Raw genomic sequence first — 57,671 nt, 5'->3', positions numbered from 1 at the left:
TCACCAATATTCATGGTGATGTTGCACCGCGATTAAACGACGTAACACAGATGAGTGTCGAGCAAGCACAAAGCCAGCATTACATTATGATGGGTTATGTTGTGCGTATGCTATGTGCGGGTATTGTGCATGGCGATTTGTCTGAGTTTAACGTGCTGGTCGACAAGGATGGTCCAGTGATCATTGACTTGCCTCAAGCTGTTGATGCCTCAGCCAACAATAATGCCAAAGCAATGTTATTTCGTGATGTGAATAATATGACTGACTATTATTCACAATTTGCTCCAGAATTAGCCGCGACAAAATACGCTAAAGAAATGTGGGCCTTGTATGAACAAGGTGAATTAACACCCGAAACACAGCTAACCGGTTTGTTTGAAGAAGACACCACAGCCGCTGATGTCGATTCTGTATTAGAAGAAATCAACGCTGCTTTTGAAGAAGCTCAAGAAAGACGCGAGCGCATGAGCGAAGCGAACAACGACGAGTATTAAATCGATAGTTCATTCATGTGAATACCTAGGGAGACGTACGGACAAATTATCGAAGCTTTTATAGAAGATATAGTCTGGTTAATGTCTCCCTATTCTTTAGCCCTAATGAAAACGCAGAATCACGTACGCCCCCCTTGTTAATTAAGCAGCAAGTTGTGTAAATATAAACGCTAGCTGCCTAAACTCTTCCGATTTGTGCAACCATAGCTAATCCTATTACGAACAAATACAATAATGTCCTTAATGGCTAAATCAGATCCTTTTTAGCCATAGTCAGCAGAGAACCTTACCCTTGGCACACAGGCAAAATAATCAATTTAACCGCCTTACATAACCTTACTTTAATCATGGTTAATTGGGCGTATAATAAGATTGAAAGTTAACAAGGAGAATATTATGAATAGCTATGTTGTATCAGTATTACTCGTTTGTCTTACTACTTCTTTGCCTGTTACTGCTATTGGAAATGAAAATGGAGCCATGAGAATGTCTCAGATGCCTGTATTTTCCGATTTTGATAAGAATCAAGACAAATTGATATCTGAAGAGGAATTTGTGCAATTTCAAAAAGCACGGCAAGAGTTGCATCAATCTGAAGGGCGCATGTTAAAAAATGCCTCACGTGATGGTATGTTTGAACGTATCGATTTGGATCACAATAAGTTTATTGATGCTGAAGAGTTTCAATCTCATCGTGAAATGATGAGAAAGTCTAAATAATCTCTGCTCGGGATAATAATCAATGTCACTTTAGAGAGGTCATCAACATCACCTCTCTTTTTAAATACACGACACGAGAGCACATGAGATTTAGCCATCTCAATCAGCATAATAGAACGTCTATCTCCCCCCTTTCCAATCAAACACCATTCAAACTTCGCTTTATCGGGCTTATGCTTTGCGCAGTTCTCTGTACAGCCCTAGAGATCAATTGGCCAGTGAAAATAATATCACTATATTGTCGACGTTTTTATACGCTTGTGATGATTTTATCCCGAACAAACATCGCCTCGGCCCTTTGGCTTATCAATGTTGACTATGTGTAGGTAAATGGCTAAAACACTGGGTCACACAGTCTCAGGTACTCATTGCTGCGTCGAATATCATAGCCTCAACATCACGAACTATCACCAAGCTAAAATGGATAAATTATTCTGCCGCGACAAGCTTGCTTTTAAACACGCCATAAAAGGCAATACAGGCACCAGCAAAACCTAAGAAAGAACACACCAGACGATAGTCATTGTTGTCGATAAAGAAATTAGCCACACTGAATACCAATAAAATCAATAAACCAATATTTTTGGTCATCATCATTTTAGGCTCAAACATCAGCCATTGTTCGCATTTAGGGCATTGTGTTTCAACGCCATGTTTACCTTTGCGTACTTGTTTAAGTGCCTTGCGGGCAAACACACCCTGACAACGAGGACATTCCATTTCAGATCACCTTTAATGATTTTTAATCAATATAATACAATGAATTAACTTAGTATCAAAGCTTATCATTCAACCCAATTTCTGATAAGTATAACAAACACCTTTAATTATTTATTAATTTTAACGAACGCTCAAAATCATATTTGAACGAATGTTACAGTTAGTTTATAGTCAAGGGAACTTGGGTATCATTAGCAAAATAAACACCGCATAGATGTGGATATTAACAACCTAGCTTGGCTACTTACTCAGAGCTTCAGCATTGACCATACACTCACAGAGCAATAATCATGAATAAAGTCATTGGATTTGATGTTTATGGCACCTTAGTGGATCCGCTAGAGATGGGCCAACATCTGCAACAACTGATTGGCGATAAAGCGCTAGAGTTTGCGCAACTGTGGCACGATAAAAAAGTCGAGTATGCGTTCCGTCGCGGATTAATGCAGCAATATGCAGATTTTGCAGTTTGTACTCAACAAGCACTGCAATATTGTTTGACGGTTTACAACCTTACCCTCACAGCAAGTGCACAACAGCAACTGCTGGCAAAATTTAGTCAACTATCGGCCTTTGAGGATGTTATTGTTGGCCTAGCATTACTGCGCAATCAAGGCCATACCCTAGTCGCATTTTCAAATGGTCCAGAACTAGCCGTGCGCAATTTAATGCATAATGCTGGCGTGTTACCTCAATTACATGATGTCATCAGCGTGGACGACCTACAGACCTTTAAACCTAATCCTGCGGTTTACCATTATTTAATCAACCGCACTCAAACTGATCCCACTCATTGTTGGATGGTATCGAGCAATCCCTGGGATGTTATTGGTGCAAAAGCTGCTGGACTTAACACAGCTTGGATCCAACGCGACAGTAAAAAAGTATTTGATCCCTGGGGCATTGAGCCTGACTTAACCGTCAGCAATTTAATCGAATTAAGTGAACAGTTAGAAGCCAGGTAATAAATAATTAACATGTTGCATTTAAACAATAAAAGCATAACTCATACGCGTTGATGCTAATACATTATAGCGATACACGCTACACTCATAATATTGTGCTAAGCGCATTATAAATTTACATAACCTGCTTTCAGGTTGTACAAGGATATTTTATGACTAACCAATATACTCCACCTAAAGTTTGGCAAAATAATACCAATGGAGCTAACAAGTGGGCGAGTATTAATAGCCCTGAGTCAGGTGCTAGATTCGATAAACAACTGCCTGTCGGTAAGCATTCTTTACAACTCTATTCCCTTGGTACACCCAACGGGCAAAAAGTAACTATTCTGTTAGAAGAGTTACTTGCATTAGGCATTAAAGAAGCGGAATACGATGCTTATCTGATTAACATCGGAGAAAAAGATCAATTTTCGTCAGGGTTCGTTGCAGTCAATCCAAACTCAAAAATTCCTGCTTTATTGGATAAATCTGCTGATGAAGATGTGACAGTGTTTGAATCAGCTTCAATTTTGGTTCATCTAGCAGAGAAATTTGACCAATTCCTGCCTAAAGATGGCAAAGCCAGAACGCAAACATTTAACTGGCTGTTCTGGGCCCAAGGCTCTGCCCCATTCCTTGGCGGGGGTTTTGGTCATTTTTACGCTTATGCCGATGAAAAGCAGGAATACCCGATTAACCGTTTTGCAATGGAAGTGAAACGCCAATTAGATGTGTTGGATAAACAACTGGCAAGTAACACCTTTGTGGCCGGTGAAGAATACACCATTGCAGACATCGCCATATGGCCTTGGTATGGCAACTTAGTCTTAGGTAATTTATACAGTGCCGCAGAGTTTTTAGATGTTGCTAGCTATAAAAATGTAACTCGTTGGGCTAATGAAGTATTAGCGCGCCCGGCTGTTCAACGTGGCAAAATAGTTAACACTTCATGGGGCGAACCATGGGAAATGTTACCAAATCGTCACAGCGCAGCAGACATTGATGCCGTATTAGCATTAAAGCCTTAATCGAAGCCCACAAATAACAGCTGATGAGCTAACCTCGTCAGCGTATTAAAAAGCCTTCTGCAACACAGAAGGCTTTTTATTTAATTCACGTTATGAAAGTGCTCTCAATGCAATCAGGTAAATACTCGCATTTCACAATGATTAGATGCTCATGGCAAGCTCAGCGCCTTGACGGATAGCCCGTTTAGCGTCTAATTCTGCAGCTACATCTACCCCGCCAATTAAGTGCACTGGCAAGCCACTGCTCTTCATTTCATCAACCAGACTGAGATTAGACATTTGTCCTGCACACAACACCACGTTATCAACAGCCAGAATTTCAGATTGTTCGCCGACTTTAATGTGCAGCCCTTGCTCATCAAACTTTTCGTAGCTTACACCGGTTTTCATGTGAACCTGATGCTGTTTTAACACACTACGATGGATCCAGCCGGTTGTTTTACCTAAGCCTTTACCCATTTTGGTGGTTTTACGTTGCAATAAATACACTTCACGACCAGGGACATGTTCAGCTTCTGCAGTTAATCCGCCAGCGTGTTGATAGGTCTTATCAATGCCCCACTGCTTTAACCATTTATCGGGTTGCAAGGTGCTCGATTCTAATTCACATAAGAAATGCGCCATGTCAAAACCGATACCGCCAGCACCAATTAGCGCTACGGTTTTACCAATCTCAACTTGGCCAGTTAATACTTGTTGATAATCGACCACTTTAGGATTATCAAAACCCGGTAGTTTTAAAGCGCGAGGGACAACACCTGAAGCAATGACCACTTCATCGAATTTCTCAGTAGCTAATACCGCTGCATCTAATTTAGTGTTAAGACGTAATTCAACCTTATGCAGCCTAATTTGATTCATAAAGTATCGAATGGTTTCGTTAAACTCTTCTTTACCCGGTATTTTACGGGCCAAATTAAACTGACCACCGACCTCTGACTTGGCTTCAAATAATACGACCTCATGACCACGAGACGCAGCATAAACAGAGAAAGCCATACCTGCAGGGCCCGCCCCCATAACAGCAATGCGCTTTTTATGGGTGGTAGGTAGAAAATTAATTTCGGTTTCATAACAAGCGCGAGGATTAACTAAACAGGTTGCTCGTTTCATCGAAAAGGTATGGTCCAAACACGCCTGATTACAACCAATGCAAGTATTAATCAATTCAGGGGTATTGGCAGCAGCTTTATTCACAAACTCAGCATCAGCTAAAAATGGTCGGGCCATTGACACCATGTCAGCTTGACCCGAGGCAATAATTGCCTCGCCAATTTCTGGGGTATTAATTCGGTTCGTGGCGATTAACGGTATTTTGACTTCTTGTTTGAGTTTTTCAGTCACCCAAGAGAATGCACCACGCGGCACACTGGTCGAAATTGTCGGAACACGCGCTTCATGCCAACCGATGCCAGTATTAATAATACTCACGCCCGCTTGTTCAAGGGATTTGGCCAGCTGTACCACTTCGTCCCAGGTTGAGCCATTGTCGACTAAGTCGAGCATCGATAAGCGGAACACAATAATAAAATCACTGCCGACCTTGTGTCGAATAGCATTGACGATTTCAATCGGGAATTTAACCCGATTTTCATAACTGCCGCCCCATTCATCACTGCGTTTATTGGTACGCGAACTGATAAATTGATTGATTAGATACCCTTCAGAGCCCATCACTTCAACACCATCATAACCGGCTTTTTTTGCCAAGGCGGCACTGGTTGCGTAATCCTTAATGGTTGAGCGCACTTGGCGTGCAGACATCGCTGAAGGAGTAAAAGGGGTAATAGGTGATTTAACTTTGCTCGGCGCTAAACTAAAAGGATGATAACTGTAACGGCCCGCATGCAAAATTTGCATACAGATTTTACCGCCCGCTTCATGCACGGCATCGGTGACGATTTTATGTTTACCGACTTGCCAAGAAAAGCTTAATTGACAAGCATGTGGCGCAAGACGGCCGCGCAAATTAGGTGCGATACCGCCGGTAACGATTAACCCTACGCCACCTTGAGCACGCTCTTTATAAAAAGCTGCCAGTTTCTCAAATCCGCCTTTTTCTTCTTCTAAACCCGTGTGCATTGAGCCCATCAACACGCGGTTTTTCAGCTTTGTAAAGCCGAGATCTAAAGGTTCTAATAAGTGTGGAAACGACATTCAAACATCCTTTTTAAACAAGTGATTTAAATCAGCATACCCTGACAGTAAATTTTGCTCAATCATTTAAACGATCCCTTGTTAAAAACCTTTACAATTGAATTTCACATTTATATTGATTTTCAGTTAGGATGACTACATTAGACTGATAAAGGAGTGGCAAATGTCCGCTAAACCCTCGTTTTTAAAAAGGATGTTTTTACTGTTATGGAATACAGTAAACGGTATCCGCAAGTTAATCATCAACATCATATTTTTTGGTTTGTTGGCCGTCATCGCTGTGGTATTGCTCAATAGCGAAGATGAGATTGTCATCGAAGATCAAACAGCTTTAGTACTAAACTTATCTGGCAGCATAGTCGATCAAAAACATTATGTTGATCCGATTGAAATGGCATTAAAACAGGGACAAGCTAATGATCCCGAAGGTGAAATGTTATTAGCAGATATTCTTTATACTATTAATAACGCCACTGAAGATAAACGTATCAATAGCATAGTGTTGGATTTGGCCAATCTTCAAGATGCTGGCATCAGTAAAATGACCGCCATAGGTGAAGCATTAAATCAGTTTAAAGCGGCTGATAAGTCGGTGATAGCCATGGCCAATGGCTATGATCAAAACCAATACTTTTTAGCCAGCTTTGCAGATAAAATATACCTTAATAACCAAGGTATGGTGTCGCTTGATGGGTTAAGTCGTTACCGTTTATATTACAAAGCGGCATTGGACAAGTTGAAAATTACGACTCATGTATTCAGAGTTGGTACGTTTAAATCTGCTGTAGAACCCTTTATCCGTGATGATATGTCTGATGCGGATAAACAAGCCAGCAAGGTATTACTAAATGATATTTGGCAGAGCTACTCAACCATTGTGGCCAGTAACCGTCAAATTGCCCCCGACCAATTAGTGTTAACCACTGATGAGTACTTGGCTCAGCTTGATAAAGCTGAAGGTGACAGTGCTAAAATGGCTATAAACATGAAATGGGTCGACGAGCTGGTTTCTGCAGATGCATTTCGCGTTGCCATGATTGAGCGTGTGGGTAGTGATAAAGAAGGTAAAAACTTTAAACAAATTAGTTTTAATGACTACCGCAAATTAACGGCGCCAATGCCTCAATTTATTGAGCATGACTCTGTAGCGGTTATCGTTGCCAAAGGTACCATCCTTAACGGTAAACAACCTGCTGGACAAATTGGTGGCGAAAGTACCTCTGCACTGCTGATGAAAGCTCGCTTTGACGACAAAGTCAAAGCCGTCGTACTGAGAGTTGATAGCCCTGGCGGCAGTGCATTTGCCTCAGAGCAAATTCGTCAAGAAGTGTTAGCGCTAAAAGCGGCAGGTAAACCTGTAGTGGTAAGCATGGGTAGCTTAGCGGCTTCTGGTGGCTATTGGATATCAGCCAGTGCCGATTATATTGTCGCAACCCCAACTACCCTAACCGGTTCGATTGGTATTTTTGGTATGTTTGCTACATTTGAACAAGCACTGAGCCATTTTGGGGTGACCTCTGATGGCGTGGCAACCTCTGAATGGGCTGGATTGTCGCCGGTTCGGGAACTAAGCCCTCAAGTTGCAGCGGTAATTCAACGCCATATTGAACGTGGTTATCATGAGTTTATCTCTCTTGTGGCTACAGAGCGTCATATGACGCTTGAGCAAGTTGACGAAATTGCTCAAGGCCGTGTTTGGACAGGTAAACGCGCATTAACCTTAGGTCTAGTTGATGAGCTAGGTGACATGGATATTGCATTAGCCAAAGCGGCTGATTTAGCTAAAATGGACAAATTTGATGTGAAAGTGATTGAACAAGAACTCAGCGCTGAACAACAAATTATGCAGCAATTCATGGGGGCTGTGGCCGCTTATGTACCAGACAGCGTTCGTCAGACCAGCATAGTTGAAAAGTTTGTCAGTCAGTGGGCTGGTGCATTTGAAACATTGTCAATGTTTGATGATCCTAACCATGCTTATTTGTATTGCGAAAACTGTAATTATTAACCTATTGCATCACCGTAATATGAAGATTATTCAAAAAAAGCCTGCCTAGCAGGCTTTTTTATTGGGGATCGTTAAATAAGCTCGTATAATTTACACAATCTGCAATTATCGCTAAATAAGAGTCCTATATTTATGCCAAAACGATCGATTTACGTAGCCTATACAGGCGGTACCATCGGAATGCAAAAAACAGCCAATGGTTTTGTGCCTGTGTCTGGGTTCTTAACCGATTGTGTACAGTCTATGCCGGAGTTTTATCATAACGAAATGCCTGAATTCGTGATTCATGAATACAGTCCACTGATTGACTCATCTAATATGGCGCCAACCGATTGGCAAATGATAGCAAACGATATTCAAGCAAACTATGAAAAGTACGACGGTTTCGTTATTTTGCATGGCACTGACACCATGGCTTATACCGCATCGGCTTTGTCATTTATGCTCCAAGGTTTGTCTAAACCTGTCATCGTCACCGGTTCCCAAATTCCATTGGCGCAATTGCGCTCAGACGGTCAAACTAACTTGCTCAATTCACTGTATATTGCCGCCAATTATCCTGTTGCTGAAGTGTGTTTATTTTTTAATAACAAGCTGTTTCGTGGTAATCGCTCCACGAAAGCGCATGCGGATGGCTTTGATGCATTTGCATCGCCTAACTTCCCTATGTTGCTTGAAGCAGGTATTAAAATTAACCTCAAAGCAGGTAAAATTAGTAAGCCAACAGGAGAGCCTTTAGAGGTTGTGACCATTAGTCCGCAACCCGTTGGTGTGGTTACGCTTTACCCTGGTATTTCTACGGACATTTTTAATAACATTTTACAACAACCGGTAAAAGCACTGATTTTATTAACCTTTGGAGTGGGCAATGCGCCACAAGATAAAAAGTTGCTTGATACCCTCAAACAAGCCGATGAACGCGGCATCATATTGGTCAATTTAACCCAGTGTTTTCAGGGCAAAGTCAATATGGGCGGTTATGCTACCGGTAATGCTTTAGCCCAAGCAGGGGTGATAAGCGGTGCAGACATGACCATTGAAGCTGCATTAGCAAAACTGCATTATTTGCTTTCAATCGGATTAACCTCAGCGCAAATCAAACAACGCATGCAGGAAAACCTTATTGGTGAGCTAACAGTCGATTAAGTTGCCTTGTCTGCAGCCTAATAGCAAAATCTGAAAACAAAAATGCGAGCTCTGTAGCTCGCATTTTTGTTGACTATAACTCGTTTATTGAATGAGTTTATAAATCAGCTTCTTTAAACTCGGCGATAGGATCGCCTTTAAACTGTTTTTTCAGCTCTGATTTAGACAACTCATTAATATTCCCACCCGCACCAATAGTAAAATGTTCAGTTTGCTGAAGCTTACGTGCTTGATACAACATCACTACTTGCAAAGTCGATTCACGCTGTGGCTGAGTTAATACTGTACCATCATCCCACTTACCTAACTCAGACGCAGACAATAAGCGAAGGTATACTTCTTCAGGCATTTCATCAATGACTTTATTGATATCGTTCATACTGATTTCCGTTTATGTAATACTATTCTGACTCGGGTAATAAGATAGCCCGTAAAGCCAATAACAAAACTTGCAATCGCGAGATAAGAAGTTGTGCCCTGAGCAGGCTCTCCTCCCCAAAACCACACGACAACCCCTGCGATAAACAATGTCAGAAAAATAAAGCTTTGGGTCATTAAGCTATTAGAACGCTCAATATGACTGATAATTTTTAAAGACTCAGTATTACCATCCAAGGCTGTTTTACAATGTTGACATTGTTTAGCCAGACTTGAGATACGCTTTTGACATTTAGGGCATGCAACTAAGGCCATAATTTACTCTACCTGCTGATCATCTAACATTAAATTTAGCGTTTGTGTGGAAATTATAGCTGCTCAACAACAGCTAACATCGCGACTAAAGACGCTTCACCTAAATATACGCAACGTTCTGGAGACCAGCCCACAAACGGGTCGGCTAAATTTGCATTGTCTTTAAATGGCATCTCTAACGTGTTTGATAAACAACTGAATGTATTCGCTACCCAGTTAGACCCTACGGTTAAATTAGCTTGCCCCGGTTCATCCTTGTCGTAACCAAACTCTGTTTGGAAATCAGCACTGGCAATGGTTAATGCACTCAGGAATTGTTGTTGTAATGCGGCCATTTTATCGTTGTAGTTTGGTACACCTTCACAGCCCGCTAGGAACACATAAGGAAGACCTTCATCGCCATGAACATCGTAAAACAAATCAACACCAGTTTGGTGCATTTTATTGACAATATAATACACCTCAGGACTTTTCTCTAAGCTCGGAGTCTGCCATTCGCGATTAAGATTGGTACCAACGGCATTAGTCCGTAAATGGCCACGAGCGCTACCATCTGGGTTCATATTAGGCACAATGTAAAAATTGGCTTTGTCTAACAAAGCTTTAGACGTTGGGCAATCACTATCAAGCAATTGATTTAACAAGCCTTCGACTAGCCATTCAGCCATGGTCTCGCCAGGATGTTGACGCGCAGTGATCCAGATATTTTTCTTATCAGGATTAGCATCACCAATTTTAAGCAAACTCATGTCACGACCATCGAGGGTTAACCCAAGGTGCTCAAGACTGACAGCTGGATGCAATTGTACTTCGCTGATTAAATCTAAATGACGTTCGTAGCTATAAGGAGCAAAATAGGCAATTTGAATCGCTTCACAATCTAGCTCTGCGTGAATGGTTAACTTGCCATCAACATATTGGGTTGGCAATCTGAACCAAGTTTGGCGATCATAACTGGCAACCGCTTGGTAATCTTCCCAACCTTTCGGGTATGAGGCATCACCTGCATTGATAATATTAAGGGTATATGTCTGGCCAACTTCACCTTCTAGACGAAAGTTAAACCACTGATAAAACTCACCGCCGAAGTCGGGACGAATGGCGAGTTGTATATCGTCATGTTTATCAATATTAATGACGTTAATGTTGCCGCCGTCGAAGTTTGCTGTAATCCGCATTAGATTATCCTTTAATGTGCTTGCACTTATTTTTGGCTGAGTAATCACCTTTTTTATGCGCCATAGCTTATCAAATGCGGCAATTGCTGTGAACCTTTAAAAGTTAAAGCTGTACCCTTGACCGCGAACCGTATTAATTAGCTCGCGTGGCAAATTGCGTTTAACTAATTTACGCCGTGTATTACTGATGTGCATATCTAAATTACGGTCAAATCGACCCAACTCTTTGTGTAATACTCTGCGTTGTAATTCTTGTTTAGTGATCACCTCACCTTGGCGATCAAACAAATATTTAAACAGGCGATACTCTGTTTGAGTCAGCACCAGGGACTTTTCAGCAAAGCGAATCGTATAACTGGTGTCATCAAAGCTAATATCTTGATTAAAATTATCATTCATTGGTGCTTGGAGGCGCCGATGAAGCACATTAAGACGCAATTGTAATTCACGTATATTGATTGGTTTTGCTAGATAATCATCGGCACCTAACTCAAGAGCGTTAATGCGCTCTAGTTCGCAGCGACTGTCTGCGAGCACAATAATAGCCGTTGAAGGTTTTCTGGTAACGAGTAACCAAAATGAATCCATTTTAGGCACTGAATAGTCTAATAATATCGCTTCGAGCTGAGTGGTTTCCATATAAACCAATGCATCGAAGGCATTATTGACGCGATGAACACTATAACCCTGCTCACTTAGCTGTTGATCTAATTCGCTTTTATCGGAGAGGTTATGTTCAATGAGTAGGATATTGTTCATGATAAACCACTTAATGATAACGATTACTATTAAGATTATCATATTGATTTGTTTATAACTAGATGTAATCTTTGTTGCCGCCGTTTGATTAACAAAAAAAGGCCTGAAAATTCAGGCCTTGAGATGTTTGCCACACTAATCAGCAGAAGCTAAGCTATTTTTCTAGCATCAACTGCTTGATAAATTTAACCGGAGCACTGCCGTAACTTAAAAACTGTTCATGGAACTGTTTTAAATCAAAATCATCACCTTGATTGGCTTTTAGCTGTTCACGGAAATCATAGATCTCACGATAACCAGCATAATAACTGGTTAGCTGTACTTGACTTAATGTTGCTCGGCGCCATTTGCCTTCAGCTTCAGCACGTTGCTGGAAGGCTTCATTTTCAAGTAAATCAATCACCTGCTCTTCGCCCATACCGTTGACTTGAATACTGTAATCTAAAATAGTGTTACAAATAACGCGTAAGTTCCACTTGTAATACATCAACCACATCTCTGGCTCAAAATTACCATAGCCCTCTTCTAACATCATGCGTTCAGCATAGACAGCCCAACCTTCTATCATGGCACCGTTACCAAATAGACTTTTGACTAAACTCGGCGACTGATTTGAATACACCAATTGGGTGTAATGCCCTGGGATCGCTTCATGGATATTAAGCACTTGTAAGATCCAATGATTGTATTCACGTAAGTAACTTTCAGCAGACTCGGCACTCATATTATCAAGTGGCGTCACATTATAATAAGTGTTACCACCTTGATCATAAGGCCCTGGGGCACTGATAGATGCGCCAGCAAAACCCCGCATATACTCAGGGGTTTCACGAACAACCAATGGCATATTAGGATCAAGTGTTACCAATTGCTTGTCATTCACAAATTGAATCAGCTCAGGAATTTGTTTGCGTACTTCAGCAACAAAATTTTCCCGTTTAACATGTTTGCTAGATAGCACATCGATGAGCTGACGGATCGCTTGTCTTTCATCGGCAGGTTTTGGCGTATCAATATACTTTGACCAAAGAGTATCGGTTAGCTTAGCCATTTCTTGCTGAACTTGATTTTTATCTGCTACCGCTTTGTTGTACAACTGTTTTGCGGTCATACCAGACTGAATATCAAAGGCGAATTTTTCTTCATACAATGTTTCACCGATACGAAAATCTCGGGCGCCCTTTTCAGTCAATTTGCTTTCAAGTGCAGTTAACCACTCAATATGCTGTTTAATGGCTGCTGTTGCGGCATCAAAGCGCTGAGTGAATAAGGCCTTTTGATCTGTACTTAAGCCAGAATCGGCAACTTGTTGTACTAATGCATCAGACAATACCGAAAAAGCCCCTTGGTTTTGCATAATCGCAAGTTGAGTGTGTTCAAGAGTTGGGTCGCTAATGTTATTTCGTGCCGCTTCGTAATAAGCAGGTACATTTTCAAGACGGGCAATCACTGAGGTGAGGCGTTCATCTAATGGTGCAAAGTCCTCATTAATAATTTGCGCAAATCCACCGGCAACATTGTAATTTGATGGGTCCCACTGCCAACCTTTAAACCGAGTAATTTCCCACTGCATTGAATCAACTAAATTACTCAACAGTTTATAATCGATTAGCTCATTAGCTGACAAGGATTGCGGATCAAACTCAGCCATAGCCATTTGCTGTTGCTTAACAAAAGCCAATGTTTTATCACGGCTAGCTTGATTTGGGATATCCAAATAGCCATCATTAACATGCTTACCACTATACAAGGCCCAAGTTGGTGACAATTGCCACAGCTCATCGATAAACCTTTGTGAATATTGGTTAAAATTTAATTTTTCTGCTGATGTACTAGCCTGCGCATTAACGCTATTTTGTGGATCACTTTGTTGCATTGAGTTATCACTACAGCCCGCTAATGCGGCTAAAGCGAAAGAAACCGCCAAAGGAAGTAGACCTTTTTTCATTTGTTATCCCTTAAATTGTTATTATTGTTTGTGCAAAATGACTTATCTTATTATGTTACATTTAGCGCTTTTTGGGTGCTATTTTTATGAGTAATAACTTGCTTGATTAATGTGATCAAGTTGGAGAAAATTATCTTGCTAGCATTATTAATAGTTAATCATGTTCGTGACTTATTTGCAGCAAGCAGACATCTTTTGTGACATAAAATCTTACGCTATCTATGCTATAACGGCCGACTACAAGGTATTTGGTTACATTTTTGCAGCCGTGCCCATCGCCAATGGCAGACCTTCAACATGACCACTATCCCTATTACCTAAATCTTAATGGCACAAAGGCCACTAATGCTGAAAGCTATGAGTATTCAGGTTGCACCTTATTAAGATGAGATTACCTATGATGCTCAACGATTGGTGATTGCAGATAGCCGTTAACAGCAACAATTACTCATCGATATTATCTGGAACAACAATAATGACGTTATCAATGCCACAGTCAGCGGACTTGGTGCACAAAGTAGCATACAAGCCCCAAAGCAATTCAAAGATTTTATTGGCGCTTATAGCTTAATGAGTTGAACGAGCTTAATTGGTTGAACAAAAGCGTTGGAGGTTAGCCATATCAAGGCAATGTTACCAGGCCTCATGGCTGTTTTGATGGTAAACCGTACCCTAGACAGCAAAAGCAGTTTGCAGTGTTAACCATAGCCATTCGGTTTGTGCTGTCGACAGACTCCCCTAGCCTTTTTTATCGACACAAAAAGCATCGACACAAAAAAGCGGAATAGACATTCCGCTTTAATCAGAGACGAATTAACCTTTGACTCAGTCTAGGTTAGATATTCCATGGATTCACTTTACCGCCTTTAGTGCTTGTCGCTGCTTTGGTGGTTTTGGTTTTTCTAAAATCAGCTGGAGCCGTTTTCGACTTACCTAAACTAAGCGTGGGTCTGTCAGTATCGGGGGTTGATTTATGTTGACGACTCTTAGGCATAAAATTCAATACCGAAATTGGGATCGGTTTTTTTGGTTCAAAACCTTCGATGACTTTGCGTTCAATTAAATGCCCTAAACGACTTTCAATCATACACAGATTTTTAAAGTCATCATTTGACACAAAAGAAATTGCCACACCAGCAGCTCCAGCGCGACCCGTTCGGCCAATACGATGAATGTAATCATCGGCAGGAAAAGGTAAATCGTAATTGATAACACGAGATAAATCATCAATATCTATACCGCGGGCCGCAATGCCGGTTGCCACTAAGTATTTAATGTTACCTGATTTAAAATCAGCTAGAATTTGCTCACGCACTGGCTGACTTCTGCCACCGTGAATGCATTCAGCGCTAATGTCACGTTTTTCGAGCTGACTGACCAACTTGGCCGCACCTTGTTTAGTTTCGATAAATATCAGCGCTTGGTTCCACTCTTCTGTTTTAATTAAATGACTTAATAAAGCAGATTTTTTATCTTTATCTACCGTTGTTAACCACTGTTCGATTTTTGGTGCGGAATCGCGATCAGCAATCACTGAAATTTCTACTGGGCGCTTAATGGCCGTTTTCGCTAACGCACGAACTTGGTTTGATAAGGTGGCTGAGAACAATAAACTTTGGCGCTCAGAAGGTAACTTATCAATCACTTTATTAATGTCTTCAATAAAGCCCATGTCGAGCATTCTATCTGCTTCATCCAGAACCAAGACTTCAACTTCATCAAAGTGCACAGCACGTTGAGTATATAAGTCAAGTAAACGTCCTGGGGTTGCAACCAGAATATCGACACCCTCGATTAATGCTTGTTTTTGCGGTTTTTCATCAACACCACCGTAAATCGCAAATGATGTTAACGGTAAGAACTTAGCATAATGCACAATATTGGCTTGTATTTGCACAGCCAGTTCACGTGTTGGGGTTAAAATTAATGCCCTAATACGCTTTTTACGCTGCATTTCACTGTCGGCTAAGCGCTCCAATATTGGTAACACAAAACTGGCGGTTTTACCGGTACCGGTTTGCGCGGCCGCAAGCAGGTTTTTACCCCGTAAAATAACCGGAATAGTTTGTTGTTGGATTGGTGTTGGTTGACTGTATCCCACTTCATGTAGGGCATTGACAATCGTGTCGCGTAATCCAAGTGTCGAAAAAGGCATGAAAGTGGGTCTCAGTAGTAGAATAAGAATAAAGCATTATAGAGGCTGCGCATAACAAGCGCTAACACCAAGTAACGATAAGGCATGCGATAAAATAGCATGGTAGACAAGGGAGAGAACTAGCATCACCCAAATGTCGTGGTTTTATTTAAAAATACAAATGAAAAAAGACGTCCGAAGACGTCTTTTTTCATAATATGGCGGTGAGCGAGAGATTCGAACTCTCGTTAGGGATAAACCTAAACACACTTTCCAGGCGTGCGCCTTCAGCCACTCAGCCAGCTCACCAATTTTTTGACTGAATTTTTATCAATAACAGCAAAGTCATATGATAAAAAGCCAATCTTTAATATCTGATTACATTGAGGCTATATATTAGTTCTCACATACAAAACTGCATCAAGCTTAGTCGCATTATTGCTAATCGAGGCGTACTTTACGCAAATGCCGATAGCGGGTCAAGCTAAAAAACCCGACTATCAAGCGTTTGCACAAATGCTCAGCAACTTATCAGTGAACTAACCGATTAATGTGGGGAAAAGGCCTTTAGCTCCTGCGGCAATGACTTCAATGCCTAATGACAACATTAATAGTCCCATTAAACGGGTAATAACGTTAATGCCGGTTTTTCCGAGTAACTTAAACAATACTGGCGCCATACGGAATAAAGCCCAGCTGACAAGGCCTATGGTCACAATAGTTAAGAACATGCCAACGAAGTTAATCATCTTATTGTGCTCTGCGGCAAACACAATCACCGAGCTAATGGCGCCAGGACCTGCCATCAAAGGTAACGCTAATGGCACCACAGCAACAGATTCCATCCCAGAAGACTCACGATCTTCTTCTTGGTTACGTTTTACTTCACTGATCTTACCTTGCAGCATCGACATCGCAATAATACATATCAAGCTACCACCAGCAATACGAAATGCAGACAATGAAATACTGAACATACTCAGAATATGCTGACCGGCTATCATAGTGACTAATAAAATCACCACAACAGCAAAGTTAGCCACTCGGTTGGTATGGCGGCGCTCAACTTCAGTTTGATGGCTGGTTAAGCTCACAAATACAGGCAATAACCCTACTGGGTTAATGATGGCTAACAGTCCTAAAAAGAACTTGATATAAAGCATAAAATCCACTGACTGCACCCTCTTAATATTACCTGATTTAAAGCTCGATTCTGAGGGCGCTAATGTAGCTGAAACCCAGACATTTCCCAAATGAAATTTTTTATATTTGATAGGCCATTTTACAATACAAAAACTAATGGAATATCTATTTAACCTCTTTAACCGTTTAATTATAATCCACGAAAAATGAGGCGCTAAGTAATTTTATTTCACGATATTGCACACATTAGCCACTAACTGATGCTTTAATCTACTAACCGCTTTGGCGAATCACCTTGTCTGTACTAAAAATACTAACCCGCCACTGATATGCATATTGGCAAAAGATGAAAAATACTAACATTGAGCCAAATTAGATAACTGAAAAACATTCATGTTTAGGCACTCGTTTGTCGTCGATAAAATCCCTTGCTATTAAGGCGATAATATTCACTCGCAACACCAAGATTAACCAGCCACTCATGCTTTCATGTTAATCCTGCAATAACCGCTGATATTAGGCCATAAAATAGCGTACAACAAAAAAGAGATGTTGCCAGTGGCAACATCTCTTTTATTTGACCGTTAATACTCATCTGTATAATGACTAGGTCGCTGATATCAACACAGGACTAAGTCTAAAATTGCAGATAAGGTATAAAACCTATTTAGCCGTCCAACGATCCATCCAGCCAAGCACATTCTTGTACCATAGCTGTAGATTATCTTGATTTAAGATCCAATGGTTCTCATCCGGGAATACCAGTAGCTCAGATGGAATACCTTTACGTTGCATCAAGGTAAATGCGGCTAAGCCTTGGCCATAAGGTACGCGGTAGTCTTTTTCACCGTGAATAACCAGCATCGGAGTTTTCCAGTTTTCAACATAATTAGCTGGGTTAAACTTTTCATATAGCTCTTTGTTTTGATCGTATGGACCACCAAATTCATATTCAGGGAACCATAATTCTTCAGTGACATAATACATAGAACGCATATCAAACAAACCGGCATGATCAACTAAGCACTTGAAACCATCGTTCCACTTGCCTTGGAACCAGTTCATCATATAACCACCGTAAGAACCACCGAGAGCACATGCATTGCTCGCATCTAACCAAGGTTGCTGAGTCGTCACGGCAGCCATACCCTTTTTAAGATCTTCAAGTGGTTTACCGCCCCAATCTTTACCTATTGAGTCAGTAAACGCTTGGCCATATCCGGTAGAACCATGGAAGTCGACCATCACCACACCGTATCCAGCACCAGCCCATAGCTGCGCATTCCAGCGGCTACTAAAACTGTTGCCAAATGAGCCTTGTGGGCCGCCGTGAACGAGGTAAGCAATCGGGTATTTTTTACCTTCTTCATAGTTAACTGGTTTAATCCAGTAGCCATGAACGGTTTCATCGTTCCAACCTTTAAAGTTGAACTGTTCAAATTCCCCAAAGGTAATATTGGCTAATTTGTCTTTGTTGACATCAGTCAGCTGAGTCAATCGCTCACCTTCTAAAGTCACACTGTATACATCACCTGGTTCAACTAATGTCGATTTTTGGAAGAACAATTTATTATTGGCGACCGCAATTAAGCTGTTACTACCTTGATTATAAATCGGACGCACATCGCCAAATTGGGTATTGACCTCAAACAGTGTCACTTGACCAAGATCTTGAGCCGTCACATATAACGTACGGCCATCGGCACTGAAATTGATCGAACTTGGGCTACGATCCCATAATGGAGCGACTTCTTTTTCTTGGCCAGTGACATTGTCACGTAACATAATGCGGTTGCGATCAGCTTCATAACCAGGCTTAGTCATGGCTAAATAAGCCAGATAACGGCCGTCGGCTGAGTATGTTGGTTGTGAGTCCCAGGCTTTGTTGTCTGGGGTTAAATTAACCGTTTCACCGCCCGCAACTGGCACTTGCCATAAATCATAGTTGGTGGTCCATGCTTGATCGTTACTGGGCGCTTTAGCACTATAAACAACGAATTTGTCATCTGCGGTAAAGGTTACTTCTTCCATGCCTGAAAAAGGCTTAGGCGGCGTTTCAGTATCGCGACCGGCTGTAACATCAATCGCGGTGGTGACTTTTTCACCATCGAGTGAAGCCACAAATAAATGATTACGCGCGTGATCTTCCCATGTATCCCAATGACGGACCATTAGCTGCTTATATAACCGTCCAGTGCTTTTACGTTCAGCTTCTGCGGTAAACATCTCTTTTGAACAGGCTAAGTCTTTACACTCTGGAAATACCCGCAGGGTCATGACAAGCTGTTTGCCGTCGTTAGACAATTTGTAGCCATTAATGTCTAAAGGTAAATCAGTAATCGCTATCGCTTCACCACCATTTAGCGCCAGTTGATACAATTGGCTGCTTCCAGTGCGGCTAGCAAGAAAGTAAATTGATTTTCCATCAGGCGAAAAACTGACATCATGCTCAGTTCCGGCGGCAGAAGTCAGTTGTTTTGGCTTAGCATTTTTATCGCTCAAATCGAGCAGGTAAAGATCCGAGTTAGCCTCGCCTTTATCATCAACCACTTTGACGCCGTAAACCATGGTTTTGCCATCATTTGAAACGGCTGCCGAATGCAACTTATTTAGCTTAACTAATTGTTGAACGTTAAAAGCGGTGGGCTCTGCCGCATAAACTGATGTAGCCAAACCAGCAGCTACCAATGCAAATAATACAGAAGACTTTTTCATTGTTATCTTGTCTCAGTTGTTTAAATAAAAACATGACTGCGCGTTGAGCTAGATACAACTCGACTAACGCGTAATCATAAAATGTGTATTGCAGACTAACCAAAGCAAAACGCTCAGGCAACATGCCTTTTGTAAAAAGCTGTAAACCCGAGCGTTAGATCACATTGACACATATGGCTTAAACATAAGCACAGTCGTGTTTATCACTTACTTTGTTGCTTTACTGTTCGCGATATTAATTTTCCAAATCGCCGGACCGGTTTCATGTGCATTGACACCATTGGTATCAACCGCAACCGTTACCGGCATATCTTGTACGTCAAACTCGTAAATGGCTTCCATGCCTAAGTCTTCAAATGCCACCACGCGTGACTTCTTGATCGCTTTAGACACTAGATATGCTGCGCCGCCAACGGCCATTAGATACACCGCTTTGTGCTTTTTAATCGAAGCAACGGTTTCAGGACCGCGTTCAGACTTACCAATCATGCCCATAAGGCCTGTTTGGTCTAACATCATGTCTGTAAACTTATCCATGCGAGTGGCGGTTGTAGGACCGGCTGGGCCGACCACTTCATTGCCGACAGGATCAACTGGGCCCACGTAATAAATAAATTTACCCGTAAAGTCGACGCCTTCAGGTAAACCTTCACCAGACTCAAGTAACGTTTGAATGCGTTTATGAGCAGCATCACGGCCAGTCAGCATTTTACCGTTGAGTAGTAAGGTATCACCACTTTTCCACGTTTCAATTTCGGCTTGAGTGATGGTGTCTAAATTCACATGATGAGTATTCTCACCCGCTTCACGAGTGATCTCAGGCCAATCAGATAACGATGGCGGCACTAAATCCACAGGACCTGTGCCATCTAAATGGAAATGAACATGACGCGTTGCGGCGCAGTTAGGGATCATCACCACAGGTTTTGAAGCGGCATGGGTCGGTACAGACTTAATTTTAACATCCAGCACTGTGGTTAAACCGCCTAAACCTTGTGCACCAATACCTAAATTGTTTGCTCGTTCAAAAATGTCTAAACGCAACTTCTCTTCAGTTGTAACCGCACCACGTTGCATTAATTCATGGATATCAATCGATTCCATTAATGACTCTTTTGCCAGTACAGCCGCTTTTTCGGCTGTGCCACCGATACCTATGCCTAACATACCCGGTGGACACCAACCCGCGCCCATTGTTGGTAAGGTTTTTTCAACCCAAGCAGCAATGTCATCAGACGGGTTAAGCATAGCCATTTTAGATTTATTCTCTGAGCCACCACCTTTAGCGGCAATCATCACTTCAACTTGGTTGCCCGCAACCATATCAATATGCACCACAGACGGAGTATTGTCTTTAGTGTTTTTACGTGCGCCAGCAGGATCTGACACAATTGATGCACGTAAAGGATTATCTGGATTAGTGTAAGCACGACGAACACCTTCATCGACCATTTCTTGAACGGTCATATCGGTTTTGTCCCACTGAACCGACATACCAATTTTAACAAAGGTAGTCACAATTCCGGTGTCTTGACATAAAGGACGTTTACCTTCAGCAGACATACGCGAGTTAATCAAGATTTGAGCAATGGCATCTTTAGCCGCAGCGCTTTGTTCACGCTCATAAGCCTTGTTCATTGCATCAACAAAGTCTTTGGGATGGTAATAGGAAATGTATTGCAAAGAATCTGCGATACTTTCAATAAAGTCCGCTTGTTTAATCACAACCGCTTGACTAGACATTGAAGATTCAGTTGTAGAGTGAGATGTGGTATTCGTCGACATATGGGGCGCTCCAGCAGCCATTGCGGCCTAACATGGTTATCGTTTTTATTAGAATCGATTTAATATTAACTATTAAGGCCAATATGATACTCTTTCCATCCTTTTTGGGCTACATCACATTTTAGATAAGGGTTATCGATGTCTGCGCGGGCAAAAAACGCACTTTTTATGCAAAAACTGGATTGGAAAATAGACACTAAGACGCTATTTTCACTTTTTAGCCACCAGCCATGGGCGACATTACTCGACTCCGCCAATGCGCCGCACCAAGATGCCACTTTCGACATTATTGGGTTTAATCCTATCGCGACCTTAACTAGCCATGACGGAATTTGCTCATTTAACCCTAAACATCCAAAAATAATCGCGCTTAATATCGACATCAATCAGCAAGCCAGTCCATTTGAAACATTAGCGCAACTGCATGCTCGTCTTTATCCCAGTGCGCAAGGATCTCTGCATCCTTTTAGTGTCGGTGCACTTGGGGCATTGGGTTATGATTTGGGTCGAGATATTGAAAACCTGCCTAAAATAGCAGTTAAAGATATTCATCTTAATGATATGAATATTGGATTTTATGATTTCGCCCTGATATATGATTACGCAGAAGAGTCTTGGTATGCATACCATTATGACGGCTTTGGCGCACTTGATTATGAGTTGAATTTAATTCAATCAAAAATGGAGCATAATCTAAAACAGACATCCAGCTTGCCTGCTTTTCAATTAACCACACCATGGATTAATCACATTAGCGTTGAACAATATCAACATAAGTTTGCACGTGTTCAAGAGTATTTACTCAGCGGTGATTGTTACCAAATCAATTTAACCCAACGATTTGAGGCGCAATATCAAGGTAATGAATGGCAAGCTTACTGTGCATTATCCACGGCGAATCAAGGCCCTTTTTCAGCGTTTATACGCCTTGAACATCATTGTATTCTGTCTATTTCGCCAGAACGCTTTATTAAACTAAGCGACCAGCAGATTGAAACTAAACCGATAAAAGGCACGTTACCTCGCCATCAAGATCCGCTTTTGGATCAACAAGCTGCAGCAGCATTACTTGCATCCGAAAAAGATCGTGCTGAAAATGTGATGATTGTTGATCTGTTACGCAATGACATTAGCAAAGTCGCGGCGCCCGGCTCGGTTAAGGTACCGACATTATTTGCAATTGAAAGTTTCCCTGCTGTGCACCATTTGGTCAGCACCATAAGTGCCACACTGGCACAAGATAAAAATGCATTTGATTTACTCCAAGCAGCCTTTCCTGGCGGTTCAATTACTGGCGCACCAAAAATTCGCGCCATGGAAATCATTGAAGAGTTAGAGCCATCACGACGAAATGTCTATTGTGGGAGTATTGGTTATATCAGTCAAAACGGTAATATGGATACCAGTATTACCATTCGCACTTTAGTCACCGAAAATAACCGTATTTACTGTTGGGCTGGCGGTGGCATTGTCGCTGATTCAAATGCCGACGCTGAGTACCAAGAAAGTTTTGATAAAGTCAGCAAAATATTGCCTTTGTTGGCGAGTCTGAATCAGTAAAAACAGGTGTCGATAACCATTCGTTATACCAAGACTTACAACAGTAGATGATAGCGATTGTTGACTTGTCAGCAATCGGATTGTTTTTAGTGCTGCCGCGTTATTGATTACCTAGCTGAAATAACGCCCTGTCATAGCCTCTACTTTAGATAAAACAGTCACACACTGCTTAAAACAACTCCTAAAAAGATAATCAGGCTTTAAAGGCCATAGCTTTCACTGCAATCAACTTACAGTGCTCTCCCGTATATTTAATTACATGATAACAATACCCTATCATCTTTCTATTAATTTTGAGCGATCGATCAAATTAATTTGAGCATTCGTTCAAAAACTGTTTTAATACACTTCTTACTTATGAAGGAGTTCACATGATTAAATTTTATTTCCATCCAGGCCCTAATCCAATGAAAATTGCGCTGTTCCTTGAAGAAACTGCTCTCGAGTTTGAGCTTGTGCCAGTGGATACCTTAAAAGGTGAGCAACATACTGCGGAGTTTAAAGCGATTAACCCCAACAGCAAAACCCCCGCTATTGAAGATAATGGCGTGCGTGTATTCGATTCAAGTGCCATTCTTTTATACCTTGCAGACAAAACAGGTCAATTAACTGGCGTGCCTGAAAATCGAGGGGAGCTATTATCTTGGTTAATGTTTGTCGCCACTGGTTTAGGACCTTATTCTGGTCAATGTGTACATTTCACCCATCATGCACCTGAAAAAATAGCTTACGCCACAAACCGTTATCAACGTGAAACTCAACGTCATTACCAAGTCCTTGACGCACATCTTAGTAACCGTGAGTTTATCGTGGGTGATGCATTGAGCATTGTCGATATTGCTGCATGGGGTTGGGTTGATAAAATCGGCTATGTATTAGGTCAAGATGCACTGGCTACTTACCCGAATGTTCAACGCTGGTTTAACAGTATCAACAATCGTCCAGCCGTTGCACGAGCCAGAGACATGGGTAAAGATATTGTATTTAAATCAGAATTTGATGAAGCCGCAAAACGTGCTTTTTTCCCACAAAATTATGCTGCTGAAACAAAATAGGTTTTGATCCTGTCACAAAAAGGCTTGTTGATAACCCTCACAAGCCTTTTTTGTATCTTGTCTAGGCGACAATGCTCTTGCTTGTAATGCACGCTTAACGCGATGGATTGGTATATTCACTTTAGAGGTTGTAATACTTGCTTTAGAGGTTTCATATTTAGCGGCAACTGTTTGTTTATAGACTAATGATTACGTTCAAGCATGTAGACTAAGCGTAGAAATCATGAATACAAATTGTTATTTTTATTGATTTGGTAACGAATTCACTTGTTCTCGTGGCGCGATTTTCCTACTGTTATTGAAAATGATTATCAATGAGGTGATTCATGAATACCCATCTTCAACATCAAATAAACCATTGGCTCAACAAAGACCCCGACCCAAAAACTCGTGCGCAACTGCAAGCACTCATTGATTCAAACAATGAAACTGAACTTGCCGCTCGCTTTGCAGGCCGTTTAGCCTTTGGCACTGCAGGGCTTCGAGGTGAAGTTGGTGTTGGGCCAATGGCGATGAACCGTTTAGTGATTCGCCAAACCACTGCCGGTTTGGGTGCTTACTTACTCGAGCAGATTAACAATGCTGCCGAGCGCGGTGTGGTAATTGGTTACGATGGCCGCCACGATTCTTATGATTTTGCCCACGATGCGGCGAGTGTACTAACCGCCATGGGCATTAACGTGTACTTGACTCACAAAGTTGCCGCCACGCCTTTAGTCGCTTTTGGGGTAAAACATCTTAACGCTGCCGCAGGTATTGTGGTAACAGCCAGCCATAACCCACCACAATACAATGGCTATAAAGTCTATTGGGAAAATGGCGCACAGATTATTCCACCCCACGACAGCGGAATTGCTGCCCAAATCACTAGTGCAGCCACTCAAGCTATCCCGTTTCTAGCCTTAGATGTTGCCATTGCACAACAAAAGCTGAATTGGTTGCAAGACGATTTTTACCAAGCCTATCGCCAGGGAATATTTGATGCCAAAGAGCTGCAATATCGCAATGGCCAAGATAAAGTCAGTTTAGCGTATACCGCAATGCATGGTGTGGGCGCCGACATGGCTGAAACTGTGTTAAAAGATGCTGGATTTACTCAGGTGTATTCGGTAGCCGCGCAACGTGAACCTGATGGTGACTTTCCGACAGTTAACTTCCCCAACCCGGAAGAAAAAGGCGCCATGGACTTAGTGATTGCTGAGGCAAAAAAGCATAAAGCGACTCTGGCTTGCGCCAATGATCCTGATGCAGACCGCTTTGCTGTTGCAGTACGCACAGCAGATGGTGAATATAAAATGCTAACTGGCGATCAAGTCGGGGTTTTATTGGGTCATTACTTACTCAGCCACGCCCCTAAAAATCAACAACTCAACGGCACAACCATAGTGTCATCAAGCCTATTGTCTAAAATCGCCTCTGAGTTCGGTGCCCAAAGCTACACCACGCTAACAGGTTTTAAATGGCTGATGAACGTCGGTATTAGTCAGCATCAACAAGATAACCAATTTTTATTCGCGTATGAAGAAGCACTCGGTTATACCATAGGTAACTTAGTGTGGGATAAAGATGGCTTATCGGCCATTGTTGCCTTTGCGCAACTCACTGCAGAGCTTGCCGCCAATGGCCAAACCATCTGGGACAGATTAGAACAGATTTATCGCCAACACGGGTTTCATCTTAATGCCCAAGTCAGTATTGCGCTTAAGCCTGACACCCCCAATATTGGTGAGTTTTTACGTGAAAACCCACCACTTACCATTGGTGAGTTCGCTGTGGTGTCTAACGATGATTTAAAAAGCCTGCAGCGTACTTGCGCCGATGGCAGCAAACACAGCATTGATCTGCCCAGCAGTGATGTATTAATTTATGCTTTAGCAAATGGCGCACGCGTGATAGTTCGTCCCTCTGGCACTGAACCTAAAATTAAGTGCTATTACGAAATAGTCGAAACCATGACCAATACCGATACTTGGGCATCGGCACAAGAGCGCGCTGAACAAGCGATGGCAGCTTTTATCTCATCCCACCAAGCAAGCTTACCTAACTAAGAGCCGCTTAACAGCAATCACATCATCTACAATAAATGCCTGTGACTGATCGCAGGCATTTATTGTTTGCGCGGTTTAATGGTTAATAAATGAACGCCACTAAGTGTTCAACTAGACCAGAGTGTCATGACATATGACTGATTAGACTAACTAAGTCAGCAGTTAGTACTCCTATGCATCAGCGAAAATGTCCTATAATGTTACAAAGTTTACTATAACGTTATCGCAGGATTACTAATGTATAAAAGTCTCGTTTGTTTGGCCGTTATTGGCAGTATTTCAGCTCCTGTAGCCATCGCTGCAGAGGAAGGTGAAAACCTAGAGCGCATTCAGGTCATTGGCTCGCGTATCGCCCTTCGTACCGCTACAGACAGTGCAACACCTGTCGATATTATTACCTCCGAACAACTTGAAGCCACCGGGATTACTGAAACGGCCAAAGCATTACAATTTGCAGCACCAAGTTATAGCTTCCCATTTTCATCAATTACTGACGGCAGTGACGCTGTGCGTCCAGCAAGCCTTCGCGGCATGTCACCGGATCACACTTTAGTGTTGGTTAATGGTAAACGCCGTCATGGTTCGGCATTAGTGCATTTGGCCGGAACCTTAGGCAAAGGTTCGTCAAACGTTGATTTAAATGCTATTCCGATGACAGCCATTAAGCGAATTGAAATTTTACGTGACGGTGCCTCTGCACTTTATGGATCTGACGCTATCGCTGGGGTGATTAACGTTGTGCTGAAAGACAGTGACCAAGGCGGCAGCATTACGACTCAAGTAGGTCAAACCTATGAAGGTGATGGTGAACAAGTTCGTTTAGGCGTAAACCATGGCTTTAGCTTCAGTGACGAAGGTTTTGTGAACGTCTCTTTAGAGGCGCATCAGAAAAACGCCACCAACAGAGCGGGCTTTGATACTCGGCAGCAATATCCAACATTAGCCGACGGCAGTCCTGATCCCCGTGAAGCCACATTCGATCGTAAGAATCATCATGTTGGCGACAGTGACTATGACAACTACGGCTTATTTTTGAATGCTGAACAAGGGTTAGATACCAAGGGTAAGCTTTATGCCTTTGGTGGCATTAGCAAACGTAACTCAAGTTCAGGCGCTTTTTATCGTCGTGCACTTGATTCTCGCAACGTGATTGAAGTCTATCCAGACGGATTTTTACCACAAATAAGCCCAGAAATTATCGATTACTCTTTAGTAACCGGTTATGAGTTTGAGTTAGGGAAATGGCAAGTTGACTCATCGGCTGGTTTTGGTAGCAACAGTTTTGAATATACCTTAGAAAACAGTATCAATGCCTCGCTCGGCCCTATTAGCCCAACAAGCTTTGATGCAGGAACCCTGTCTACCAGTGAACTTAATCTTAATGTCGATGCTTCAAGCTACTATGATTTTGCTAATGACTCAGACTTATTAGTCGCGATGGGCGTGACATGGCGTCAAAGTGGCTATCAAATTGATGCAGGCCAAGAAGAGTCGTATATCAAAGGCGATTACCAAGGGAAATCTGGCGGTAGCCAAGGTTTTGGTGGTTTTACCAAAGAGTCTGAAGTCGATGAAGACCGCACTAACCTCGGACTGTATATTGAACTTGAAAACCAACTCACCGAAGATTTTTATTGGGCAGCAGCTGTGCGTTATGAAGATTATTCTGACTTTGGTAGCAACACCAGCTGGAAGCTATCTGGCCGTTATGAGCTGACGGACAGTCTGGCACTTAGGTTAACCACCGACACGGGGTTCCGTGCACCCAGTGTGCAGCAACTGTATTTTACTAACGTATCGACCTTTTTTGATCCCGATCCAGTCACTGGTGAGTTTATTCCTAGAGAATCAGGCACCTTTAATCAGTTATCGCCGATCAGATCAGAGCTAGGTATTCCAGATCTTAAAGCTGAACAATCACATTCTTATAGTGCAGGTATTGTTTACACGGGTAATAATGGTTTTGCAGTTACGTTAGATGCTTATGAAATTAATGTCGATGACAGAATCATTTTATCAGGCGCTATAGATAAAGAAAGTTCACCGGCGATTGCCGCTATCCTTGAAGGCACTAATGCCGACTCGGCTCGCTTCTTTATGAATGCGGTTGATACTAAAACTCAAGGTGTCGACTTAGTTATTACTCAAGGGATAGACCTTGGTGAATTTGGCGATTTAAAAGCCAACCTAGCCTACTCATACAAAGAAACTGAAATTGAGTCCATTTCGTTGCCTTCAATCCTCAATGGATTAGAAGACGAGCTATTTGATAATATTGAAGTTGTTCGCATGACTGAAGCCAATCCTAAAAACACTGCTAACATTGGCTTTACGCATCAGTATGACGACTTCACTACCAACTTACGTTTCAGTTATTTCGGAAACTACACTGTGGGTTATTCATCAAGTGAAGTGGAATATGGCTCAAGATGGACCACAGATTTAAGTACTCGTTACCGTGCAACCGATAATCTAGCCGTCACCTTAGGGGTACAAAACCTGTTTGATACTTATCCAGAGAAACGTCCTGAGGATAATAACTTTAACGGAATTTTCATATACCCGCTCACCAATACTCCATTTGGGTTTAATGGTGGTTACTATTACTTGGATCTTCGCTATACCTATTAGTCACTAAACTAGTAACACAAGACGGTATCTTTATTGGTCATAGCACGATATCAGCAGCTGACTCATGAGTCATCAAACGGACAACATCGTTCGATGGCTCAGCACAACGCTTCGACATAAAGTGCACCATATAAAGTCATCAGCTATTTACCAGGTCAAGTTTAAGTGGTTATTGGAAGACAAAAAAGCCAATCAATTTGATTGGCTTTTTTATTGGCTAATTGAGCAATTGCGGCTATCAATACAAAGAGTGCCAAGAGCTGCCTACTACTCATTTGCTAATAATTTGAGTAACCGGTTGGGTGCTACCTAGTCACATTATCCAATATGATTGGCTTGGACACTGACTGGACAGCTCAATTGCTCACATATAACTTTTCAATATACTGTTTAGCAACCTCATCCCAGGTAAATCGTTGTTTGGCGGCATTTTGTTTCACTTGCTTCCAAGTATCACTGCCAAATAACTCGAGCACTTGAGTAAAACGCTCAACCAAGGCTTCACCTTGTGCCGCCAATGTTGCACCGTTAAATACCCAGCCACTGACATTATCTTCAATCGTATCATTGAGCCCCCCGACGCCATGAACTAAGCATGGTTGGCCTGCCCGCATCGCGAGCATTTGACTGATCCCGCAAGGCTCAAATGAACTGGGCATTAAAAACAAGCTGCCCAAGCGATAAAGTTGCTCAGATAAAGCTTCGTCATAACCATGTAAAAACACAAAGTTATCATAACGTGCTGCGGTAGCTTGTAATGCATTAGCAATATTCACATCACCACTACCAAGTAACATAAACACGCCATTAGGTTGATGTTTCTTGAGTGATTCGAGAATAGCCTCTAACACTGTTTTCGCCGAGGAATGAATTTTAGTGGCGTGAGTTGGGTTAAAAGGCTGCAACAGAATCAGCACTTTTTGTTCTGTTAAACGCCCAACTGAGGTCAGTAAAAATCGTTGCTCATCATCTGACACACTGCTTTTTAAGGCGGTTAAGTGATGATAGTCGGCTAATATAGTCTGCTTAGATTGACTGATCCGTGTTAACGCAATTGAGTCTAATACACTCAGCTGGCTTGTTTTAGTTTGCCACTTAATGACGGCATTCTCAGCTTGAAGTAATAACGCCCAATACTCGCTCTGCTGAGTAGGCTGGGCTTGATTGGATTTATGGCTAACATCATCATAAACGCAGCCATTAATGATCCCAACCACATTACCTTGCAAAGACTTAACCACTAAATCGGCCTCTAACCCTTCGCCACCAAAAAAGCCTTTGTGATAGTCAGATGGCATTAACACCTCTTGCGCATAACTGGGCGACACTAAATGCACTTTGTCACTGAGTACAATGCCCATGCGCATCGGATTAACACAATTGCTGTAACGAGGGTCAAATATACTGGTATCGGCAATAAGGTTTAATTTACCCACATATTGCGGAAACCAATGGGCAAACGATGAATCATCGCCAATAAAAGGCCGGATCCCTTGTAAGGCCAAATTGTGAATGGTAAACACACAAGGTAATGCTCTCAGCGCAGAAAAATCATCTACGCATCCACGCAGCATGGCAACCATTGCACTGTGCCAGTCATGTAAATGCAACACCTCAAACTGTGGTAATAATTTATTCACCAAGCACGTGGCCACACTAAGAGAAAACAGTGCAAACTTGGTTGCATCTTCGGCAAACGGTCTGTCTGCCGAACCACTGCAATACACTTGGCCTTGGTGATTAAATAGCGGATGATCAAATAGATAGATTTGAGCTACCGCGTCATCCCATTGATCTTCAGCCACATTGAGGATGGCATCTTTATGTTGTGGTCTTGGTAAGCGATAAACCGCTACAGTATGGCGCTGGCCGGCAAAAGCAACTTCAACATCAGCCATGTGTGCGGCATGATAATGTTGCGCTAAGAAGCCATAATTTGGCATGGCCACATCGGCTATTACGCCGCATTGTGCCAATGCTGGCGGCAAATCACGGATGACATCCGCCATGCCCCCAACTTTAGCGCCATGCAGTGCATCATTTTCTGCTGCCACCAGCAGGACTCGTTTTACACTCGCAGGAGTCATCTAGGATCCTTATTCAAAGCCAACCGCTAAACCTAACATTTTGCGGGTTACCAAGGTAATGCCTTTTTCTGACACCCTAAAACCCCTCGCCTTGTCATGTTCTTGATTATAACCAATCGACATGCCTTCAGGAATAATACAACCCCGATCTAAAATGGCATTTTTTATTTTACAATTCTTCAGTACCACCACATCGGGTAATAATACCGAATCTTTGACTGAGGAATAAGAACACACACGCACCTCGTCAAATAGCACGCTTCGTTTCACTTTAGCACCAGAGATAATACAACCGCCGGAAACGATTGAATCAACTGCCATACCGCGGCGATTATCATCATCAAACACAAACTTAGCCGGTGGAAGCTGTTCCTGATATGTCCAAATTGGCCACTTAGCATCGTATAAATTTAATGCTGGTGTTGGCGACAATAACTCCATATTCGCTTGGAAAAATGAATCTAAGGTACCCACATCGCGCCAATAGGCTGGCTCATCAGACACTGAAGTTGTAAAAGGAAACGCGAACACATTATGTGTTTTGATAATTGCCGGAATAATATCTTTGCCAAAATCACGATCTGAGCTTTCGTTATTGGCATCTTTTCTTAATTGTTCGAACAAAAATTTAGTATTAAATACATAGTTGCCCATTGAGGCCAAACACTTTTCTGGATCAGTTGGGGTTGGCTTAGGCTCTGCGGGCTTTTCTTCAAAACCAATGACGCGATTATCACTATCAACTTCCATCACCCCAAATGCACCTGCCGCTTCTGCAATTGGGGTTTCTAAACAACACACTGTCATATCGGCACCCGACTCAGCATGAGCTGCGAGCAAACCAGCATAATCCATACGATAAATATGATCGCCAGATAAGATCATCACATACTTAGGGATTTCATGCCGAATAATGTCAATATTTTGAAATACCGCATCGGCAGTACCTTGATACCAGTTACCAGATGTTTGCTGTGACGCAGGTAAAATCTCAACCGATTCCCCTAGTTCCTTTTTGAAATGACCCCAGCCACGAGTAACATGTCGAATTAAAGAATGTGACTTATATTGCGTCACCACTCCCACTCTTCGTATTCCTGAGTTAATACAGTTTGATAACGGAAAGTCGATAATGCGATACTTACCACCAAAATAAAGCGCAGGTTTCGCACGCCAGTCGGTTAATTCATACAACCGAGAACCTCGACCACCCGCTAATATCAACGCATAGGTATCACGAGTTAAATTACTAATATAACGAACATTACTCATAAGCAGACTCCATTTGGCTATTCAACTTAGCCACCAATAAACAAACATTAATCTACGATTTACGTTAATTACAGCGTCGCTGCACTTTCCTTGTATTACTTTTTCATCCATATTTCATCACGGTAGCCCGCTATGGTGTTGTCGCTTGAAAAACGCCCACTGGCGGCAGTATTTCGAATACTTATTTTTTGCCAGCTATCTTGATCAAGATACGTCTTAGCGACCTGCTCTTGTGCTAAACAATAACTGTCAAAATCAGCAGCGGTCATCCACTGATCATTAGGATCAATTATTGAAGCGATAATGTCGTTAAAAATACCCGGTTCGACCAAATTAAAATGGCCACTTTTTAGCATACTCATGACCCCATTAAGGGCTGTTGAATGCTCAACAATGTGTTGCGGTTGATAATTTATCCGCGCTTGAGCGACTTGGTTAGCATCTAGACCAAATAAGAAGAAATTATCATCACCCACCTCTTCCAGCATCTCAATATTGGCGCCATCTAAAGTACCAATCGTTAAGGCTCCATTCATCATGAATTTCATGTTTCCTGTGCCCGACGCCTCTTTACCTGCTGTTGATATTTGCTCAGATAAATCGGTACCTGGACATATTTTTTCCATGGCACTGACGTTATAGTTGGGCAAAAATGCCATGCGCAAATATGGCGTGACCAAAGGATCGGAATTGACCATATGAGCAACATTATTAGCCAGTTTAATAATTTGCTTGGCCATGGCGTAACCTGGTGCGGCTTTGCCTCCTATGAGTACACAGCGTGGCACCATATTCTGCGTATCGCCACTTAAAATACGGCGATATAAATGAATCACATGGAGGATATTCAGGAGCTGACGTTTATATTCATGAATACGCTTCACCTGCACATCAAACATCATTAGTGGGTCAAACTCAACATCGCATTGCTGCTTCACAAATGTGCTTAGCGCTTGTTTATTTTCAAACTTAATTTGCGCCCATTCTTTAACGAACTGCTTGTCACTGCTAAAAGCATTGAGTGCGGTAAGACGAGATAAATCATTGATCCATTCATCACCTAAACGACGGCAAATAAGTGCCGATAACTTAGGATTACAATACGCAAGCCAACGCCTTGGGGTAACACCGTTGGTTTTATTATTAAATTTATCGGGCCACAATTGATAAAAGTCATTAAACAGCCCTTGTTTGAGTAACTGAGTATGCAAGCCCGCCACACCATTAACTGAAAAACTGGCGACTATGGCTAAATATGCCATCCTAATATGTTGCTCGGGGCCTTCTTCGACAATCGACATACTGGCTAACTTTTGAATATCTCCCGGCCAATGGTGAGCCACTTGTTCTAAATAACGAGCATTAATTTCGAAGATAATTTCGACAATGCGTGGCAACATGTTTTTCATCATAGGTACCGACCAGCGCTCTAACGCTTCGGGCAGTAAAGTATGATTGGTATAGGCCATAGATTGACTGGTAATCGCCCATGCTGCATCCCAACTCAAACTGTATTTATCCAGTAACAGTCGCATTAACTCAGGTACGGCAATGCTGGGGTGAGTATCATTAAGCTGTAACACGTTATGTTCACTAAACTGGCTGAAGTCTTCACCAAATTGACTAACGTAACGGGCCAGTAAATCTTGCAAACTGGCTGATGATAAAAAGTATTGCTGGCGTAGTCGTAATTCTTTGCCATTCACACTCGAATCATTTGGGTATAACACCATGGTGATTTGTTCAGCCAAATTTTTAGTGGCAACGGCTTCAGCATAATCGCCCTCGTTAAACTCGGCTAAATCAAATTCGTCATTCGCTTCGGCTTTCCATAAACGCAGCGTATTGATGCGGCCATTCTTAAACCCTGGGATTGGCATATCATAAGGGACAGCTAACACGTTTTGCGTATCTGCCCACACATGATGTCGATGTCCATGCTTATCAACATAAGTTTCGGTATGACCGAAAAAAGGCACGCTAACAATACGGTTAGAGAGGCGAACTTCCCATGGGTTACCATGACGTAACCAGCGATCGGGACGCTCTACTTGATAACCATCGACAATCTTTTGCGCAAACATGCCATATTGGTAACGAATCCCATAACCAGTAACCGATAAGTCTAAACTCGCACAACTGTCTAAAAAGCATGCCGCTAAGCGCCCAAGTCCACCATTACCAAGACCAGCATCTTGTTCAACTTGCTCAATATCTTCTAAGCTGGTGGCGTAATCGGTTAACACCTGTTGGGCATCAGCAGTAATGTCCAAACTCAACAATGCATTACCTAGGGCTCGGCCCATTAGAAATTCAAGTGATAAGTACGCGACCTGTTTTTGTTGATATTGATTGTCTTTAATCCGTGTTTGACGCCAGTTATCGAGCATTTGTTCTTTAACGCTTTGCGCCACGGCATTAAAAAGCTCATGTTGTTCATGTTCGTCACGACATAACCCGTAGCGGATATGTCGGGCAAGTGATGCCGATAAACTGTCACAGGGTTCACAAGGATCATGATGAGCACTACCGACCTTGTCAGCTTGCGAGGCCGCCACGACATTTTCTTTACTTGTCGCCTTAGTGCTAGCTTTACTGCGACTGGCACGCACAGTGGTTTTTTTTACACTGGCGTTATCTTTTGCTGTGGTCATCAATGACTCCTAGTAAATTCGGTATGAAATAGCATTAAACTACGACTGATTACATTCACTTGCTTATTAGCATCGACTTCGGGTTCACTTTCTTGGGTATGCAGTAAGCAATGCCAATGGCGAAAATGGGGTAATTGCGGCAGAGTAAATTGGTGGGGCAACTCATCGACATTAATCATCAATAATAACGCTTCGGTACTTTCCGCCACCGCACCAATGTCGGCATCCGCTAGATTACCGGTTAAAATCACGCTTAAGGTACGGGTATGATGTTCACACCAATTTGATTTATTCATCACCTCACCTTGGCGGTTAAACCAAGCTAAACCGTTATCAAATAAGGCTTCTGGTTTATGAATAAAAGCTTGGTGACACAGCATAGGAAAACGTTTGCGCAAGCTTATCAACTGCGCAGTAAAATTCACTAACGACCAATCTATTTGCTCCCAGTCAAACCAGCCGATAGGATTATCTTGGCAATAGGCGTTATTATTGCCTTGTTGTGTTTGACTTGATTCATCACCCGCCAACAACATGGGCACGCCCTGAGACAACAATAAACAGGTTAATAAATTGCGTTTTTGTCGCGATCGAATGGCATTAATTGCTTCATCGGCAGATTCGCCTTCAATACCATAGTTGTAACTGCAGTTTTCTTGATGACCATCACGGTTTTCCTCACCGTTAGCCAAGTTATGGCGATCGTTGTAGCTCACCAAATCATGTAGACTAAAGCCATCGTGACTGGTGATAAAATTAATACTCGCCGCTGGGCCTCGGCCATTATGTTCAAAGAAATCACTCGAGCCATGAAATCGCTTGGCAAATTCAGGTAATAAACCACTATCCCCACGCCAAAAACGGCGCATTGCATCACGGTACCGATCATTCCATTCACTGAATGCTACGGGATAATTACCGAGCTGATAACCACCAGGGCCGATATCCCAAGGCTCGGCAATGAGCTTAACCTTGCATAATACTGGGTCTTGGGTAATAGCATCAAAGAATCCACTTCCGGGATCAAAACCATAAGCCTCACGGCCAAGACAACTGGCGAGATCAAATCGAAACCCATCGACGCCCATAATTTCGACCCAATAACGCAAAGAGTCCATGACTAACATTAATACTTGCGGATGATTAAGATTAAAGGTGTTACCACAACCAGTATCGTTAATATTAAAGCGCTTATCATTAGGCAATAAACGGTAATAACTGGCATTATCGATACCGCGAAAACTGTACGTCGGCCCTAAATGGTTTCCTTCGGCGGTATGGTTAAATACCACATCGAGGATCACTTCAATCCCTGCTGCGTGAAGTGTTGAGACCATTTGCCTAAACTCAGCAATATCCCCCTCATCAGATAAATAAGCAGAATGCGGCGCCATAAAGGCAATACTGTTATAGCCCCAATAGTTATTGAGGCCTTTTTCAATCAAAAAAGGCTCATCGAAAAAGCCATGCACGGGCAATAACTCTACGCTGGTAATACCAACATTTTGTAAGTAATCGACTATCGGCTTGCTCGCTAGGCCGGCAAAGGTGCCTTTTTTTGTTGCATCGACCTGTGGATGTTGTTGAGTAAACCCCTTTACATGGGTCTCATAGATAATGCTTCGAGCCAGACTAATATTGAGCGGTACGATTGGAATGTCTTTAACAAACTCATAATCGATCACTTGCGCTTTGGGTAAATAAGGCGCGCTGTCTTGAGTATCAAATGACAAATCTTCATCAAGGGCATTAATGTCATAACCATAGACTGCCGGATGGTATTTTAGCTCTCCTACCAGCTTTTTTGCATATGGGTCGAGGAGCAATTTATGGTGATTAAAACGATGGCCAAGCTGCGGTTGATAGGGCCCAAAAACGCGGTAACCATACAAAAGCCCAGCTTGAGCATTGGCTAGATGACAGTGCCAAATTTGCCGTGTTTTCTCAGTCATAATGTACTGAGCAACCTCAATTTCCCCCGTGGCATCAAAGATACACAACACCACTTTGGTAGCATGTGCTGAAAATAACGAAAAATTCACTCCGCTATTATCAACTGTCGCCCCTAGTGGATAAGGATAACCGCTGCTTATACCCATAACATGCCCTTTTGAAGTCAAACCCTGCTGTTTTAACATGTTGCACTATTATGGCAACTCATGCGGTTCCGGTGCCCAAATACTGCATCCCAGTGGTGGCACTGTAATCACTAAGCTGTAAGGCATGCCTTGCCATTCTGTTGCTTGTATTTCAAACGTTGCATCATTGACAACATGACTGCCGCCATAATGACGGTGGTCACTATTAAGTATTTCGTTATAGGACTGGTCGGTTGGCACCCCAATTCTAAAGTGGTGAAAAACCTGTGGCGACATGTTGACCACAATCACCACAGGTTGTTGTTTATCAATACCAAAACGACAAAATACTAAAATGTTATCGTCGGCATTATTGCAGTCGAGCCATTGAAAACCATCACTGTAATGATCGCGTTGATATAACGCAGGATATTGCTGATAACACTGATTGAGATCGCGTACCCAATCTTGCACGCCTTGATGCGGCGTATAGTTTAATAAATGCCAGTCAAGGCTCTGGTTATGGTTCCACTCATTGCGCTGGGCAAACTCATTGCCCATAAACAATAACTTTTTGCCCGGATGCGCCCACATGAAACCGTAATAAGCGCGTAACGTAGCAAATTTCTGCCAATCGTCGCCGAGGATTTTATGTAATAACGACCCCTTGCCGTGGACCACTTCATCATGACTAAGCGACAAAATAAATTGTTCGGTAAAGGCATACACTAAGCTAAATGTCAGCTCACCATGGTGATAACGTCTGAACAAAGGATCGCTGCTGATGTAACGCAGTGTGTCGTTCATCCAGCCCATGTTCCATTTAAAACCAAAACCTAAGCCGTTATTACTGGTCGCTTGAGTCACGCCTGGCCACGCAGTTGATTCCTCAGCGATCATATTAATGCCAGGAAAACATTGGTACATGCGCGCATTAAGCTCTTGTAGAAAGCTGATAGCTTGAAGGTTTTCTCGGCCACCCAGTTCATTGGGGATCCATTGGTCGGCTGTGCGGCTGTAATCGAGATATAACATCGACGACACAGCATCAAGGCGTAAACCATCAAAATGGAATTCGTTTAGCCAGTAATAGGCGTTGCTGTATAAGAAACTGCGTACTTCGGCGCGACCATAATTATAAATTAGCGTATCCCAATCAGGATGCTCACCTCGGCGCGGATCTTCATGTTCATATAAGCAGCTACCATCAAATCTCACCAGCCCGTGTGGATCTCGAGGAAAGTGTGCGGGTACCCAATCAAGCAATACTGCAATACCTTGTAAATGGCATTCATCGATAAAGGCTTTGAGACCATTAGCGTCGCCAAAGCGATAGGTAGGCGCAAATAACCCGACAGGTTGATAACCCCAAGAACCGTCAAATGGATACTCACTGATCGGCATCAATTGCAAATGGGTAAAGCCCATTTCTTTGACATACGGCACCAGTTCGGCAATGAGCTGTGAATAATCGGTGTAATCTTGACCGTCATCACCACTACGACGCCATGAGGCTAATTGCACTTCATAAATAGACATAGGTTGAGCATGAGGCTCACGGCTAGCTCGTTCAGTTAACCATTCGCCATCTTGCCAGTCATAATGATCAAAATTAGGGATTTTTGACGCATTGTGCGGCGACGGTTGCATGGCAACGGCATAGGGATCAGATTTAATAATCTCATTGCCATGAACATCGCAAATAGCGAACTTATAGTGTTGATCAGGTTCAACATCTGCAATAAAAATATCCCACAACCCACTCGCAGGATGGTGGCGCAACACATGGCGTTTTTTGTCCCATAAGTTAAAATCGCCCACCACAGCCACTTGCTTGGCATTTGGCGCCCACACACAAAAATGCACACCTTTAACATCATGATGCTCGCGCCAGTTAGCCCCTTGAAAATGATAAGTTTGTAACTGACTACCTTCACCGAATAAATACACATCATCAGGATTGAGTAAACTATCAAACTGATAAGGATCATTGATGAGCTGTTCACACAATGGGTATTGCACTCGCAATAAGTAAGCAAAAGGTTTCACTCTGCGGCCCATTTTACCGGCAAACAAACCTTGCTGATTAACCTGTTCAAGACTGGCCACTTTACGGAGATCTTTTGCGTTTAACACATCGATACTCAGTGCACCGGGAAGTAAGCAACGAACAATTAATCCTTTATTATCACTACTACTGTGCATACCAAGTAATGAAAACACGTCAGTGTACTCACCATTTAATAAGGCTATTTCACTATCTTGCTGAAAATACGGGGTCGCTACAGTCATAATCAGTGATCCATTAATGGCCGAGTGTATCGGATGAGGGAATGTTTACAGCACTAACGCTGCTTCGGGCGTTGCTGCGAGGTTGTCGTGCACAAGCTATCGCTTCAAGACGTTGTTGTACTTTAGGACTTTGGGACATTTGCTTAATAGACAAAGGTAACCTGCGCTGCCAGTTAGGGAACTCTTTCCAAGTACCAGGAATATTAACCCCATGCTTATCAGCGACTAAGTCACTTAATTGCACACTAAACAATTGTGCATTGCCTTTGGCGGCAACACTTATCCAAGCCAGTAACACACTGTCAAACTCTAATTCATCCACTGAAGATGTGGGCAGTGGTAACTCAAACCCATGTTCGCGGATAAGTAAATCGACTAATTGTATTTTTTCTTGCTGACGCTGCGCTAAAAGCTGCTGTAATTTATCATCGGTTTCGATCAAATTAAGCTGACGTCGTAGACGTAAATCGTCGCCAGACCACCAGGCAAATAATGTAGGAACATCATGATTAGCTAGCATCATCAAGCTCTGGCGCTTGTGTTCTTGTGGAGACTTGAAGCCGTGATAATCTTTACAGAAATAGAATAATTCGTTCGAAAAAATACCCGCGTCACGCAAACAAGCCACTATTTCTGGCGGAACTATGCCTAAGTCCTCACCAATAACAACACAACGCGCCCGTTGGCTTTCTAAACACACAATAGCTAATAAGGTTTCAAGCGGGTAATAGACATAGCTGCCATTGCCTAAATCGTCCTGTAACGGCCACCACCATAGACGCAGCAACCCCATGACATGGTCGATCCTCAAAGCTCCGCAACTTTGCATATTACTGCGAACCAGTTGGATAAAGTGACTAAAGTCATGTTGTTTTAATTTAACAGGATCAAATGGAGTTAAGCCCCAATTTTGGCCTTGCTCGGCAAACGGATCTGGCGGCGCGCCGATACTGGCGTTATCGCAAAAAAAATCAACATTTGCACTCACCTCCGCCCCATGGCTAATGGCACCAACAGCTAAATCACGGATCAGTCCAATACTCATGCCGCACTGCTTCGCATTAAGCTGACAAGCTTGTAATTGCTCATTGGCAATGAACTGTAAATATAAATAAAACCCAGCATCATGAGTGAAATTTTTAGATGCTAATTTCAATTCCATGGCGACAAATTGCATTAATGCAACGTTATCTTGTTCTATGAATGCCAAATACTCTTTAAATCTGGGGGTTTCATACTTAACATGGTCCAAGCAAAATATTTGATACAGTTTTTCAAATGCAGCATATTTTAACTGCTGAACTTCATCATAGTTAATCAAATGAGCTTGATTGAGGATCTGTCTTTTTTGTTGCCATTTTTGTGATAATAACTCCCCATCAAGGGCGTTATATTCACCAACGGCTTCAATTTGTATGTATAAGGGATTTAAACGACGACGATCGGTTGGGCTATATGGGCTGGGATTATCTGGCTGGCTGATGTCTAAAGCATGAAGTGGATTAAGCAGAATAAAATCAGCACCAGCATGAGCCGCGTAATCAATCAGTTCGGCTAAATTGCCAAAATCGCCTATGCCCCATTGGGCATCATTGCGTAATGCATAAAGCTGCGCATTCAGTCCCCAAAACTGTTTATCTGTTTGTGCTAAACGACCTTGATAGGCCATAGATGGAGAGACCATTAATTGCCCACGCAACACATCAGGATGAGCTGGATCATTGATAAAAGATAAACTCAATGAGTAGTATCCTAACTGCAGACTAGAGTGAACAAAAAACAAACGATACTGACAATAACGCTGACCGTTAATATGGTATTCACCGACAACAATACAGTCATTGACCTGTGCAGAGATCGAGATAGATTGTGTATTTTCATTGTGGATCTTGATGCTAAAAGCACCTGAGTCACGCTCTGGTAAGTAAATATCAACATGAGGCTTATCAATTAAACACCATTGAAAGTTATGCAGTGGCTTTAACCAAGGTTGGATATCGAGCTGGCTGATCTTAGCTGCAACCTGTGACTCTGATAATGGTTGATGATAAGACTCATTGAGATGACATAACGCTTCGCTATGACGGCTAAAAGCATGTTGATGACCTGAAGATGGTAACAACATTGTGGTTAAAATACCCTGCCTGTCCTTAGCGGGTATATGAACAAGATTACCGAAACAATCGATAAACTCTGCCCCTACGCCTTGCAAATACAGTAACTTTTCTAGCTCCATATTTGTCCTCCTCGCGTGAATTAACTACTGAAAATACAGCAGTTACCATGCCAGTTAATCATAACAAATTGACTACAGATTAATGGCAGTAAAATGACAAAACATATTACTTATAAATCAGATGGTTAATTAAATTCAATTTAACAAATATTGTTACTTGTGACGCTCATCTGCGATTAGTTATCGCACAGAAATAGTGCAGAAGATACAAAAAAAGTGCATAACATCATAAAGTTTGCTTTGCTATTGCCATAAAATAGCGCAGCTAAATAGAAGAGACTTCCAGATGAATTAATGATCATCAGTAGACCACTGATTAGCCACCTATAGCATTTGCCTGCTATTGATGAAAGATTAATAAAATAGGAACGAAATATTGATTTACTATAGACGGGGTATTGCATGGTATTAAATTTATAACAGGTGTTGTTTTTCTATAAGATATCTAAGCCCACTCATATCGAGCATTGTGGTAAAATGCCACCATTAAATGGCTCCGTTATGCTGGTTAAGCTTTGGTAGATACCATCGAATGATTGTGACTATTTACGACTAAAACAGCCTGATATAATGAATAGGATCCAGACGTTACCAATGAATAAACACGAATTCACTTTACGCTATAACTTACATCGGCTGCGCTCAACCATCACTTCTGCGCCCAAATCATATCTTGGTCGTCAAGCCGCGGTGTTAATTGCAGTAATGGAAGTCGATCAGCAACTGCATATTATGTTAACTCGGCGTCCTATGCATTTACGTCACCATCCTGGTCAAATCAGCTTTCCTGGCGGTAAAGTTGAGCCAAATGATAGGGATATTATTCATACGGCACTGCGCGAAGCGCACGAAGAAATAGGATTACAGCCTGAAAATGTCGATATTCTAGGGATTTTTCCTGCGCACAAAACCTTTACTGGTTTTGAAATTACCCCTGTGGTGGCGATGGTAAAGCAGCCTTTTGAATTGGTGCTAGATCCTGGTGAGGTTGAAGATTGCTTTTTGGTACCACTCAATTTTTTTATTGAGCGCAGCAACCGCCATAACATGTTTCATTACCGTCATGGGGCAAGGTATCAAGTTCACTTTATGCCTTTTGAAGACAAGTTTATTTGGGGGGTTACCGCCGCCATTATCGACTTATTGTGTCGTCATATCGATGTCAATTAAGCCTATAACATTGGCGATTTAAATAAAAATCCAATTCAACACCCAAATGATAACCACTTTTATTGGCTTCTGCATGAGCATTAATCAACACATCTACACCACGTAACGAATGTACAAACCCGCAGACACTGACACCAAAAACAACAACGGAATATTAACCCAAAACCCTATGCGCGTAGTGGCCTTAGCATAAAAATTTACCAGCAGGTTGAGAAAACTAACACCGGCACACCACCAAATTAGGTATTCTAATTTAATGGTTAACTGTGGATCCCAGTTTAAGCGGACCGTGGCGCCCTTGCTCAAAAAGTACCCTACGGCTCTATCGGGTCTGGCTTCGCCAAAGATAATCAATGCATAAATGGCTAAGCTCCAGCCTAATAATGACAAAATAGTCAACACCACTTGTATAATACCTAAACGAGACATGGCCTTTTCCTTGGTTAACGAGAGAATACGAGGCTAATTCGCCAAATATTTAATCGACTTACTCAAAAGTATCACAATAATCTTTATAGAATAGCGTTTTCAGCTTGAGAAAAGCCACCAGCAAGGTAAGATAAACCCAAATTTTACATTTATATTCTATACGTTGGAGAATAAAGCAACAATGAGCATTGCATCTGTCGCTTCTGTATTTAAAGCTGAACACGCCGTTGGTTCACATGTCACTATACGTGGCTGGGTAAGAACTCGTCGTGATTCAAAAGCGGGTATCTCTTTCTTGGCCGTTTATGACGGTTCATGTTTCGACCCTATTCAAGGTGTCGTGCCAAATAGCCTAGCCAATTACAATGACGATGTATTGAAATTGACTGCAGGCTGCTCTGTTGTGATGACAGGTGAAGTGGTAGCCTCTCCAGGTGCCGGCCAAGCATTTGAATTACAAGTATCTGAAATCGTAGTGACTGGATTTGTTGATGATCCAGATACTTATCCAATGTCGGCTAAACGTCATTCTATTGAGCATCTTCGTGAACTCGCCCATTTACGCCCACGTACCAATATTATTGGTGCTGTAGCTCGAGTTCGTAACTGTTTATCGCAAGCAATCCATCGTTTCTATCACCAAGAAGGTTTTATCTGGGTATCTACCCCACTTATTACCGCTTCTGATTGTGAAGGCGCAGGTGAAATGTTCCGCGTGTCGACATTAGACATGGAAAATCTTCCACGTACTGACGCAGGTAAAGTTGATTACGATAAAGATTTTTTCGGTAAAGAAGCATTCTTAACCGTATCGGGTCAGTTGAACGCAGAAACCTATGCTTGTGCATTATCCAAAGTGTATACCTTTGGCCCGACTTTCCGTGCTGAAAACTCCAACACAACTCGCCATCTTGCAGAATTCTGGATGGTTGAGCCTGAAGTGGCGTTTGCTACATTAGACGATGCGGCTGAGTTAGCGGAAAAAATGCTTAAGTTCGCTTTCAGTGCGGTACTTGAAGAGCGTATGGATGACTTAACCTTCTTTAATGAGCGTATTGATAAAACCGTTATTGAACGTTTACAAGCCTTTGTGAGCAGTGATTTCGCCCAAGTGGATTACACTGATGCGGTTGAAATCCTTAAAAACTGCGGTAAGAAGTTTGAATTCGCAGTCGAATGGGGTATCGATCTACAGTCTGAGCACGAACGCTACTTAGCTGAAGAACACTTTAAAGCACCTGTGGTAGTAAAAAACTACCCGAAAGACATTAAAGCTTTCTACATGCGCTTAAATGATGACGGCAAGACAGTTGCCGCTATGGACGTGTTAGCACCAGGCATTGGTGAGATCATCGGTGGTGCGCAACGTGAAGAGCGTTTAGACGTGCTTGATAAGCGTTTAGCTGAAATGGATTTAAGCCAAGAAGATTACTGGTGGTATCGCGACTTACGTCGCTATGGCACAGTACCTCATGCAGGCTTTGGTCTAGGTTTTGAACGTTTGGTATCGTACGTTACTGGCGTTAACAACATTCGTGATGTTATCCCGTTCCCACGTGCCCCACGCTCAGCCAGTTTCTAATTAGCTCAATAATATGCAACAACAAAAACGCGCCAATTGGCGCGTTTTTTTATTAGCAGTTTTAGAATAATTTGCCGATGCAGTTGTTTGTGATCACATGAGACTCTTCCCCGTCTGGCAGCAGACAGGGATTATATTTTGAACTTGTTAGCTATTAACAATGATCAGGTCTCGTAAATGTTTAACGTCGTCACGCACAGCAGCGGCTTGCTCAAACTCTAAATTTTTAGCATGTTCGTGCATTTGTTTTTCAAGTTTATCAATTTGATGACTCAAATCAGCAATACTGGTGTATTTAGCGCGCTCTTCTGCGACTTCAGCAAATTTAGAGTGATTTTTACGTGTACCTTTACTGAAGTTGCTATCACCAACATCCATCACATCTGTAATACTTTTCACCACACCTCGCGGCACAATCCCATTGGCCACATTGTGTAGATGTTGTTTTTCGCGTCGACGTTCCGTTTCCCCCATGGCTTTAGCCATTGAGTTGGTTATGCGATCTGCATATAAAATAACTTTGCCGTTAACATTACGGGCCGCACGACCAATGGTTTGGATAAGTGAGCGTTCGGAACGTAAAAAACCCTCTTTATCGGCATCTAAAATACAGACTAATGATACTTCTGGTAAATCTAAGCCCTCACGTAATAAGTTAATCCCAATCAGTACGTCAAAACGCCCTAAACGTAAATCTCGGATAATCTCAACCCGCTCAACGGTATCAATGTCAGAATGCAGATAGCGCACTTTTATGCCATGTTCATCAAGGTATTCACTCAGATCTTCTGACATCCGTTTGGTCAATGTGGTAACCAGCACCCTTTCATTCACCGCCACACGTTTGTGGATCTCAGACAATAAATCGTCAACTTGGATACCCACAGGACGCACTTCTAAAACAGGGTCGAGCAATCCCGTAGGCCTTACCACCTGCTCTGCTATCTCTCCGGTACTTTTTTCAAGTTCATATAAACTAGGTGTCGCCGAAACAAAAATAGTTTGCGGCATTAATCGCTCAAACTCTTCGAACATCAATGGCCGATTATCCAATGCAGATGGTAATCGAAAGCCATACTCTACTAAGTTCATTTTTCGGCTTCGGTCACCTTTGTACATAGCGCCAATTTGCGGCACTGTGACATGTGATTCATCAATGATCAGTAAACCATCTGCAGGAAGGTAATCAAGTAATGTTGGTGGACCATCTCCAGATGATCGACCGGATAAATATCGCGAGTAATTTTCAATTCCAGAGCAGTAACCCAGCTCGACCATCATTTCAATGTCATATTGAACCCGTTCAGTGATCCGCTGAGCTTCAATCAATTTATTGTTATCAAGTAAATACTGACGGCGTTCTCGTAGCTCTTCCTTTATCTCTTCCGTGGCGGCAAGAATTTTTTCTCGCGGGGTAACATAGTGGGTTTTAGGATAAATAGTGGTGCGTGCGATGCGCTTGTTAATCTGTCCAGTCAAAGGATCAAATTCGCTTAAACGTTCTATTTCATCGTCAAATAATTCAATTCGAATCGCTTCACGTTCAGATTCTGCCGGAAAAATATCAATCACTTCACCACGAACTCGATATGTGCCGCGTTGTAATTCAATATCATTGCGTTTGTATTGCAATTCACTGAGTCGGATAAGGATGTCCCGTTGCCCCATAAAATCACCTTGGCGCAAATGTAATAGCATCTTCATATAAGAGTCGGGATCACCTAAACCGTATATAGCTGATACCGAGGCGATGAGCACCACATCTTTACGCTCTAAAAGCGCTTTAGTGGCCGATAGACGCATTTGCTCTATGTGAGCATTCACAGATGCATCTTTTTCTATAAAGGTGTTAGACGCAGGAACATAGGCTTCAGGTTGATAGTAATCGTAGTAGGATACAAAATATTCAACCGCATTATGTGGAAAAAACTCTTTCATCTCACCATAGAGCTGGGCAGCAAGGGTTTTGTTAGGCGCCATGATGATAGTTGGCCGCCCCATTTGCTTAATGACATTGGCGATTGTGTATGTTTTACCTGATCCAGTAACGCCGAGTAGCGTTTGGCTAGCCACACCGGATTCTAAACCATCAACTAATTTTTTTATCGCTGTAGGTTGATCGCCGGCGGGTTCAAATTTAGATTCTAGGGAAAAAACGGACTCTGACACAACACGGCTTCCTATTTTAATTAACTGTTTATGATATACCCAAAAACAAGCAAATGGCGATATAAAATATCATTGCACAGCTTCTCTTATCATTTAAAGCTATGCCCAAATGAATCCTAAAAGCGCATTATAGCCATTAATTGGGGCATGTTTTATTCAGATCACTATCAGCGACTAAGCACTGTAATGTGACAAAATAAAGATCCTAAAGTGAAAGTTATAAACAAATGGATAAGGTCATGATTAAATCACTGTAATACGCCGAAAAACTAACTTAAATCATAATTTAATACACAATCTACTGTCCAAAGAGATTACAATTTTGCAACTGAGAGAACAGTGACAAAAGAAAGTTATTGATTTTTGTATCTAGTTGATTAAATACAACTTAACTTATCGCTAAATAATTGTACCAATTTAAGTCCGACTCAAGCGCAATAAGGGGTTGCCGCTCATTTACATAAGAAGTCCACAAGTTTATCCACAGATTTAGTGGATAAGTCAATAAAGTTCAATACTGCTGCGGGGTAGCGACCAAGTGAGTTTCATAAAAGCGTAAGAAATTTGTGATGAAATTTAATTACATTTGCATATTAATACGAAAGATAGCGACAATAGTTCACCTATTGGGTCAAGAATAGCTAAATTCGATAATCTACAATTACTTTAGCAATCGATTGAATATCGATCAAGCTTGCGATCCCATCTCTGAGTCATCTACTTTCGATACCCATTTCATTAATGTTAATGTTCATTCTCTTAAATACATTAGTTAAACTGAGCTAGCTCTTAGCCGAAATATCAGCACTTGAATAATCACTTTAATATGATGAGGCATCAAGATGGAAATCATCAGATGGAGTTGAGCGTCATGAGTGAGCGGTGCTACAGTAAAAGTGACCACAAACGTGATCTCAAGAGATTAGCTAAGTAGTCTAATGTATCAACGAACAATTTATTGCTCGATATATGCTTATTGAGAGACTTTGTCGCTAAAACTTGTGCCACATTCTTTTACAAAGAGACAAATCAAGTCAGTCGAACAAATTTCAACCACAAACTACCTACTCCCCAAAGAAATTGACATAAACAGCATCGTTAGTGTTCGACAATCCATTTTATGAGTAAGTGATTAATTTTGTTTTCATTGTCAAAATATCACCACAAACGAGCAAAAGTCGTTCACGATGTGTGTTTGGTAACCAATTAGTCACATAAATGCGTTTTTTTTTATAACTCGAGTTGACTCAGTTACCAGAGCGTTTTACTATGCGCTCCGTTCTCAGCAATACATTGCTAAAAACGCTTCCCCAGTAGTTCAGTTGGTAGAACGGCGGACTGTTAATCCGTATGTCACTGGTTCGAGTCCAGTCTGGGGAGCCATTTAGTAAAAGTAAGTTGAGATGTAAATATAATTCCCCAATAGTTCAGTTGGTAGAACGGCGGACTGTTAATCCGTATGTCACTGGTTCGAGTCCAGTTTGGGGAGCCAATATTTACTGTTATCGAAACGATTCCCCAATAGTTCAGTTGGTAGAACGGCGGACTGTTAATCCGTATGTCACTGGTTCAAGTCCAGTTTGGGGAGCCATCGAGATAACATATTTGAAATAATACGCTTCCCCAATAGTTCAGTTGGTAGAACGGCGGACTGTTAATCCGTATGTCACTGGTTCAAGTCCAGTTTGGGGAGCCATTTCAAAGTCTAAAATAAGTAATAATAATTCCCCAGTAGTTCAGTTGGTAGAACGGCGGACTGTTAATCCGTATGTCACTGGTTCGAGTCCAGTCTGGGGAGCCATTATTATTAACTTCATCGCACAGCTAAAACTCCCCTCCTACGAACCTCCCATGTAATTCAATATCTTATTAGTCATTGATGATCCTTTATCATTGGTCATTTATGTTAAAATTTTTGTGATTAAAATCGTTAAATTTTCTATCGGAAATATAACCTTAGATTAATCATTATTTAATCTCATTTCTGCTATGATATTATTGGTTATTATACAAACTATATAGCGCATTTTACTTTTGGTTAAAAAACGACATTCGAACCACTGCAGCACAAGGTTTGTGCCAGAACGAGCAAGTTTAACCAAACATACTCAAGGAATAGATGTTTTATGGGCTTATCGAAATCCTTTCAGCTTGTTCTTTTTATCGTTTTCGGTTTATTAATTTTCCGAATTTTTACGGTGGAAAATAATGAAGTTCAACAACAAGGTGAAATTGCACGGGTTAATTATCAGCAATACGTGCAAACTATTGATCAGTGGCAAGGGAGTGGCGAAGCACTATACCAGCTTATGTCTGAAAAATTTTCGTTTCAGTTTTTTCAGTATATTGATAAAACTGATAATAATAACAATTTTACTCATGGCAGCTTACTTCGCCCAGCGGGAGATTTCGCCAGTGAAATCTTCAATATTGAATTAGGTCATGTACAAAATTTTCCTGACGGTCGCTTACAAGTTAGATTAGATACCGCGAGCGTATTATCAGCCAGTTTTGATGATTTACAACAGACAGCAACCTTATTGATTATCGCTTATGTGTCATTGATGTTGTTATTTGCATTGCTGATGCAACTACACCGCCGAAGAATCAACTATGCTGCCGAATACATCTCTCATATTCCTGATTTATCCTTCCTCGCCATTGAGAAATCGCGCTTTCCAGGTGTTTTAAGACCTCTGGGTAATACACTGGAAATTTGTCGCAGCCAATTAAAGCTCAACTTAGATCGTGTCAGAAAAGAGAATGAACAGTTAACTAAAGCCGCATATCAAGATCCCGTCAGTGGATTTTCAACTCGACAACGTTTTACACAACATATTGAAGCAATTAATAAAACGGATAAGCAACAGTATGGTGTACTCATAGTCGTTAAGGCTGCTGAACTGGCAAGCATCAATCAGTTGCATGGACGTGCGGCTGGAGATGATTATTTAGCAAAATTGGCAACCTGTATTCGAAAATCGCTAGCTAATCTTGGAATGAGTGAGTGCTTTAGAATCTCAAGTGGTGATTTTGCTATTTTTATTGACAGCATTTCACTTAAAGAAGGCGAACGATTTTTAGAACACCTTAAACGCCACTTAGATGAATATGCTCAAACAACTAAAAGTGATTCCATTGCACATGCTGGTATGGTGCCCTATCAGCAAGGTAACGAGCCATTGGCATTGATGGCATTAGCCGATACGGCCGTCAGCGTGGCGCAAACAATGGGACCAAATCGTTACTATCAATTAGAGAAACTATCGGGTAGTGAGCAAATAAGCACGGAACATTGGAAAATCACTATAGATGACTTAATTAATCGAAGAAGTATTAAGTTTTATCAACAACCTATCCAACCTTGTAATAATGCGACTGAAGTTTACCGTGAATTATTAGCACGCTTTTATAATGTCGAAGGTAAACATTTACCCACGACCACTGTTATTGCAATGGCTGAACGATATGGGATGAGTGTTGAATTAGATAAAATGATCGTGACACAAACCATTAAGGTGTTGAGTGAGAACCCAAGCATTTCAGGCCACATGGGAGTTAATATCAGTGCTTCTTCAGCACATCAAGACGGTTTTACCATGTGGCTTAAAGACATATTAACTAAAAATCGAGGCACAGCGGCTCGATTGGTGTTTGAACTGAATGAATCAGGCATGCAAACCAATTTAGAATCTAGCCATAATTTTGTAAACGAGATACACAAAGCTGGAGCAAAAGTGGCTATCGAGCGCTTTGGTTTAGGCTTTACATCATTTAAATTTTTCCGAGAGGTTCGTCCTGATTTTATCAAGTTAGACAGTAGTTACAGTGACAATATCGAACAGGACAATAATAATAAGTTCTTTGTCCGGATGATTGTCGATATCGCTAAACGCATCAGTATCCGCGTTATCGCTACTGGGGTTGAAAAACAAGACGAAAAGCTGACGTTAGAAAAACTGTTAGTAGATGGTATGCAAGGTTATTATATTGCTAAACCTGAGTTATTGTTAAATAAACAGTAAAAACAACGTTAATATACGGTAAATATATCGCTTTTATTCTAAGGTTAAACATTTTATGTTTAACCTTATTTTTTATCCGTTGTTTATCGGCGCCAAACCTAAGATAATACTCGTATCTATTGGTCAAAAAAATTGTAGCAATGACAGAGTATCTTCTCCTGTTGATCGGCACAGTGCTGGTAAATAACTTCGTTCTGGTAAAATTCTTAGGTCTATGCCCTTTTATGGGGGTGTCGAGCAAATTAGCGTCGGCGGTCGGCATGTCAATGGCCACCACGTTTGTGTTGACCCTCGCTTCTATTCTGAGTTATTTAACCAACGAATTTTTACTGCAACCTTTTGACTTAAGCTATTTACGCACCATGAGCTTTATTTTAGTGATTGCTGTTGTCGTACAGTTCACTGAAATGGTGGTGCAAAAAACCAGCGCGTCTCTACATCGTGCTTTGGGAATTTATCTACCGCTTATTACCACCAATTGCGCGGTATTAGGCGTGGCATTGCTTAACGTTAATGAAGACCATAACTTTATTGAATCGGCTATTTATGGTTTTGGTGCTGCTGTTGGTTTTTCTCTAGTGTTAATTTTATTTTCAGCCATGCGTGAGCGCTTGGCTGCAGCAGACGTGCCCTTACCTTTTCAAGGTGGTGCGATTGCGATGATCACTGCAGGTTTAATGTCATTAGCCTTTATGGGGTTTGCGGGGCTGGTTAACTAATGTTGTCGAGTATATTCATTGCTGTAGCGATATTGACCGTTTTAGCGTTAGCATTTGGAGTCATTTTAGGCTTTGCATCGAAAAAATTTAAAGTCGAAGGCAATCCTATTGTTGATCAAGTTGACACCCTGCTGCCACAGACTCAGTGTGGACAATGTGGTTATCCGGGTTGCCGGCCCTACGCCGAAGCCATTGCCAATGGTGATAAAATCAATAAATGCCCTCCTGGTGGTACTGCTACCATGGAAAAGATTGCCGAACTCATGGGCGTAGAACCGGAACCATTAGGGGAAGCAGCCCAAGCCAATGTGAAAAAAGTGGCTTTTATCCGCGAAGATGAATGTATTGGCTGTACTAAATGTATTCAAGCATGCCCAGTCGACGCTATTTTAGGGGCTGGAAAATTAATGCATACCGTGATTGCCAAAGATTGTACTGGCTGCGATTTATGCGTTGAACCTTGTCCCGTCGATTGTATTGACATGATCCCCGTTGAAACCACTATACAAAATTGGGATTGGAAATTACGCGCAATTCCAATAAGCGTAATCGATCAACAGCAAGAGGATAAACGGTGTTAACGTTATTAGAGCAATTAGATAAAGGTCATTTGTGGCGCTCTCCTGGCGGGATCCATCCACCTGAACTGAAAACATTATCCAATCAAAGCGTAATATCATCGTTACCCTTGCCATCGCGATTTGTCGTACCGGTTCCCCTTGTCGGCCAACTTGCGACCATGAGTGTCAAGGTGGGTGACCACGTACTCAAAGGACAAGCTCTCACTGAAGGAGCTGGCTTTACTTATTTACCCGTTCACGCGCCTACCTCTGGTGTGGTTGTCGCCATAGAGCAACATAACAGTAACCATGCTTCTACATTGCCAGTATTAAGCTGCATCATCGAAGCTGATGGTCAAGATACTTGGTGTGAATTAATACCAAACCAGCTTGAACAACTGTCAAAGTCGGCTATTTTAGACAAAATTAAACAAGCGGGTATTGCGGGTATGGGCGGCGCAGCGTTTCCCAGCCACGTAAAACTTAACCCTGCCAGTGAAATAGATTTAGTGATCATTAATGGTGTCGAGTGTGAACCCTACATCAGCGCCGATGACAGATTAATGCGTGATTACAGTGATGAGATCTTAACTGGGATCAGCATTATTCATCACTTACTCAATCCTCAGCGCATTGTTATCGCTATTGAAGATAATAAACCTGAAGCAGCAAAAGCGATGCAAGCGGCAATTACTCGCAGTACATTGCCTAATGATATTATTCGCGTCACGGTTATTCCGACCAAGTATCCTTCTGGCGGTGAAAAACAACTGATTCAAATTATTACCGGTAAAGAAGTACCCAGTGGAGCCATTCCAGCCCAACTTGGTATTGTGATGCATAACGTCGGTACCGCCTATGCGATTCAAGAAGCCGTTTTACAAGGTAAGCCACTTATTGAACGCGTTGTCACTTTCACTGGGGAACGCGTCGGAAAACCAGGAAACTATTGGCTTCGCATAGGAACAACGGTGGCCGATGCTCTAAATCAAGTCAACTTTGCCCCAGATAATGGCCAAAAAGTCATTGTGGGTGGCCCAATGATGGGATACGCACTAGCAGATCTCGATGTGCCAATATTAAAAGGTACTAACTGCTTACTGACCCCCAGCCAAGCTGAAATCGCCCCAGACGCCGATGAGAAAGCCTGTATTCGATGTGGTGAGTGTGCAGTTGCCTGCCCGGCATTATTGCTACCTCAGCAATTATTTTGGCATGCAAAGGCCGAAGAATACGATAAGGCTGCCAGCTTTAACTTAAAAGACTGCATAGAATGTGGTTGTTGCAGTTACGTATGCCCAAGTGATATTCCATTAGTAGAATACTATCGCGTGGCTAAATCTGCGCTGAAAAATACTGCAGAAGAAAAACTACAAGCTGAAAGAGCAAAACAACGTTTTGAAGTGCGCCTGCAACGACTTGAAGATGAAAAAACGGCTCGAGAAGAAAAATCTAAGCAAGCGGCGGCTAAACGCCAAGCGAATATGAAATCGAGCGACAAAGATGCCGTTGCCGCTGCAATGGCACGTATTGCTGCTAAAAAGGCTCAAACAGCAGATGCGACAAAGGACTCAGTCACAACACACACAAACATTACCGATGCACCAAGTGTAGCTGTGGACAGTCCGGACGCGAAGAAAACCGCGGTTAGTGCAGCAATTGAGCGGGCTAAAGCTAAAAAAGCCGCTATTGCAGCTCAGTCTTTAGCTGATAAGCAAGCTGATGTCACAGAGGCAACTGCTGATCATTCCGCTGATAATATCGACGACAAGAAAGCAAAAATTGCCGCTGCGGTAGCTCGAGCAAAAGCCAAAAAAGCCGCGTTAGCTAATGAATCGGCTGCAACCGATAACCCAGCTGAGCCTGATAGTGCTGTTGCGGCTGAGGCGATAAATAACCCGAGTGCAACAAATAGCAGTATTAATGCCGCTCCTATCGATGACAAAAAAGCTAAAATCGCTGCTGCGGTGGCTAAAGCAAAAGCCAAAAAAGCCGCGTTAGCTAATGAATCGGCTGCAACCGATAACCCTGCTGAGTCTGATAGTGCTGTTACGGCTGAGGCGATAAATAGCCCGAGTGCAACAGATAGCAGTATTAACGTCGCTCCTGTTGATGACAAAAAAGCTAAAATCGCTGCTGCGGTGGCTAAAGCAAAAGCCAAAAAAGCCGCGTTAGCTAATGAATCGGCTGCAACCGATAACCCAGCTGAGCCTGGTAGTGCTGTTGCGGCTGAAGCGATAAATAGCCCCAGTGCAACAGATAGCAGTATTAATGCCGCTCCTGTCGATGACAAAAAAGCTAAAATCGCTGCCGCAGTGGCTAAAGCAAAAGCTAAAAAAGCAGCATTAGCTAATGAGTTGACGCAAACAGATGAGTCAGCCGTATCATCTACCGTCGTCAATCAGGCGATTAAGACCGCTAGTGATGTTGATATGACCAATAGCGAAGCTCCTATTGATGACAAAAAAGCCAAAATTGCCGCCGCTGTCGCCAAAGCGAAAGCCAAGAAACTCGCTAACAGTGCTAAGCAAGAGGAATAACCACTATGGCATTTAAAATTGCCTCATCACCACATGTCAGTTCAACATCGCAAACCAATACAGTGATGAAGCGCGTTGCGCTATGCTTGATCCCCGGGATTGCTGTACAAAGCTATTATTTTGGCTATGGTACCTTAGTTCAATTATTACTCGCCATCACAGTAGCTTATCTCGCTGAAGCTGCAGTAATAAAGTTACGTCACAAAAATATAACGGCAATCTTAGCGGATAATAGCGCATTGGTGACGGCAAGCTTACTGGCGGTTGCAATTCCGCCTTTAGCACCCTGGTGGATGATCGTTATCGGGACATTATTTGCGATTGTGATTGTCAAGCAGCTCTATGGTGGATTGGGCAATAATGTCTTTAACCCTGCTATGGCTGCATACGTACTGCTGTTGATCTCATTTCCAGTGCAAATGACATCATGGGTTGCCCCGCAAACATTAGCCCTCAACAGCGCCGATATGTTGCATACGTTCAACAGTATCTTTCAATTAAACACTGGCTACGCTGCAGACTATTTCCATCTTGCGATTGATGGCACAACGATGGCCACGCCACTAGATACCCTAAAAACCGACCTGTCGATGGGCCTGACTACAACAGAAAGTATGACTAAGACTATCTTTTCTGGCACTGTTGGCGAAGGTTGGTTTTGGGTCAATCTCGCCTATCTCATTGGCGGCATAGTCATGCTGAAGCTCAAGGTGATCCGCTGGCACATAAGCGGATCAATTCTTTTGAGCTTATTTGTTTGTGCCAGTATTGGCTTTTTAATCAGCCCTGATACCTTCGTGAGCCCTACGATGCATTTATTTTCTGGGGGAACCATGCTGGCGGCATTTTTTATTGCCACGGACCCTGTGACTGCGGCAACGAGTACTCGTGGTCGTCTAATATTTGGCGCCATGATAGGCTTACTTATTTACTTAATAAGAACATTTGGCGGCTATCCTGATGCTGTCGCATTTGCAGTGTTACTAGCGAATATGTGCGCACCATTTATCGATTATTATGTTCGCCCTCGCAGTTATGGTCATCGAGCAGGAAATTAATTATGTCTATTTTAACCACTAACCCGATGATTAAAAATGGTCTTTTACTGGGCCTATTTGCCTTGTGTTGCACAGGTCTTGTAGCCTTAGTGCATGCGTTAACCAGCGACACGATTTCATTGCAACAGCAAAAACAATTAACCTTGATTCTCAACCAAATAATTCCGCCCCAGTTACACGATAATGTACTCAGTGAGCAATGTATTTTGGTTAACTCGCCAGAACTATTAGGCACAGAAGCCGATTTACCGGCATATCTTGCTTATCAGGGTGATCAACCTGTCGCTATCGCAATAGAAGCAATTGCACCAGATGGCTATAATGGCGAGATAAAACTGATTATCGGCGTTGATAACCAAGGGGAAATATTAGGTGTGCGAACCCTTTCCCATCAAGAGACTCCTGGGTTAGGTGATAAAATCGATCTTCGTAAATCTGATTGGGTGACCCATTTCAGTGGCAAATTATTTAAAGACAACACCAGCATGTGGAAAGTAAAAAAAGACGGTGGCCAGTTTGATCAATTTACCGGTGCAACCATTACTCCGCGCGCTTATGTTAAAGCCATTACTAAAGCGATGACGTTTATTGAACAACATCGTCAAACACTGTACCAAAGTCATTATGCCTGTGAGGCCAGCCATGAGTAATTATCGTGAAATAGCCGCTCAAGGGCTATGGAAAAACAATCCAGGGTTAGTGCAACTCTTAGGCCTATGTCCACTACTTGCCGTTACTGCCACCATTACTAACGCGTTAGGTTTAGGTGTGGCCACTTTGTTGGTATTAGTTGGATCAAATATTTTAGTCTCTTTAGTGCGCGATTTTGTTCCTAAAGAAATTCGAATCCCGGTATTTGTGATGATCATTGCTGCACTGGTGACTTGTGTGCAATTACTGATTAACGCTTATGCCTATAATTTATATTTATCATTAGGTATTTTCTTACCCTTGATCGTCACTAACTGCGTCATCATAGGTCGCGCTGAAGCATTTGCATCGCGTAATTCATTAGCCCACTCGACGTTCGATGGATTGATGATGGGCTTGGGATTTACCGCAGTATTGGTAGTGTTAGGTGCAAGCCGTGAACTCATTGGTCAAGGGACTCTTTTTGACGGTGCAGATCTATTATTAGGTGATTGGGCCAGTGTCTTGACCATTCATGTATGGCAGGTAGACACGCCATTTTTATTGGCCATGTTACCGCCAGGAGCATTCATTGGCATGGGATTACTAATCGCCCTTAAAAATGTCATCGACAGCCGAGTAAAAGCCATGCAACCTAAAGCTGAAGTAGTTGGTGTTACGCGGGCTCGGATCACTAAAGTCAACTAATACTCAACCGCTGTTAACCGACAGCGGCCGTTAACTTAACGATAAATTGACCGATTATTATGAATAAAGATAAACGCCATCAAATTCTCTGCCGATTAAGGGACAATAACCCTAAACCTGAGACCGAACTTAATTTTTCCAGTCCATTTGAGCTCTTAGTTGCGGTCACATTATCAGCACAAGCAACTGACGTCAGTGTCAATAAAGCCACTGATAAATTGTTTCCAATTGCCAATACGCCTCAAGCAATCTACGACTTAGGCGTTGACGGGCTCAAGCAATATATTAAAACCATTGGCTTATACAATAACAAAGCCATTAATGTGATTAACGCCTGTAAAATGCTGATTGATTTACATGCTGGTGAAGTACCCGAAAATCGAGAAGCATTAGAAGCTTTACCTGGAGTGGGACGAAAAACGGCCAATGTAGTACTCAATACCGCTTTTGGTTGGCCAACCATTGCCGTTGACACGCATATTTTTAGGTTAGCAAACCGGACTAAATTTGCCCCAGGCAAAAATGTCGATCAAGTTGAACTGAATATGCTTAAAGTGGTGCCGAATGAGTTTAAAGTGGATGTTCATCATTGG

39 protein-coding genes and 6 tRNA genes (1 of these 45 running past the window's edge) are annotated in these 57,671 nt (G+C 42.2%); 25 read left to right on the top strand and 20 right to left on the bottom strand.

What is annotated here, in order from left to right; translation table 11 throughout:
- Both H5114_RS10325 and H5114_RS10320 read left to right on the top strand, forming a co-directional pair.
- Window positions 1-494, top strand: the 3' portion of a protein-coding gene (locus H5114_RS10325; protein ID WP_124014752.1) for a PA4780 family RIO1-like protein kinase. 370 nt of this gene lie to the left of the window's left edge; only the last 494 of its 864 coding nucleotides appear in the window; its start codon lies beyond the left edge, outside the window; the stop codon is at window positions 492-494.
- Between the two features lie 396 nt (window positions 495-890).
- Window positions 891-1,214: a hypothetical protein gene (locus tag H5114_RS10320; RefSeq protein ID WP_182697280.1), complete on the top strand. Its 324-nt coding sequence runs from the start codon at window positions 891-893 to the stop codon at window positions 1,212-1,214.
- A 429-nt stretch (window positions 1,215-1,643) separates the two neighbouring features.
- On the opposite strand, the gene H5114_RS10315 is transcribed toward H5114_RS10320, so the two are convergent.
- Window positions 1,644-1,934 carry a hypothetical protein gene (locus tag H5114_RS10315; RefSeq protein WP_124014750.1) on the bottom strand — a complete coding sequence of 97 codons (291 nt, stop codon included), beginning with the start codon at window positions 1,932-1,934 and terminating at the stop codon, window positions 1,644-1,646.
- 290 nt (window positions 1,935-2,224) lie between these two features.
- Between H5114_RS10315 and H5114_RS10310 the strand changes: the two genes are divergently transcribed.
- Window positions 2,225-2,899, top strand: coding sequence for a haloacid dehalogenase type II (locus H5114_RS10310; RefSeq protein WP_220487558.1), 675 nt, complete (start codon window positions 2,225-2,227; stop codon window positions 2,897-2,899).
- 152 nt (window positions 2,900-3,051) lie between these two features.
- Entirely contained in the window at window positions 3,052-3,909 is an 858-nt protein-coding gene (yghU, locus tag H5114_RS10305) for a glutathione-dependent disulfide-bond oxidoreductase (RefSeq protein ID WP_182722853.1), read from the top strand.
- A 141-nt stretch (window positions 3,910-4,050) separates the two neighbouring features.
- Here yghU and H5114_RS10300 read toward each other — a convergent pair whose 3' ends face one another.
- Complete coding sequence (locus tag H5114_RS10300; RefSeq protein ID WP_182722852.1) at window positions 4,051-6,066, bottom strand: FAD-dependent oxidoreductase; 2,016 nt, start codon at window positions 6,064-6,066, stop codon at window positions 4,051-4,053.
- Between the two features lie 163 nt (window positions 6,067-6,229).
- Here H5114_RS10300 and sppA point away from each other — a divergent pair, with 163 nt between their 5' ends.
- Window positions 6,230-8,074: a signal peptide peptidase SppA gene (gene sppA / locus H5114_RS10295; protein WP_124014746.1), complete on the top strand. Its 1,845-nt coding sequence runs from the start codon at window positions 6,230-6,232 to the stop codon at window positions 8,072-8,074.
- A 132-nt stretch (window positions 8,075-8,206) separates the two neighbouring features.
- Window positions 8,207-9,220, top strand: a complete 1,014-nt coding sequence (gene ansA, locus H5114_RS10290; RefSeq protein ID WP_182697276.1) for an asparaginase — start codon at window positions 8,207-8,209, stop codon at window positions 9,218-9,220.
- Window positions 9,221-9,317: 97 nt separating this feature from the next.
- On the opposite strand, the gene H5114_RS10285 is transcribed toward ansA, so the two are convergent.
- The 10 genes from H5114_RS10285 to H5114_RS10240 form a co-directional block, all read right to left on the bottom strand.
- On the bottom strand, window positions 9,318-9,599 hold the full coding sequence (locus tag H5114_RS10285) for a YeaC family protein (RefSeq protein WP_124014744.1): 282 nt from the start codon (window positions 9,597-9,599) through the stop codon (window positions 9,318-9,320).
- Complete coding sequence (locus H5114_RS10280; RefSeq protein WP_124014743.1) at window positions 9,596-9,913, bottom strand: zinc ribbon domain-containing protein; 318 nt, start codon at window positions 9,911-9,913, stop codon at window positions 9,596-9,598. Before H5114_RS10280 ends, H5114_RS10285 begins: the two co-directional genes overlap by 4 nt.
- Before the next feature lie 53 nt (window positions 9,914-9,966).
- Window positions 9,967-11,091 carry a carboxypeptidase family protein gene (locus H5114_RS10275; RefSeq protein ID WP_182722851.1) on the bottom strand — a complete coding sequence of 375 codons (1,125 nt, stop codon included), beginning with the start codon at window positions 11,089-11,091 and terminating at the stop codon, window positions 9,967-9,969.
- A 96-nt stretch (window positions 11,092-11,187) separates the two neighbouring features.
- Window positions 11,188-11,850 carry a response regulator transcription factor gene (locus tag H5114_RS10270; RefSeq protein ID WP_182722850.1) on the bottom strand — a complete coding sequence of 221 codons (663 nt, stop codon included), beginning with the start codon at window positions 11,848-11,850 and terminating at the stop codon, window positions 11,188-11,190.
- Between the two features lie 154 nt (window positions 11,851-12,004).
- Entirely contained in the window at window positions 12,005-13,798 is a 1,794-nt protein-coding gene (locus H5114_RS10265) for a DUF885 domain-containing protein (RefSeq protein ID WP_182722849.1), read from the bottom strand.
- A gap of 835 nt (window positions 13,799-14,633) precedes the next feature.
- Window positions 14,634-15,953 (bottom strand): DEAD/DEAH box helicase, encoded by a 1,320-nt coding sequence (locus H5114_RS10260; RefSeq protein WP_182722848.1) that lies wholly within the window; start codon window positions 15,951-15,953, stop codon window positions 14,634-14,636.
- A 198-nt stretch (window positions 15,954-16,151) separates the two neighbouring features.
- Window positions 16,152-16,241: transfer RNA gene (locus H5114_RS10255), tRNA-Ser, on the bottom strand.
- Window positions 16,242-16,471: 230 nt separating this feature from the next.
- Window positions 16,472-17,104, bottom strand: a complete 633-nt coding sequence (locus H5114_RS10250) for a YchE family NAAT transporter (protein WP_124014738.1) — start codon at window positions 17,102-17,104, stop codon at window positions 16,472-16,474.
- Window positions 17,105-17,738: 634 nt separating this feature from the next.
- Window positions 17,739-19,790, bottom strand: a complete 2,052-nt coding sequence (locus H5114_RS10245; protein ID WP_182722847.1) for a S9 family peptidase — start codon at window positions 19,788-19,790, stop codon at window positions 17,739-17,741.
- Between the two features lie 207 nt (window positions 19,791-19,997).
- On the bottom strand, window positions 19,998-21,533 hold the full coding sequence (locus tag H5114_RS10240) for a fumarate hydratase (protein WP_124015022.1): 1,536 nt from the start codon (window positions 21,531-21,533) through the stop codon (window positions 19,998-20,000).
- A gap of 180 nt (window positions 21,534-21,713) precedes the next feature.
- Here H5114_RS10240 and pabB point away from each other — a divergent pair, with 180 nt between their 5' ends.
- The 4 genes from pabB to H5114_RS10220 all read left to right on the top strand — a co-directional run bounded on the left by pabB (window position 21,714) and on the right by H5114_RS10220 (window position 28,869).
- On the top strand, window positions 21,714-23,135 hold the full coding sequence (gene pabB, locus H5114_RS10235) for an aminodeoxychorismate synthase component I (RefSeq protein WP_182722846.1): 1,422 nt from the start codon (window positions 21,714-21,716) through the stop codon (window positions 23,133-23,135).
- A gap of 371 nt (window positions 23,136-23,506) precedes the next feature.
- Complete coding sequence (locus tag H5114_RS10230; protein ID WP_182697269.1) at window positions 23,507-24,190, top strand: glutathione S-transferase family protein; 684 nt, start codon at window positions 23,507-23,509, stop codon at window positions 24,188-24,190.
- Window positions 24,191-24,516: 326 nt separating this feature from the next.
- A complete protein-coding gene (locus H5114_RS10225; RefSeq protein WP_182722845.1) occupies window positions 24,517-26,238 on the top strand; it encodes a phospho-sugar mutase in 1,722 nt (573 codons plus the stop codon).
- A gap of 237 nt (window positions 26,239-26,475) precedes the next feature.
- Window positions 26,476-28,869 (top strand): TonB-dependent siderophore receptor, encoded by a 2,394-nt coding sequence (locus H5114_RS10220; protein ID WP_182697267.1) that lies wholly within the window; start codon window positions 26,476-26,478, stop codon window positions 28,867-28,869.
- 356 nt (window positions 28,870-29,225) lie between these two features.
- On the opposite strand, the gene H5114_RS10215 is transcribed toward H5114_RS10220, so the two are convergent.
- The 6 genes from H5114_RS10215 to malQ form a co-directional block, all read right to left on the bottom strand.
- Complete coding sequence (locus H5114_RS10215) at window positions 29,226-30,956, bottom strand: glycogen synthase (protein WP_182722844.1); 1,731 nt, start codon at window positions 30,954-30,956, stop codon at window positions 29,226-29,228.
- Window positions 30,957-30,965: 9 nt separating this feature from the next.
- Window positions 30,966-32,228, bottom strand: coding sequence for a glucose-1-phosphate adenylyltransferase (gene glgC / locus H5114_RS10210; RefSeq protein WP_124014731.1), 1,263 nt, complete (start codon window positions 32,226-32,228; stop codon window positions 30,966-30,968).
- A gap of 95 nt (window positions 32,229-32,323) precedes the next feature.
- The gene (locus H5114_RS10205) at window positions 32,324-34,882 is read right to left on the bottom strand and encodes a glycogen/starch/alpha-glucan phosphorylase (RefSeq protein ID WP_182722843.1); all 2,559 of its coding nucleotides are present in this window, start codon (window positions 34,880-34,882) and stop codon (window positions 32,324-32,326) included.
- Window positions 34,882-36,981 (bottom strand): glycogen debranching protein GlgX, encoded by a 2,100-nt coding sequence (gene glgX, locus H5114_RS10200; protein ID WP_182722842.1) that lies wholly within the window; start codon window positions 36,979-36,981, stop codon window positions 34,882-34,884. Before glgX ends, H5114_RS10205 begins: the two co-directional genes overlap by 1 nt.
- Before the next feature lie 48 nt (window positions 36,982-37,029).
- Window positions 37,030-39,255, bottom strand: coding sequence for a 1,4-alpha-glucan branching protein GlgB (gene glgB / locus H5114_RS10195; RefSeq protein ID WP_182722974.1), 2,226 nt, complete (start codon window positions 39,253-39,255; stop codon window positions 37,030-37,032).
- Between the two features lie 10 nt (window positions 39,256-39,265).
- The gene (gene malQ, locus H5114_RS10190; RefSeq protein ID WP_182722841.1) at window positions 39,266-41,488 is read right to left on the bottom strand and encodes a 4-alpha-glucanotransferase; all 2,223 of its coding nucleotides are present in this window, start codon (window positions 41,486-41,488) and stop codon (window positions 39,266-39,268) included.
- A gap of 594 nt (window positions 41,489-42,082) precedes the next feature.
- On the opposite strand from malQ, the gene H5114_RS10185 reads away from it, so the two are divergent.
- Window positions 42,083-42,658: a CoA pyrophosphatase gene (locus H5114_RS10185; RefSeq protein ID WP_124014726.1), complete on the top strand. Its 576-nt coding sequence runs from the start codon at window positions 42,083-42,085 to the stop codon at window positions 42,656-42,658.
- A gap of 93 nt (window positions 42,659-42,751) precedes the next feature.
- Here H5114_RS10185 and H5114_RS10180 read toward each other — a convergent pair whose 3' ends face one another.
- Complete coding sequence (locus H5114_RS10180; protein WP_124014725.1) at window positions 42,752-43,087, bottom strand: hypothetical protein; 336 nt, start codon at window positions 43,085-43,087, stop codon at window positions 42,752-42,754.
- 181 nt (window positions 43,088-43,268) lie between these two features.
- Between H5114_RS10180 and asnS the strand changes: the two genes are divergently transcribed.
- Entirely contained in the window at window positions 43,269-44,669 is a 1,401-nt protein-coding gene (asnS, locus tag H5114_RS10175) for an asparagine--tRNA ligase (protein ID WP_124014724.1), read from the top strand.
- 147 nt (window positions 44,670-44,816) lie between these two features.
- Here asnS and uvrB read toward each other — a convergent pair whose 3' ends face one another.
- Window positions 44,817-46,838, bottom strand: a complete 2,022-nt coding sequence (gene uvrB / locus H5114_RS10170; protein ID WP_124014723.1) for an excinuclease ABC subunit UvrB — start codon at window positions 46,836-46,838, stop codon at window positions 44,817-44,819.
- A 1,307-nt stretch (window positions 46,839-48,145) separates the two neighbouring features.
- Here uvrB and H5114_RS10165 point away from each other — a divergent pair.
- From H5114_RS10165 to nth, 13 genes are all read left to right on the top strand, one after another.
- Window positions 48,146-48,221, top strand: a tRNA-Asn gene (locus H5114_RS10165).
- A 33-nt stretch (window positions 48,222-48,254) separates the two neighbouring features.
- Window positions 48,255-48,330: transfer RNA gene (locus H5114_RS10160), tRNA-Asn, on the top strand.
- Between the two features lie 23 nt (window positions 48,331-48,353).
- Window positions 48,354-48,429: transfer RNA gene (locus H5114_RS10155), tRNA-Asn, on the top strand.
- A gap of 29 nt (window positions 48,430-48,458) precedes the next feature.
- Window positions 48,459-48,534, top strand: a tRNA-Asn gene (locus tag H5114_RS10150).
- A 29-nt stretch (window positions 48,535-48,563) separates the two neighbouring features.
- Window positions 48,564-48,639: transfer RNA gene (locus H5114_RS10145), tRNA-Asn, on the top strand.
- A 325-nt stretch (window positions 48,640-48,964) separates the two neighbouring features.
- Window positions 48,965-50,863: an EAL domain-containing protein gene (locus H5114_RS10140; protein ID WP_182722840.1), complete on the top strand. Its 1,899-nt coding sequence runs from the start codon at window positions 48,965-48,967 to the stop codon at window positions 50,861-50,863.
- Between the two features lie 140 nt (window positions 50,864-51,003).
- Window positions 51,004-51,582, top strand: coding sequence for an electron transport complex subunit RsxA (rsxA, locus tag H5114_RS10135; protein ID WP_182722839.1), 579 nt, complete (start codon window positions 51,004-51,006; stop codon window positions 51,580-51,582).
- Window positions 51,583-51,584: 2 nt separating this feature from the next.
- Complete coding sequence (gene rsxB / locus H5114_RS10130) at window positions 51,585-52,163, top strand: electron transport complex subunit RsxB (RefSeq protein WP_182722973.1); 579 nt, start codon at window positions 51,585-51,587, stop codon at window positions 52,161-52,163.
- Complete coding sequence (gene rsxC, locus H5114_RS10125; RefSeq protein WP_182722838.1) at window positions 52,157-54,682, top strand: electron transport complex subunit RsxC; 2,526 nt, start codon at window positions 52,157-52,159, stop codon at window positions 54,680-54,682. Before rsxB ends, rsxC begins: the two co-directional genes overlap by 7 nt.
- Window positions 54,683-54,687: 5 nt before the next feature.
- Window positions 54,688-55,740 carry an electron transport complex subunit RsxD gene (gene rsxD, locus H5114_RS10120; protein WP_182697259.1) on the top strand — a complete coding sequence of 351 codons (1,053 nt, stop codon included), beginning with the start codon at window positions 54,688-54,690 and terminating at the stop codon, window positions 55,738-55,740.
- 26 nt (window positions 55,741-55,766) lie between these two features.
- Window positions 55,767-56,390 carry an electron transport complex subunit RsxG gene (gene rsxG / locus H5114_RS10115; RefSeq protein ID WP_182697431.1) on the top strand — a complete coding sequence of 208 codons (624 nt, stop codon included), beginning with the start codon at window positions 55,767-55,769 and terminating at the stop codon, window positions 56,388-56,390.
- Window positions 56,383-57,078, top strand: a complete 696-nt coding sequence (locus H5114_RS10110; RefSeq protein ID WP_124014717.1) for an electron transport complex subunit E — start codon at window positions 56,383-56,385, stop codon at window positions 57,076-57,078. The genes rsxG and H5114_RS10110 overlap by 8 nt, the downstream gene beginning before the upstream one ends.
- 59 nt (window positions 57,079-57,137) lie before the next feature.
- Window positions 57,138-57,671, top strand: a 534-nt coding sequence (nth, locus tag H5114_RS10105) for an endonuclease III (protein WP_182722837.1), incomplete at its 3' end; no start/stop codon positions are given.

The sequence above is a fragment of the Shewanella sp. SR43-8 genome (assembly GCF_014163775.1).
In the GTDB taxonomy this organism is placed as follows: Bacteria; Pseudomonadota; Gammaproteobacteria; order Enterobacterales; family Shewanellaceae; genus Shewanella; species Shewanella vesiculosa.
Note: the sequence above shows the minus strand (reverse complement) of the source record. Positions and strands in the feature narration are given on the sequence as shown.

What these genes read in the sequence shown, in the direction of transcription:
- H5114_RS10320 (WP_182697280.1), top strand. Translation starts at nt 891, where the DNA reads ATGAATAGCTATGTTGTATCAGTATTACTCGTTTGTCTTACTACTTCT.
- H5114_RS10315 (WP_124014750.1), bottom strand. Translation starts at nt 1,934, where the DNA reads ATGGAATGTCCTCGTTGTCAGGGTGTGTTTGCCCGCAAGGCACTTAAA.
- H5114_RS10310 (WP_220487558.1), top strand. Translation starts at nt 2,225, where the DNA reads ATGAATAAAGTCATTGGATTTGATGTTTATGGCACCTTAGTGGATCCG.
- yghU (WP_182722853.1), top strand. Translation starts at nt 3,052, where the DNA reads ATGACTAACCAATATACTCCACCTAAAGTTTGGCAAAATAATACCAAT.
- H5114_RS10300 (WP_182722852.1), bottom strand. Translation starts at nt 6,066, where the DNA reads ATGTCGTTTCCACACTTATTAGAACCTTTAGATCTCGGCTTTACAAAG.
- sppA (WP_124014746.1), top strand. Translation starts at nt 6,230, where the DNA reads ATGTCCGCTAAACCCTCGTTTTTAAAAAGGATGTTTTTACTGTTATGG.
- ansA (WP_182697276.1), top strand. Translation starts at nt 8,207, where the DNA reads ATGCCAAAACGATCGATTTACGTAGCCTATACAGGCGGTACCATCGGA.
- H5114_RS10285 (WP_124014744.1), bottom strand. Translation starts at nt 9,599, where the DNA reads ATGAACGATATCAATAAAGTCATTGATGAAATGCCTGAAGAAGTATAC.
- H5114_RS10280 (WP_124014743.1), bottom strand. Translation starts at nt 9,913, where the DNA reads ATGGCCTTAGTTGCATGCCCTAAATGTCAAAAGCGTATCTCAAGTCTG.
- H5114_RS10275 (WP_182722851.1), bottom strand. Translation starts at nt 11,091, where the DNA reads ATGCGGATTACAGCAAACTTCGACGGCGGCAACATTAACGTCATTAAT.
- H5114_RS10270 (WP_182722850.1), bottom strand. Translation starts at nt 11,850, where the DNA reads ATGAACAATATCCTACTCATTGAACATAACCTCTCCGATAAAAGCGAA.
- H5114_RS10265 (WP_182722849.1), bottom strand. Translation starts at nt 13,798, where the DNA reads ATGAAAAAAGGTCTACTTCCTTTGGCGGTTTCTTTCGCTTTAGCCGCA.
- H5114_RS10260 (WP_182722848.1), bottom strand. Translation starts at nt 15,953, where the DNA reads ATGCCTTTTTCGACACTTGGATTACGCGACACGATTGTCAATGCCCTA.
- H5114_RS10245 (WP_182722847.1), bottom strand. Translation starts at nt 19,790, where the DNA reads ATGAAAAAGTCTTCTGTATTATTTGCATTGGTAGCTGCTGGTTTGGCT.
- H5114_RS10240 (WP_124015022.1), bottom strand. Translation starts at nt 21,533, where the DNA reads ATGTCTAGTCAAGCGGTTGTGATTAAACAAGCGGACTTTATTGAAAGT.
- pabB (WP_182722846.1), top strand. Translation starts at nt 21,714, where the DNA reads ATGTCTGCGCGGGCAAAAAACGCACTTTTTATGCAAAAACTGGATTGG.
- H5114_RS10230 (WP_182697269.1), top strand. Translation starts at nt 23,507, where the DNA reads ATGATTAAATTTTATTTCCATCCAGGCCCTAATCCAATGAAAATTGCG.
- H5114_RS10225 (WP_182722845.1), top strand. Translation starts at nt 24,517, where the DNA reads ATGAATACCCATCTTCAACATCAAATAAACCATTGGCTCAACAAAGAC.
- H5114_RS10220 (WP_182697267.1), top strand. Translation starts at nt 26,476, where the DNA reads ATGTATAAAAGTCTCGTTTGTTTGGCCGTTATTGGCAGTATTTCAGCT.
- H5114_RS10215 (WP_182722844.1), bottom strand. Translation starts at nt 30,956, where the DNA reads ATGACTCCTGCGAGTGTAAAACGAGTCCTGCTGGTGGCAGCAGAAAAT.
- glgC (WP_124014731.1), bottom strand. Translation starts at nt 32,228, where the DNA reads ATGAGTAATGTTCGTTATATTAGTAATTTAACTCGTGATACCTATGCG.
- H5114_RS10205 (WP_182722843.1), bottom strand. Translation starts at nt 34,882, where the DNA reads ATGACCACAGCAAAAGATAACGCCAGTGTAAAAAAAACCACTGTGCGT.
- glgX (WP_182722842.1), bottom strand. Translation starts at nt 36,981, where the DNA reads ATGGGTATAAGCAGCGGTTATCCTTATCCACTAGGGGCGACAGTTGAT.
- malQ (WP_182722841.1), bottom strand. Translation starts at nt 41,488, where the DNA reads ATGGAGCTAGAAAAGTTACTGTATTTGCAAGGCGTAGGGGCAGAGTTT.
- H5114_RS10185 (WP_124014726.1), top strand. Translation starts at nt 42,083, where the DNA reads ATGAATAAACACGAATTCACTTTACGCTATAACTTACATCGGCTGCGC.
- H5114_RS10180 (WP_124014725.1), bottom strand. Translation starts at nt 43,087, where the DNA reads ATGTCTCGTTTAGGTATTATACAAGTGGTGTTGACTATTTTGTCATTA.
- asnS (WP_124014724.1), top strand. Translation starts at nt 43,269, where the DNA reads ATGAGCATTGCATCTGTCGCTTCTGTATTTAAAGCTGAACACGCCGTT.
- H5114_RS10140 (WP_182722840.1), top strand. Translation starts at nt 48,965, where the DNA reads ATGGGCTTATCGAAATCCTTTCAGCTTGTTCTTTTTATCGTTTTCGGT.
- rsxA (WP_182722839.1), top strand. Translation starts at nt 51,004, where the DNA reads ATGACAGAGTATCTTCTCCTGTTGATCGGCACAGTGCTGGTAAATAAC.
- rsxD (WP_182697259.1), top strand. Translation starts at nt 54,688, where the DNA reads ATGGCATTTAAAATTGCCTCATCACCACATGTCAGTTCAACATCGCAA.
- rsxG (WP_182697431.1), top strand. Translation starts at nt 55,767, where the DNA reads ATGATTAAAAATGGTCTTTTACTGGGCCTATTTGCCTTGTGTTGCACA.
- H5114_RS10110 (WP_124014717.1), top strand. Translation starts at nt 56,383, where the DNA reads ATGAGTAATTATCGTGAAATAGCCGCTCAAGGGCTATGGAAAAACAAT.